This is a genomic window from Nonomuraea zeae (assembly GCF_005889725.1).
Classification (GTDB): Bacteria; Actinomycetota; Actinomycetes; order Streptosporangiales; family Streptosporangiaceae; genus Nonomuraea; species Nonomuraea zeae.
The window spans coordinates 1-57,671 of the sequence record NZ_VCKX01000035.1 but is presented as its reverse complement, the minus strand read 5'-3'; the positions used below and the strand labels follow the sequence as shown (position 1 = coordinate 57,671).

Here is a 57,671-nt window from a genome sequence, read left to right as displayed (position 1 = left end):
CACATGCAGAGTCTTGGGCAGCAGCCCGTGCTGCATGGCCTGGACCATCTTGATGACGCCGGCGACGCCGGCGGCGGCCTGGGTGTGGCCGATGTTGGACTTGATCGAGCCGAGCCAGAGCGGGGTCTCCCTGTTCTGGCCGTAGGTGGCGAGCAGCGCTTGGGCCTCGATGGGGTCGCCCAGCGTGGTGCCGGTGCCGTGCGCCTCGACGGCGTCCACGTCCGACGGCTGCAGCCCGGCGGACGACAGCGCCTCCCTGACCACGCGCTGCTGCGAAGGGCCGTTCGGCGCGCTCAGGCCGTTGCTGGCCCCGTCCTGGTTGACCGCGCTGCCCCGGACGACCGCCAGCACGCGATGCCCCTGGGCCAGCGCGTCCGACAGGCGCTCCAGCACCAGGACCGCCGCGCCCTCAGCCCACGCCGTGCCGTCGGCCGCGGCCGAGAATGGCTTGCACCGGCCGTCGGGCGCGAGCCCGCGCTGGCGGCTGAACTCCAGGAACATCCCCGGGCCCGCCATGACGGTGGCGCCGCCCGCCAGGGCGAGGCCGCACTCCCCGTTGCGCAGCGCCTGCACCGCCAGGTGCAGCGCCACCAGCGACGACGAGCACGCGGTGTCCACGGTGACCGCGGGCCCCTCCAGGCCGAGCGTGTACGAGATGCGCCCCGAGGCGACGCTGAGCGTGGTGCCGGTCAGCAGGTGCCCCTGGATGCCCTCCTCGCCGGTGTGGCAGAGCGAGGCGTACTCCTGGCCCATGACCCCCGCGAACACCCCGGTACGGCTGCCGCGCAGCGCGACCGGGTCGATGCCGGCCCGCTCGACCGCCTCCCACGACGTCTCCAGCAGCAGCCGCTGTTGCGGGTCGATGGCGAGCGCCTCGCGCGGGCTGATGCCGAAGAAATCGGCGTCGAACCGGTCGGCGTCGTAAAGGAAGCCGCCCTCTTTCGCGTACGTCTTCCCGATCGCCTCGGGGTCCGGGTCGAACAATTCGGGCAGCGCCCAACCCCGGTTGCCCGGGAACGGGCCGATCGCGTCGACACCGTCGGCGACCAGCCGCCACAGCTCCTCGGGTGAGGCGACACCGCCGGGGAAACGGCAGGCCATGCCCACGATCGCGATCGGCTCACGCCTGCTCGCCTCGGCCTCGGCCAGCCGCTTGCGGGTGTGGTGCAGATCGGTGGTCACGCGCTTGAGGTAGTCGCGGAGCTTTCCGTCATTCGCCATCTGAAGTTCACACCTTCACAATCACCGGGAGCGGTCAGCTCTCGTTTCCGACCATTCCGAGCTCGTGGTCGATGAAGTCGAAGATTTCCTCGTCCGTAGCGGACTCGAGTTTTTCCGTGGTGTCGTCGCCGAGAATCCGGTTCAGGCTGAACAGGAAGCTGCGCGTCTGGGACGCGATCTCGGCGCAGGTCGCCTGGTCGGGCGGGCTCTCGAGGATGGACGCGTGCAGCGCCTCCAGGTCGAGGCCGGTGGGCGCCAGGTGGCCCTCGATGAACGCGACGACGGCGACCGGCGTCGGGTGGTCGAACAGCAGCGTGGCCGGCAACCGCAGGCCGGTCGCTGCGCTCAGCCTGTTGCGCAGCTCCACGGCGGCGGCCGAGTCGAAGCCGAGCCGCTTGAAGGCCTGCTCCATGTCGACGGCTTCCGGGGTGGCATGGCCGAGCACGGCGGCCACGTTCGCGCGGACGAGCCCGATCAGGGCGCGCTCCCTGTCGTCGGGGTCGAGCGAGCTCAGCCGCTCCGCCCACGACTCACCGGGACCGTCCTGCTCGCCGGCGGCGGGGGCCGCGGACGGAGCCGCGACTGCGGCCGGCTCGACGAGGATCAGCCGCTCCCCGCCGTGGTCGAGCGCCCAGAGTGCCGCCGACGCGGCGATCCGCGCCGTCACGACGTCCCGGGAGCCCCACACGACGGAGGTGGCCGGCAGGCCGCGCGAACGCCGCTCCCGCACCAACCCGCCGAGCACCGACCCGGCCATGGCACCCGCGATCACGTCCACAGCGCCGGTCCCATCCGCAGTGCCGGGGCTGTCACCCGGGTCGGTCCCGTCGCGCGGGTCGCCGGTGATCCAGGTGGCCGGGGAGATGACGACGAAGGCGGACACGGTCTCGGCCGAGGCGCAGGCGTCTAGGGCGCGGGCCTCGCCGGCCGTCAGCGGGCCGGTGACGAAGACGGCGGCCGGCGAGCAGCCGGGCGGCAGGTCGCCGAGCGAGACGCGGACGGCGCGCTCGCCGAGGTCGGCGTCGAGCGACGGGTCGGCGGGGAAGCCGGCCAGGAGCACGCGCTCCGCGCCGCCCGAGGCCAGCAGCCGGGCGAGATGCCCGCCGCACTCGGCATGGCCGCCCGTCACGAGCACCGTCCCGGTGGACCGCCGCCCAGGGCGTGGGCCTGGCCCGCCCAGGCCGGTGGGGGCCAGGTGCCGCGACCGTGCGCCCGAGGGGCTCACGGCGACCTGGCCCCCGTTGCCCGGATCGGCCAGGATCCCTGCCAGGAGACCGACCGAGCGCTCGTCGAGCTGTGGGGGAAGCTCGACGACCCCGCCCCAGAGGCGGGGGAAGGCCCGCGCCAGCGCCGGACCCAGGTCCCAGAGCTGGGCCTGCGCCGGGCTGGGCGGGCAATCCTCATCACGTTCGTCCACCGCGCCACGGGTGACGCACCACAGGCGGAGGTCGCCGGGCCCGCCATCAGACGCGCTGCGCAGCAGGTCGAGGAGGGCGGACACGTGGGTGGCCGGGCGGTCGTCCGGCAGGGCCAGCAGGGACAGCACGCCGGACACCGGGGCCTCGTCCAGGGCGGCGGAGACCGCGCTCAGCTCGTCCGTGGAGTCGATCTCGATGGGCGTGACGTCCATGCCGGCCGCCGCCAGCCCCTCGGCCACCGTCGCGGCTTCCGGGGGGACGGCCGGGCCGGGCAGCAGGACCAGCCACCTGCCGCCGGCCCGGCCCGTGGGGGAGGGAAGTCTGGTCCAGGAGAGCCGGTGGGCCCAGCGCTCCAGCTCGTTCGCGTCGTCCTGCCGCCGGTGCCACTCCGCCAGCGCGGGCAGCACGGTGTCCAGTGCCTGGCGGCCATGCTCGTCGAGGCCGAGGGTCCTGGCCAGGGTCGCCGCGTCGGCGCCGGCCACGGCGGGCCACCAGCCCGCGTCGGCCCGCTGCGCGGGAACGTCCTCGGGCCAGTGGCGTTCGCGCTGGAAGGCGTACGTGGGCAGCGGCACGCGGCGGGCGCCGAGCGGGGCGAAGACGGCCTCCCACGACACCGCCACACCACGGTCGTGGGCCTGGCCGAGCATGGACAGGTAACGGCGGAGCCCGCCGTCGTTCCTGCGCAGGGTGCCGATGGCGGTGACCTCGCCGGCCGTCCGGGCGGCGCTCTTCAGCAGCGCCCCCGGGTGGGTCCGGCCGCCGCCGGCCGCGCCCGACCGGGACCCGCCGGGCCCCTGCGCGTCCGGTGACGCGCTCGGGCGCGTGCGGACGTCGCCCGCGATGTCCTGGATGCCGGCCACCAGGAGCGGGTGCGGGCTGGACTCGATGAAGACCTGGTAGCCGGTCTCGATGAGGGCCCGGGTGGTCTGCTCGAACAGGACGGGGCGGCGCAGGTTCTCGTACCAGTACGCGGCGTCGAGCGTCGCGGTGTCCACGGCCGTGCCGGTGACCGTGGAGTAGAAGGCCACGTCCGAGGCGGCGGGCTCGATGCCGGCCAGCAGCCCGAGCAGCCGGTCGCGGATCTCCTCCACGTGGACGCAGTGCGAGGCGTAGTCGACGGGGACGCGACGCGCGCGGACGTCCTTGGCCGCGCACGCCGCAAGCAGATGGTCGATGGCCTCGACGTCCCCCGAGACCACGGTCGTCGCGGGGCCGTTCATGGCGGCCACGCTCAACGCGCTCGCCGGCCCGGTCAGCAACTCGGAGGTCTCCTCGACGGGCAGCGGGACGACCGCCATCCCGCCCTTGCCGGACAGCGCCGACAGCGCCTGGGCGCGCAGGGCCACCACCCGGGCGGCGTCGCGCAGGCTGAGCGCACCGGCGACGTACGCGGCCGCGATCTCGCCCTGGGAGTGCCCGATGACCGCGTCCGGCTCGACCCCGGCCGAGCGCCAGAGCGCCGCCAGCGAGGTCATCAGCGCGAACAGCGCGGGCTGCACCACGTCGGCGCGGTCCAGCGGCGGCGCCCCCGGCTCCCCGCGCAGCAGGCCGAGCAGCGACCAGCCGGTGATCGGGTCCAGCTCGCGGGCACAGGCCGCCAGGTGGCTCGCGAACACGGGGGACGACGCCATCAGCTCCGCCGCCATGTCCGGCCACTGGGAGCCCTGACCGGGGAAGATGAAGACGACCTTGCGGCGGGGCCCGGCGGGGGCGTGCTCGATCGCGCTCTCGCCGCGGGCCAGCGCGGCCAGGCCGGCGCGGAAGCCGTCCAGGTCCTCGGCCGTGACCGAGGCGCGCCTGGGGAAGTGCGTGCGCGTGGTGGCCAGGGAGTAGCCGAGGTCGGCCGGGGACAGGCCGGGGTGCTCGTCCAGGTGCGCGGCCAGACGCCTGGCCTGCTCGCGTACCGCCTGGTCGGAGACGCCGGACAGCACCCACGGGACAGCCCGCGGCGGCTCGGTGTCGGCCCGTGCCGGTCCCGCCTCGCCGGGGGTCCGCGTCGTGAGGTCGGTGGCGGCTCGTGGCGGTCCCGCCTCGCCGGAGGTCCGCGTCGCGGGGGCGGCGGGCGGTTCGGAGAGTACGACGTGGCAGTTCGCACCGCCCATGCCGAACGAGCTCACCCCCGCCACCAGCGGACCCTCCGGCCACGCGGCCGGCTCGTCCTGCACCCGCAGGTTCAGCTCGCGCAGCGGGATGTCCGGGTTCGGGCGCTCGAAGTGCAAGGACGCGGGGATCTGCCGGTGATGGATGCTCAGGACCGTCTTGACCAGCCCGGCGATCCCGGAGGCGCCCTCCAGGTGGCCGATGTTCGTCTTGACCGAGCCCACCCGCAGCGGATCGCCCGCGGGCCGGGCCACCCCGAACGCCGCGCCCACGGCGGCCGCCTCGATCGGGTCGCCCACGCGGGTGCCCGAGCCGTGCAGCTCCACGTACCGCACGTCGGAGGGCTGGAGCCCGGCTCTGGCGCAGGCCCGCAGCAGCACCTCGGACTGGGCGCGCGGGCTCGGCACGGTCAGGCCGTCGGTCAGCCCGTCGGTGTTGACCGCGCTGCCGCGGATGACGGCGTAGACGCGGTCACCGTCGGCCAGCGCCCTGGCCAGCGGCTTGAGCACGACCACCGCGCCGCCCTCGCCGCGCACGTAGCCGTTGGCCCCGGCGTCGAAGGTGCGGCAGCGGCCGTCGGGGGACAGGGCGCCGAGCAGCGCGACGCTCGTGGTGGTCGCGCCGAGGATGTTCAGGTTCACGCCGCCCGCCACGGCCAGCTCGCACTCCCCGGCGCGCAGGCTGTCGCAGGCCAGGTGGACCGCGATGAGGGAGGAGGACTGCGCCGTGTCGACGGTCATGCTCGGACCGCGCAGGTCCAGCGCGTACGACACGCGGTTCGCGATCAGCCCCCGATTGAGTCCCGGCAGCGTGTAGGGCGAGAGCTCGCCCCCGTTGAGCACGAGTCCCGCGTAGTCGCTGGAGATCGCGCCCACGAAGATCCCGGTCGTCCCGCCGGCCAGCACGCGCGGCACGATGTAGGCGTCCTCCAGCGCCTCCCAGCTCAGTTCGAGCGTGAGGCGCTGGTGCGGGTCCATCGCCACGGCCTCCCGGGGGGAGATGCCGAAGAACCCGGCGTCGAAACGGTCGATGTCGTCGAGGAAGCCCCCATGCCTGACGCTGGGTCCGGCACTGGGTCCGGCACTGGGTCCGGCACTGGGTCCGGCACTGGGTCCGGCACTGGGTCCGGCACTGGGTCCGGCACTGGGCCTGACGTCGGATCGGGCTCCGGGCCGGCCGGGCCAGCGGCCGGCCGGCACCTCGGAGACCGCGTCCACACCGTCGCGGAGCAGCCGCCAGAACTCCCGCGGGCCGGCGGCGCCGGGCAGTCGGCAGGACAGCCCGATGATCGCGACGGCCTCGGTGGCGGACGTGTGGTCACTCGTCATCGCAGCGGGCCGTCCTTCGTGGTCGGGGATGTCCTGTTCATCCTGGGCGGGGCCGCTTAAGCGGCCCTAACGCCCTTCTTTGCCCGTCGGCCGTGCGGCTCTCGCCGGTCAGCCGCACAGCGTGATGGTCGTGGTGAACCGGGTCTGGTCGGGGGCCGGCCGGCCGACGAAGACGAAGTCGCGGGTGCCGACCTTGCCGCGCAGCCACCCGCCGGTCCCGACGGCGGTCATGGAGGTGGTCCCGCCGGAGATGACGTTCAGGATGGAGATGTTGGCGCCGCCGAACGTCGTCCCGCCGGCGATCTTCGAGGTGTACTGGAACAGCTCGAAGGGCTTGCCGTCGGCGCTCGCGTACACCACGAACTGGCCTTCCTCGGTGCCGACGAGCTTGCCGGCGGCGTCGTAGAAGTCGCTGTGGCTCTTCCCGTACTCGCCGACCCTGGTGGTCGGGTCGCCCGGGACCACGGTCGTGATGGTGACGTGCTCGGACAGGTTGGCGAATGTGACGCACTTGCCGCCGGTCGAGGCGCTGGCGGGGACGGCGGCGCACGTCAGGGTGAGCGCCGCCGCGAGGGCGAGTTTCCGCATGTCGGTTGATCCCTTTCGCAATGGGGCGGTGAGCGCACTCATCGTGATCGGGGGGCCTTAAGCCGCTCTAACGCCCTGACCGCCTTCAGCGCCGCATTGCCCGCCCTTCAGACCCGGTTGATGTGCTGGTCGCCCTCACACTTCTCAGAGAGGGCAGCCAGCCAATGGAGATCATCGGACGCGGCTTCCTGGCGCGGAACCTCAGGTCCCGCGCTCGCTCCCATCCCGGGGTGGTGGTCCTGGCCGCCGGTGTCACCGACACGCGGAACGCGTCCGAGGCCGACTACCACCGCGAGTCGGCCTTCGTCTACGACTGGCTGCGCCGGTGCGGACGCTGGGGCGAGACCCTGGTGTTCTTCTCCACCGCGTCGGCCGGCATGTACGGCGCGGAGGGGTGCCCCGGCCGCGAGGACGGCTTCGTCTTCCCCGGCACCCATTACGGCCGGCACAAACTCGCACTCGAACGGGTCATCGCGCTGTCCGGCGTGCGCCACCTCATCCTGCGGCTCGGCCACGTCGCCGGCCCGGACCAGCAGCCGCACCAGCTGCTCCCCTCGCTGGTGGAGCAGGTGCGCAGCGGCGTCGTCACCGTCTACCGGGGCGCCTGCCGCGACATGATCGACGTGGCCGACGCGGTGACCATCCTCGACGAGCTGCTCGACACCGGGCATGCGGACGAGGTGGTCAACGTCGCCTCCGGCGTGTCGGTCCCGGCCGAGCTGATCGTCGATCACCTGCAAGAGCGCCTCGGCCTCGCTCCGGAGCGCATCTACGTCGACGCGCACGGGACCTACTCGGTCTCGCTCGCGCGGCTCACCCGCCTGGTGCCCGCCGTGGCGGAGCTGGGGTTCGGCCCCGGCTACTACCGCTCAGTCATAGACCGATACGTGGAGGTCGCCGCACATGTCTAGCATGCGAGTGCTGTTCATCCCGCTCGCGTGGCCGTCGCACTACATGCCCATGGCGACGCAGGCGTGGGCCATGCGCGCCGCCGGGCACGACGTCCGGGTGGCCGGGCAGCCGGGTGTCGTCGACGCGATACTCCGCTCCGGCATGACGGCGGTGCCCGTCGGCGGCGGCTACGACCTGCTGGCCGGGCTCGCCGAGGTCCAGCGGCGGCTGAGCCAGCCGGCCAGCATGGGCGCGGCGCGGCAGCTGGCACCGGAGGAGCTCGCCAAGATCCTCTCCGCCCGGATGACCCCGCACGTCAAGGCCGCCGAGGCCATGGCCGACGACCTGGCCGCGTTCACCCGGAGCTGGCGGCCCGACCTGGTGATCGCCGACCCGACCGCGCTGGTGGCGCCGCTCGTCACGGAACCGGAGGGGATCCCGCTGGTCAGGCACCTGTTCGGGCCCGACGTCTCGCGGCACATCGGCTTCCCCGGCGCCGGGCTGCCCCCGGAGCGCTGGCCGGGCGAGCTCGTCGAGCTGTACAAGCGCTTCGGGGTGCTGCCGCGCGCGGACTACGCGGTGCACACCGTCGATCCGTGCCCGGCCCGGCTGCAGGTGCCGGTGCCGGCGCGGCTGCCCGTGCGCTGCGTCCCGTACAACGGGCCCGGCGTGCTGCCCGGCTGGCTGCACGACCCGCCGGGCCGGCCCCGCGTCTGCGTGAGCTGGAGCACGACCACCGCCGTGCCCGGCCTGCAGTCGCCCGACCGGTCCAAGGTGGCCGACATGCTGCGGGTGCTGGCCGGCCTCGACGTGGAGGCGGTCGTCACCGTACGGGACGGCGCGGCCTTCGCCCGCGAGCACGGCGACGCCGTACGCGCGGTCGAGAACCTCCCGCTGAACCTGCTGCTGCCGACCTGTGACGCGATCGTCCACCACGGCGGCGCCGGCACCATGCTGACGGCCGCCTACCACGGCGTCCCCCAGGTGATCGTCGCCCCCGTACCCGACCAGAGCTTCAACGCGGACCTGCTGGCCGACACCGGCGCTGGCGTGTCACTCAAGGCGGAGTCGGCCGATGCCGGCGACATCGAGTCCGGTGTGGCCAAGGTTCTGTTCGACGACCGCACGCGTGACGCGGCGGCGCTGCTCCGGCAGGAGATGCTGGCCCAGCCCTCGCCCGCGCAGGTGGTCACCACCCTTGAGGAAACACTATGAAGGCTCTTGTCCTGGCCGGCGGCGCCGGCACGCGGCTGCGGCCGCTCAGCCACAGCATCCCCAAACAACTCGTGCCCGTCGCGGGCCGTCCCGTGCTCTTCCACGGCCTCGACGCGCTGCGGGAGATCGGGATCACCGAGGTCGGCATCATCGTCAACGGCGTCGGCCGGCAGATCCGCGCGGCGGTGGGCGACGGCTCCGAGTTCGGCATGTCCATCACCTACCTGCGCCAGGACGACCCGCTGGGCCTCGCGCACTGCGTCATGATCGCGCAGGACTTCCTGGCCGGCGACGACTTCGTCATGTACCTGGGCGACAACATCTTCGCCGGCGGGCTGCTCACCCCGATGCTGGAGTTCCAGACGTTCCGTCCGGCCGTCCAGCTCGTCGTGACCAGGGTCGACGACCCCTCGCAGTCCGGGGTGGCCGAGGTCGAGAACGGCCGGGTCACGCGGCTGGAGGAGAAGCCCAAGCAGCCCAAGAGCGACCTGGCGGTGACCGGCGCGTACTTCTTCACCGGCGAGATCCACGAGGGCATCCGCAACATCACGCCCAGCAAGCGCGGCGAGTGGGAGATCACCGACGCCATCCAGTGGCTCGTGGCCGCCGGGCGCGAGGTCAGGGCCCACGTCTTCGAGGGCTTCTGGAAGGACACCGGCAACATGGGCGACCTGCTCGACTGCAACCGCGCCCTGCTGGAGGGCCTCGTGTCCGACCAGCGGGGGAGCGTGGACGGCAGCAGCGAGATCGTCGGCCCCGTGGTCATCGGGGCCGGAGCCAGGGTCGAGGGGTCGCGGATCATCGGCCCCGTCATCGTCGGGCCCGGCTGCGTCATCCGCGGCAGCGACGTCGGCCCGTACACCTCGATCGGCGCGGCCTGCACGCTGACCGACGCGGGCCTGCAGAACTCCGTGCTGCTCGACGAGGTCAGCGTGCACGGCGTGCGCGCCATCGAAGGCTCGCTGGTCGGCCGCTCGGCGCACGTGCGGCGCGGGCCGCTGCGCCTGGTCGTGGGCGACAACAGCAGACTGGAGGTGCCGCTGTGAGGCTGCTCGTCACCGGGGGAGCGGGGTTCATCGGCTCCTGCTACACGCGCAACGTGCTGGCCGCGAACTATCCGGGCACGGAAGGCGCCACGGTCACGGTCCTGGACAAGGTGACCTACGCGGCCTGTCTCGACAACCTGCCGATGGGGCATCCCGACCTCACGTTCGTCAAGGGCGACGTCTGCGACGGCCGGCTGCTGGCCGAGGTGCTGCCCGGGCACGACGCCGTGGTGCACTTCGCCGCGGAGTCGCACGTCGACCGCTCGCTCATGAGCGGCGCCGACTTCGCCATGACGAACGTCGTCGGCACCCAGACCCTGCTGGAGAGCTGCCGCCGGGCCGGCGTCGAGCGCGTCGTGCACGTCTCCACCGACGAGGTGTACGGCAGCATCTCCGAGGGCTCGTGGACCGAGGCGCTGCCGTTGGAGCCCAACTCCCCGTACGCCGCGTCCAAGGCGGCCAGCGACCTGATCGCGCGCGCGTACTGGCGCAGCCACGACCTGTCCGTGTCGGTGACCCGCTGCTGCAACAACTACGGCCCCTACCAGTTCGCGGAGAAGCTCATCCCGCTGTTCGTCACGAACCTGCTCAGAGGACGCACGGTCCCGCTGTACGGCGACGGCCACCACGTACGCGAGTGGCTGCACGTCGAGGACCACTGCAGGGCCATCCACCGGGTCCTGACCGGCGGTGGCGCGGGCGAGATCTACAACATCGGCGGCGGCGCGACGCTGACCAACCTGGAGCTGACCGGCCGCCTGCTGGAGCTGTGCGGCGCGGGATGGGACAGCGTGCGCAACGTCCCCGACCGCAAGGCGCACGACGAACGCTACTCGCTCGACTCCACCAAGATCGAGCGGACTCTGGGCTTCGCCCCCGAGGTGCCGTTCGACGTGGGACTGGCCGAGACCGTCGCCTGGTACCGCGACAACCGCTGGTGGTGGTCACGGGAGGTAGCGGCCTGATTAGGGGTGTGTCTGGGGTGCCCCCTGACCGGGGGCGCGCCCACGATTCAACTGGACACACGGACCGAACGCAGGCCCGCCTTCCTCTCTCTATCGAAAGGAGTTCACCCGTGTCTGAGCAGACAGCCACGGGCGGAGCGCCGGCCCAGGACAGCATCCCTGCCGGGCTGCTCAAACTGGCCGGCGCCATCATGCTCGGTTCCATCGTGATGCAGCTGGACGCGACCATGGTCAACGTCGCGTTCAACACGCTGCTGCACGAATTCCACTCCACGCTGCCCAAGATCCAGTGGATCGGCACCGGCTACATGCTGGCCATGGCGCTGACCATCCCGGCCACCGGCTGGGCGGTCGCCCGCTTCGGCAGCAGGCGGGTGTGGATCGCCTCGATCGGGTTGTTCCTGTTCGGGTCGATGCTGTGCGGCATCGCCTGGTCGGCCGACAGCCTCATCGCCTTCCGCGTCGTGCAGGGACTCGGCGCCGGGACCATCATCCCGCTGGCGCAGATGATCCTCGCGCAGGCGGCGGGGCCGCGCTATCTCGGCCGCGTCATGGCCGCCATCGGCATACCCGCCATCCTCGGCCCGGTGCTCGGCCCCGTGCTCGGCGGCGTCATCGTCGACCAGCTGAGCTGGCGCTGGATCTTCTTCGTCAACCTGCCGATCTGCCTGGCCGCGATCGCGGTCTCGCGCCGGGTCGTCCCCGACACGCCGCGCGCCCCGGGGACGAACAGGCTGGACCTCACCGGTCTCGTGCTGCTCTCGCCCGGCCTGGCCGTCCTGGTGTACGGCCTGTCCGAGGCGGCCGGCAAGGGCTCCTTCACCGACCCCGTGGTGCTCGGCACGCTGGCCGGCGGCGCCGCGCTCGTGGTCGGCTTCGTCGTGCACGCGGTGCTCACCAGGGCCGAGCCGCTGATCGACCTGGCCCTGTTCCGCTCGCGCAGCTTCAGCATGTCGTCGCTGGTGGTGCTGCTGTCCGGCATGCCGATGTTCGCTGCGACCGTCCTCGTGCCGCTGTACTACCAGCAGGTACGCGGCGACAGCCCGCTCGTGGCCGGCCTGCTGCTGGCTCCGCAGGGCATCGGCATGGGCATCGCCCTGGTCGTCGCGGGCGGGCTGAGCGATCGCATGGCGCCGCGCCCCATTGTGATGAGCGGGCTCGTGCTGGCCGGGCTGAGCGGGGCGATGCTGCTCGGGCTGGCTCCGCACACCAGCACACTGTTCATCAGCTCCGCGCTCGTGCTCGGCGGCGCGGGACTGGGCTGCGTGCTCGTCCCCGTCACGACGGCGGCCCTGCGCGGCCTCGACGGCCCGGCGGTGCCGCGGGCGACCACGGCCATCCGGATCTTCCAGCAGCTCGGCGGCTCGCTGGGGCTCGCCGTGCTCATCGTGGTGCTGCAGCAGCAGCTCACCGTCCGCGGCGGAGCGGGCCTGGCGGGCATCGCCGCATCCTACGCCGGCACCTTCTGGTGGGTGGTGGCGCTGTCGGCCGTCGCGGTCGTACCCGCGCTGTTCCTGCCGCGCACGGCTCCGGCCGCGCAGGGCGCGCCCCGGGAGGAAGTGACCGTCTGACACGCGCGACGAAAGGGGGGCGGCCCGGCGGGCCGCCCCCCTTCCCGGTGCCGTCTCACTTCCAGGGCGGCGTGTCCACGATCTCGATGACCGCGGCGGACAGGTTGATGCCGGGGCCGACGCCCACCAGCAGCATGTGGTCGCCGACGCCGAGCTGCCCGGAGTCCACCAGGTGCTCGAACGACAGGACCTGGTCGCTGGCCCCCATGTGGCCGACGGTCCGGCCGAAGTCCCAGGTCGTCTGCTCGGAGCGCAGGCCGAGCGCGGCGGTGCCGCGGTCGTTGATGGCCTCCTGCGACATGTTCATGAAGGCGACGCGGGTGACGTCGGCGGCGGTGATCCCGGCCTCCGTCAGGCTCTGCTCGACCGAGAGGAGCATCGTCTGCTGCACCTTCAGCAGGGCGGCCGGGTCGCCCTGACCGGAGATGATCTGCTCGCGGAAGCGCTCGCTCCTGGCGTGCAGGTCCATCGCGCGCCCCACGGTGACGCCGGGCGGGAACATCGGCTCGCCAGCGCGGTGCACCTCCTCGGCCTCGGGGACGGTGATCGAGCAGACCGACAGCAGCCGGGCGAATCCGGGCTCGCGGGTGAGCAGCACGGCGCAGGCCGCGTCGCCCATCATCAGCCCGGGGCCGGGGTGCCACCGGTTGATCATCGGGGTGCCCCAGTTGTCCGAGGCGACGAGCAGCGCGGCCCGCCGCTGCTCGTCGGCCAGCAGGTAGCTGGCGCCGAGCTCGAACGCGCTGAACATGCCGTTGCAGCCGTGCTGGATCTGCACGCTCAGGGGCCGGCCGCCGAGGAGGTTGCGCTGTAGGTGGTACTGGGGCTGCCACCCGTCAGGGCCCTGGTGCCAGGAGTTGCAGTAGAGCAGCAGGTCCACGTCGTCGGCCGGCCAGCCGCCGCGCTTGAGCGCGTGCTGGGCGGCCTGCAGGCCCATCTCCGGCGCCGGCACGTCACCGGCGATGGCCGCGCCGGTCCAGCCCTGCACCCCGACCTGGTCGGCCGGGAAGAGCCCCTGATCGACGGCCCAATCGATGCTCACCGAGTCGGGCAGGTATACACCGAGCCCCTTGATGAACACATCTGTTGTCCGCATGTCCTCTCCTTTGTCGGATTTAAACAAATATCGCGAAAAACGCTGAATGGCCGCTAAAAGCAGCCCAAATGGTTTGGTGCGGGCTTAGTGCCCCTTCAGCGCCCGGCCCGACAGTGGGAACAGTCGGGCGGAATGGCATTCGCCCACCCATATTCGGATGATCGAAAGAGCCCGGCATGGATTTCGACCTGACCGACACACAGACCAAGCGCTACGACGACATTCTCGGCACGGTGACGAGCCGGTTCTCCCGCAGAACCCCCGACAGCCCCTTCTCCAGGGACGACTGGGCGGCGGCCGCCGACCTCGGGCTGACCGGCCTGTGCCTGCCCGCCGAGCACGGCGGCTCCGGGCTCGGCGCGCTGGACACCGCCCTGTGCCTGGAGGCCTTCGGCCGCGGCTGCGCCGACACCGGGCTGGTGTTCGGGGTGGCCGCGCACCTGCTGGCCTGCGCGGTGCCCGTACGCGACTTCGCCGGCGCGGAGGTGCGCGACGAGCTGCTGTCCGGCCTGGCCGGCGGCACCATCCTGGCGGCCAACGCGATGACGGAGGACGAGGCCGGCTCCGACGTGGGGCGGCTGAGCGCCACCGCGACCGCCGACGGCGACCACTACGTCATCGACGGCGTGAAGTCGTTCGCCAGCAACGCGCCGATGGCCGACCTGTTCGTCACCTACGCGGTGACCGACCCCGCCTCCGGCTTCCTCGGCGTCAGCGCCTTCGCCGTCCCCCGGGACCTGCCGGGCGTCTCGGTGCAGGGGCCGTTCCGCAAGATGGGCCTGCACGGCTGCGCGGCCGGGCGGGTGACCTTCTCGCGGGTCCGCGTGCCCGCCGCCTACCTGCTCGGCTACGAGGGGCAGGGCAGCGCCATCTTCCAGCACTCCATGGGCTGGGAGCGGGCCTGCCTGTTCGGGCTCTACCTGGGCGTGATGCAGAACCAGCTCGAACGGTGCGTCGAGCACGCGCGCGGCAGGAAGCAGTTCGGCCAGAGCATCGGCCGCTTCCAGGCGATCTCCCACCGGCTGGCGAGCATGAAGCAGCGCCTGGAGTCGGCCCGGCTGCTGCTCTACCGCGCCTGCTGGCTGCTGGACCAGGAGGAGCGCGGGCGCGAGCACGTGCTGGCCGCCGCCCTGTCGAAGACGGCCGTCTCCGAGGCCGCCGTGGCCAACGCCCTCGACGCCGTCCAGATCTTCGGCGGCTCCGGCTACCTGGTGGAGACGGGGATCGAGCAGCAGCTGCGCGACGCCGTACCAGGTGCGATCTTCTCCGGCACCACGGAGATCCAGAAGGAAGTCATCGCAAGGGAGGTCGGGTTGTGAACCTGCACCAGCTCGTCATCGAGTCGGCCGCGCGCTACCCGTTGCGGGTCGCCGTGGCGGGGCCCGAGGGGGCGCTGAGCTACGACGAGCTCGACCGCCGGGCCGACGCGCTGGCGCACCAGCTCGCCGCCCGTGGGGTCGTACGCGGTGACCGCGTGGTCATCTGGGCGGAGAAGTCCCCGTTTGTCATCGTGGCCATGCAGGCCGTGCTGCGGCTCGGCGCCGCGTACGTGCCGCTCGACGGCATGATGCCGATGCACCGGGCCGCCATGGTGGCGCGGGACTGCGCGGCCAAGGTCGTCTGCACCACCTTCGACCGCCTGCCGCCGATCTCCGCCGAGCTCGGCCCCGCCTTCCGCTGCCAGGACATCGCCATGGACCTGGCCGAGCTGGAGGACGTCACGCCGGTCAACACGGCCGTCGGGCCCGACGAGCCGGCCTACATCCTCTACACCTCCGGCTCGACCGGGCGCCCGAAGGGCGTGTGCCTCAGCCACCGCAACGCCCGTGCCTTCGTGGACTGGGCGGTCGCCGAGCTGGCGGCCGGCCCGGACGACAGGTTCGCCAACCACGCGCCGTTCACCTTCGACCTGTCGGTGCTCGACATCTACGCGCCGTTCGCGGCCGGCGGGTCCGTGCACCTGATCCCCAAGGAGATGGCGTACGCGCCCAGCCAGCTCGTGGAGTTCCTGCGGCGCACGGAGATCACCGTCTGGTACTCGGTGCCGTCGGCGCTGATCCTCATGATGCGCGACGGCGGGCTGCTCGACGAGCCCGCGCCCGACTCGCTGCGGGCGCTGCTGTTCGCCGGCGAGCCCTTCCCGATCGCCCACGTGCGCAGGCTCGCGTCCTGGACCAGGGCGCGCCTGCTGAACCTGTACGGCCCCACCGAGACCAACGTGTGCACCTACCGGGAGGTCACCCCCGACGACCTGCTCCGCGAGCGTCCCGTGCCCATCGGCGCCGCCTCCTGCGGCGACCTCGCGTGGGCCGTCAGGAGCGACGGCCTGATCGCGCGGCCGGGCGACGAGGGCGAGCTGCTCATCGAGGGCCCCACGGTCATGCTCGGCTACTGGGGCCAGGAGCCGGTCAGCGGCCCGTACCGGACCGGCGACATCGTACGGGTGCTGGACGACGGCTCCTTCGACTACGTCGGACGGCGCGACCACATGGTGAAGGTCAGGGGACACCGGGTCGAGCTGGGCGAGATCGAGGCCGTGCTCGACGCGCACCCCGAGGTCGAGGACGCGGCGGTGGTCGTCACGGGAGAGGGCATGGGCTCCAGGCTCGTGGCCGTCATCATCCCGCCGGCCGGCGCCGAGCCGGGGGTGCTGTCGATCAAGCGGCACTGCGGCCAGCGGCTGCCCCCGTACATGATCCCCGACGAGATCCGCTTCGCGGCGGACCTGCCGAGAACCGGCAACGGAAAGATCGACCGGACCCTGCTCACCCAGCGTCTGGCCGAGCGGCTGCACCAGGCCACGTGATGTGCGCGGCCTTGAGTTCGAAAGGAAAGAAAGTGCCAAAGGACGAGCTCACTCAGCGACTGATCTCCTTCATCAGGAAGCGCTTCCTCGATGGGGACCCGAAGAACGAGCTGGACGAATCGACGCCGTTACTGGAGTGGGGCGTCCTTGACTCGCTGAACACCGCCGTATTGATCAACTTCATCCGGGACGACATGGGCGTCACGATCCCCGCCCAGCACATCAGCGGCAGGAACTTCGGCTGCGTCCGCGGCATCTCGACGCTGGTGGCCGAGCTCAGTGAGGCGGCCTGACGTGGGCATCGACTATGACGTGGCCGTGATCGGCGGTGGCCCCGCCGGCGCCACCGTCGCCGCCTACCTGGCCAAGGCGGGCATCTCGGTGGTCGTTTTCGAGAGCGAGGTCTTCCCCCGGCCGCACGTCGGCGAGTCCCTCGTACCCGGGACCACGCCCGTGCTGCTGGAGACCGGCGCCATGGCGGAGGTCGAGAAGGCCGGCTTCCCCAAGAAGTACGGCGCCGCCTGGACCTCGGCCGAGACCAGGAACGTGCCGCACAACGGCTTCACCGGCCTGACGCACGACTTCAGGAACGCCGAGATCCTGTTCAACGAGCGCGAGCAGGCCGGGGTGGACAGGGAGTTCACCTACCACGTCGACCGCGGCCAGTTCGACCTCATCCTGCTGAAGAACGCCGAGAGCCTGGGCGCCAAGGTCTACCAGGGCGTCCGGGTGCTCGGGGCCGACTTCGGCGACCCCGACGCGGTCAAGGTGCGCGTCCGGATGGGCTCGAAGGAGGTCGGCATCGACGTCGGCATGGTCGTGGACGCCTCGGGGCGGCAGACGCTGCTCGGCCGCCAGCTCAAGCTCAAGGTGGCCGACCCGGTCTTCAACCAGTACGCGCTGCACAGCTGGTTCGACGGGCTGGACCGGGCGTCGCTGGCCAGCGACCCCGAGCTGACCGACTACATCTTCGTCCACTTCCTGCCCATCAAGGACAGCTGGGTCTGGCAGATCCCCATCACCGACACGATCACCAGCGTCGGGGTGGTGACGCAGAAGCACCGGCTGCGGGCCGCGGGCGACGATCGGGAGAAGTTCTTCTGGGACTGCGTGGCCAGCCGCCCCGACCTGTCGGAGGCGCTGGGCAAGTGCGAGCAGCTGCGCGAGCTCAAGACGGAGGGCGACTACAGCTACTCCATGAAGGAGCTGCGCGGTGACCGCTTCGTCCTGGTCGGCGACGCCGCCAGGTTCGTCGACCCGATCTTCTCGAACGGGGTGAGCGTCGCGATGAACAGCGCGCGGATCGCCTCGTACGACATCATCGCGGCGCACGAGGCGGGCGACTACTCCAGCCACCGCTTCGACACCTTCGACACGAAGATCCGCCGGGGGGTGCGGAACTGGTACGAGTTCATCTCGATGTACTACCGGCTGAACATCCTGTTCACCGCCTTCGTCCAGGATCCGCGTTACCGGCTGGACGTGCTGAAGCTGCTGCAGGGCGACGTCTACGACGACGAGGAGCCGAAGGCGCTGGCGGCGATGCGGGAGATCGTGACGGCCGTCGAGAACGACCCGGACCATCTCTGGCACCCGTACCTGGGCACGCTCCGCGCCCAGTCCCCGAACTGAATCTCGCACCTCGCACACGGCTCTGGCCCTTCCCACCAGGGAGGGGCCAGAGCCGTTTCCACGCGCGCCCCTTCGCGGCACCCCGGCATCGGCGCGGTGCACGGCAGCCTCTCGCCGGCGTCACCGCGCAGCAGCCCGCGGCGCGGCCATGAGGTCCCCCGCCCGTGCGCGGCGCGCCATGGAAGGCGGCTCGCGCAAGGCGTCCCACGCTGGGCGGCCCGCGCGTCGTGGCCCATGCACGGTGGCCCCCTGCACGGAGCCCTGCGCATGGCGGCCCGTGGGCGCGGAGGGGCATGTCGGGCGGTGGCCGTGGCGGGCCGGGGGAGAAAGCCTGCGCACATGGCAGCAGTCCGGCGGGGTGTCCGCCGGACTGCGATGAGCGAAGGGGCCGGCGCCGGATCACGGCGCGGGCGGGTCAGCGGGGGCTGCGCACCCGGAAGGACCGGACGGCGATGACCAGCACCACGGCGACGGTGGCGCACATGACGCCGAACCCGGTCCAGGGCGCCAGCAGCCCCGGATCATCGCGTACCGCCATGATCCGGGTCCCGGCCGTCAGCGGCCAGTACTTCTCCAGCCAGGCCGCCAGCCAGTCGGGCAGCGGCGCGCTCAGCGCGGGGATGGCCAGCGTCACCACCCCCAGCAGGGCGATCGTCCCGGCGGTCGAGCGCAGCAGCGAGCCCAGGGCGAGCGCGAGCAGCCCCAGCACCGCCAGGTAGAGCCCGCTGGCGGCGACCGCCACCAGCACGCCGGGCTGGCCGAGGTTCGCGGCCGGCGCCCCCTGCGAGGCGATGGCCGCCTGCCCGGCGAAGAACGCGCCGAACGCCGCCACGTCCCCGAACACCAGCAGCACCGCCGCCGCCACCACCGACTTCGCGGCGAAGAGCCGGCCACGGCGGGGCACCGCCGCCAGGCTGGCCTGGATGGTGCCGGCCGTGTGCTCGGAGGTGATGACGAGCACGGCCACGGCGGCGAAGACGAGCTGGCCGAGCACGAAGCTGGTCAGGCTGGTGGCGGTGGGGTCGAAGGCGGCCTTCTCCTCCGCGCTCACGGTGGCGAAGTCGCGCACCATGCCATAGCTGATCACGGCCGAGAAGCCGATCGAGTAGACCAGGCAGCCGCCGAGCAGGAACCAGGTGGACGGGAGGCTGCGCAGCTTCGTCCACTCGGCCCACGCGGCGCCGAACAACGCGCGCGCGCCGCCCACCTGGGCCGGTGCGGCCAGAGCCGGTGCGACGCTCATCGGTATTCGACCTCCTCACGGGTCAGCTCCATGAAGGCCTCCTCCAGGGAGACCTGACGCGGCGTCAGCTCGTACAGGACGATGTCGTTGGCCGCGGCCACGCCGAAGATCTCGGCGCTGTCCAGGTCCGTCACCACGAGCGTCTCGCGCTCGCTCTCGGTCGTCCCCGCCCCGCGGTCCTTGAGCAGGGTGGCCAGCTCAGTCGGGTTGGGCGTGCGGACGATCACCGACGGGGTCGAGTGCTCCTTGATGAAGTCGGACAGCGAGGTGTCGGCGATGAGCCGCCCCCGCCCGATCACGACGAGATGGTCGGCGGTGAGCGACATCTCGCTCATGAGGTGGCTGGAGATGAAGACCGTGCGTCCCTCGTCGGCCAGCGAGCGCAGCAGCGTGCGGATCCACACGATCCCCTCGGGGTCGAGCCCGTTGACCGGCTCGTCGAGCATGAGGATCGGCGGGTCGCCGAGCAGCGCGGCGGCGATGCCGAGCCGCTGCTCCATGCCCAGCGAGAACCCGCGCGAACGCTTGCCCCCGACGCCCTCCAGCCCCACCGTCTCCAGCACCTCGCCGACCCGGCGCGCCGGTATCCCGTTGCTCCTGGCCAGCCAGAGCAGGTGGTCGCGGGCCTTCCTGGCCGGATGCACGGCCCTGGCGTCGAGCAGCGAGCCCACCTGCCGCATGGGCCTGGGCAGCTCGCTGTAGTGGCGCCCGGCCACCGTGGCGGTGCCCGAGGTGGGCCGGTCGATGCCGAGGATCGAGCGCATCGTCGTGGTCTTCCCCGCGCCGTTGGGGCCGAGGAAGCCGGTCACCGTTCCGGGACGGACGGTGAACGTCAAGTCGTCCACGGCGAGGACGTCGCCGTAGCGCTTGGTGAGATTCCTGATTTCAATCATTCGGCCCTCATCCGTTAACTGGGTGAACGGTCGGATTTCGACCATAGGTCGGATGGCCCGGGCGGCTCAAGGAATATCGCGGGAAGCGCGGATTTTTAGGGGTTACCGGTCGGTCAGGTCTTTCCTCTAATGCGACGCGAGCGAAAAGAGGGGGCGCATGACGCGATAAGGGGGCGTAGGGGTTGGTCGCGATAGGGGTCCCACGGGACATTCGAGGTGGAAAACCCGCGAATTTAGGGGAGTAACCGATGTCGACAGTCCTGGAAATCGACGCGAGAGTGCCCGCACTGCGCCTGGCGCGCCTGCTCGACGTGGGCACGCCGGAGCCGCTGCACCCCCACGACGACAGCGGCGTGCTGGCCGTACGGGGAGAGATCGACGGCGCGACCGTCTACGCCTACTGTACGGACGCCACCCTGATGGGCGGCGCGCTCGGAGCCCCCGGCGCCGAGCGGATCGTCCAGGCCATCGACGCGGCCGTCGCCGAGGGAGCCCCGGTCATCGGCCTGTGGCACTCGGGCGGCGCGCGGCTGGCCGACGGGGTCGAGTCGATGGACGGCGTGGGCCGCATGTTCGCGGCGATGACCAGGGCGTCCGGCGTGGTGCCGCAGATCTCGGTGATCCTCGGCCCGGCGGCGGGCGCGGCCGCCTACGGCCCGGCCCTGACGGACGTGATCATCATGACGGAGGCCGGCCGGGTCTTCGTGACCGGGCCGGACATCGTCCGCCAGGTCACCGGGGAGCAGATCGACATGGCCGGGCTCGGCGGCCCCGAGGCCCACGGTCCCAAGTCCGGCGTCGCCCACATCACCGTTCCCGACGAGGAGGACGCCTACGTCAAGGCCAGGAACCTGGCCACGCTCTTCGCCAAACCCGGCGAGTTCGACCTCCAGGCGGCCCCCTACGTGGAGGGGCTGCGCGAGCTCATCCCCGCCTCGCCCCGCCGCGCCTACAACATCAAGCCGCTGATCCACACGATCGTGGACGACTTCGAGGAGCTGCAGCCCCGCTGGGCCGCCAACCTGGTCATCGGCCTGGGCCGGCTGGCCGGCCGGACGGTCGGCGTCATGGCCAACAACCCGATCCGCAAGGGCGGCTGCCTCGACTCGCTGTCGGCGGAGAAGGCCTCCCGCTTCGTCCGCATGTGCGACTCGCTCGGCGTGCCCCTGGTCGTCCTGGTCGACGTGCCCGGCTACCTGCCGGGCGTCGGCCAGGAGTGGGAGGGCATCGTCCGGCGTGGCGCCAAGCTGCTGCACGCCTTCGCGGAGTCCGTGGTGCCGCGCGTCACGCTCATCATCCGCAAGTCGTACGGCGGCGCGTACATCGCCATGAACTCCCGCTCCCTCGGCGCCACCACGGTCTTCGCCTGGCCGGGCGCCGAGGTGGCGGTGATGGGCGCCGAGGCCGCGGTCGGCGTCCTGCACCGGAAGAAGCTGGCCGCGGTCCCCGAAGCCGAACGTCCCGCGTTGCGCGCCCGCCTCGTCGAGAAGCACCAGGAGATCGCCGGCGGCGTCGATCGGGCGATGGCGATCGGGGTGGTCGACGAGGTGATCGTGCCCGCGACCACGCTCAAGCGCCTCGCCGAGGCGTTGTCCCGCGCGCCGCTGGCCCGCGGGCGTCACTCCAACATCCCCTTGTAAGGAGACAACCATGGTCAAGGTCCTGCTCATGGGCGGCCCGCCGTACCTGCCCGTCGACCTGCGCGTGCAGCGGGTCTCGAAGACGAAGGTGCACGACACCTTCAAGCTCCCGTACGGCGCCGGATACGAGCACTTCAGGCACCGCGGCGAGGAGACCCACCTGAACGGTGAGCTGATCCCGGTGATGGAGTGGTATCAGCGGACCTTCATCGCCGAGTGAGAAACACCCGATAGAGCCGAGCCCCCGATAAAGCCGACTCCCCGATAGAGATCGCCTCACCGCCCGCCGCGCGCACAGTGCGGCGGGCTTTGGCACTCCTTTAGCCCGCGCGGTCACCCTTCGAGGTACGAGCCACCGGAACGTATCAGGAGTGCACGATGCCGTACGCCATCCCCGTACCGCCGATCCCTTCCCATCCGCTCATGCTGTTCCTGCTCCAGGTCGGCGTCCTGCTCCTGATGGCCGTGGCGCTCGGGCGGCTGGCCGCCCGCTTCGGGATGCCCGCCGTGGTGGGCGAGCTGTGCACCGGCGTGATCCTGGGCCCGTCGCTGCTCAGCCCCGTGTGGCCGGAGCTGCACAGCGCCCTGTTCCCGCCAGTGGCCGAGCAGTTCCACCTGCTCGACGCGGTCGGGCAGATCGGCGTGCTGCTGCTGGTCGGCATCACCGGGGTGCACCTGGACTCCGGGCTGGTCAGGCGGATGGGCGCGCGGCCGGCCTCGGTGAGCTTCTTCGGCATGATCATCCCGTTCGGCCTGGGGATCGGGACGGGGCTGCTGCTGCCGCCCGCGCTGATCGGCGGCGAGGTGGACACGACGGTGTTCGCGCTGTTCCTCGGCGTCGCCATGTGCGTCAGCGCGATCCCGGTCATCGCCAAGACCCTGTTCGACATGAACTTCATGCACCGCGAGATCGGCCAGATCACGCTGGCGGCGGGCATGGTGGACGACGCCTTCGGCTGGTTCATGCTCTCGGTCGTCTCCGCGATGGCCACCTCGCAGCTGCGGGCCGGGTCGGTCCTGTTCTCGCTGGGCGCCATGGCCGCGGTGGTCGCCCTGGCGATGGTGCTGGGCCGCCCGCTCACCCGCCGCATCTACCGGATGGCGGACCGCTCGCCGGACACCTGGCTGCAGATCCCGATCACCGTGGTCCTCGTCCTGCTGTGCGCGGCGGGCACGCACGCGCTGGGCATGGAGGCCATCTTCGGCGCGTTCCTGTGCGGCATCCTGATCGCCGGTCACGGCAAGGGGATAGTCACCAAGCTGGCGCCGCTGCGCACGATCGTGCTCGGCGTGTTCGCCCCGATCTTCTTCGCGACCGCCGGGCTGCGGATGAACCTGACCGCGCTCGGCCGGGTGGACGTGCTGGTGATGGCCCTGGTGGTGCTGGCCATCGCGATCGTGGGCAAGTTCGCCGGCGCCTACGTCGGCGCGCGGCTGGGGCGCATGGGCCACTGGCACGGGCTCGCCCTCGGCGCCGCCATGAACGCCCGCGGCGTGATCGAGGTCATCGTCGCCATGGCCGGGCTGCGGCTCGGCGTGCTGAACGTCGAGACGTACACGATCATCATCCTCGTGGCGGTCATCACCTCGCTGATGGCGCCACCGCTGCTGCGCTGGGCGATGGCCCGCATCGAGGTGACGCCCCTGGAGGAGGAGCGCATGCCGGTCACGGCGGCAGCGGGCTCGGGATCGCTCACGGTCCTGTGAGCCGCAGGCCCGCGAACCGCCGCAGGTCTCCACACCGTCTCAACTCCGAATCGCCGCAGGTCATCGGCCTGCGGCGGTTTCGTGTCGGGGGCGATAAAGGGCCGATGGAGAACGAATAGGGGCGCGGGCCAACCTGTCAGCAGATGGAGTGTGTCCGCTCCGGCGGGCCCAGCAGATTGGCTTCGATTCCATGAGCATCAGCGTGCAAGCCCTGGACGGCATCCACGGCAGGTCGGTCGTCGGTATGCGCGTGGGCCTGGAGAAGCACGAGGACGGCGTCTGGTCTGTCGTGGCCAAGGCCAAGACGGACGGGACGGGCGGCGTCGGCGCCTGGGACACGCAGCATCTGACCCGCGGGCTGTACCGCATCGTCTTCGACAGCGACTACTACTTCGTGGGGCTGGGGCTCAGTGCCCCCTATCCCGAGATCAACGTGCTGTTCCGGATAAGAGATGACCTCGACGCGTACCGGATCCAAGTCCTGATCTCCCCGTACTCCTATTCGATCTTCTGCGGCTCGCAGGACTGACGAGAAGGGCGTGAGCCTGATGGTTTTGATAGAGAGAGACGAAGCACTGGATGCCCTGCACGAGCAGCTCGCCGGCGCGCTGTCGGGCCGCGGCCGGGTGGCGTTGGTGAGCGGCGCGGTCGGCGTCGGCAAGAGCGCCTTACTGGAGGCCGTCGCCGAGCAGGCCATCGAGCGTGGCGCGCTGGCCGTGACCGCGACCGGCTCGCCGCTGGAGCGCGATCTGCGGCTCGGCGTGATCGGGCAGCTCATCCAGGACGCCCCGCTGATGCCCGCCGAGCTGGAGCTGGCCCTGGCGATGCTGGCGGAAGGAGCCGCGGCGGCCGGTCGCGGCGGCGAGCTCGACGCGCAGCTCGTGCACGCCCTGTGCACGGTGCTGCTGCAGCTGTCCGAGCGCTGCCCGCTGGTGCTGATCATCGATGACGTCCACTTCGCCGACCGCGAGTCCATGATCTGCCTGGCCTACCTCGCGCGGCGGGTGCGCTTCGCGCGCATCAGCGCCGTGTTCAGCCAGGTCGACCACGGCGCCGGCACCGAGGGCCTGCTGGAGGCCGAGCTGCTGCGCCAGCAGCACTGCCGCCGCGTCCACCTGGGCCCGCTGTCGGAGAGCGGCGCCACCGCGATGGCCGTCGACGCGGTCGGGCTCACCGCGGCCGAGCGGTTCGGGGCCGGCTGGCACGCGGCCACCGGCGGCAACCCGCTGCTGATCAGCGCGCTCATCCAGGACTACCAGGAGCAGCGGCGGGCGCGCGGCGGCGAGCCGCCCGAGGACCTGGTCCCCGAAGGCTGGTACGGCAGGGCCGTGCTCGCCTGCCTGAGCCGCGGTGAGCACCGCATGCTGCCCGTCGCCCGCGGCCTGGCCGCGCTCGGCGCGGTCGAGCAGCTCGACCGGCTGGTGGGCGAGACGGCCGAGGACGTGGCCGCCGGGCTCCAGGCTCTGGCCGGGGCCGGGCTGGTCGTGGACGGCCGGTTCAGGACCGAGGCGGCCGCCGCCGCCGTGCTGGCCGGGATGAGCGACGAGGACCGGATGGGGCTGCACCACAAGGCGGCCGTGCTCGCCTACGAGCGCGGCGCCCAGCCCGCGGACGTCGCCGCCCACCTGCTGCGGGCCGACCGGGTGGACGCCCCCTGGGTCGTGCCCGTGCTGGAGGACACGGCCAGGCACGCCCTGCGCGAGGGGAACGTCGAGCGCGCGGTGTCGTGCCTGCGGCTGGCCTGGAACGAGTGCGCGGACGAGCGCGAGCGGACCAAGATCACCACGATGCTGATCAGGGCGGAGTGGCGCATCAACCCCGCCGCCCCCGCCGTGCGGCTCACCCAGCTCACCGACGCCCTGCGGCGCGGCTGGCTGCGCGGCAGCGACGCGGCCGTGCTCACCCGCGCCCTGCTCTGGCACGGCCGCGCGGAAGAGGCCGAGGAAGTGCTCCAGCACGTGCTGCGCGACGCGGAGAGCGACCCGGAGACCGCCGCCGAGCTGCTCATCATCGCGCCGTGGCTGCGCGTGACCCACCCGGGCGTACGCCTGCCCGACCCGCCCGACGTGGACGTGCGCTCGGTCGCGGCGGCCCGGCGGCTCAAGACCACCCGCTCGCTGGTCCGCGTGCTCACCGAGCGCCCGGGGGAGCAGGCGCTGGCCGTCGAGCCGATCCTGCGTGGCTGCCACCTGGACGAGATGTCGATGGAGACGGTGGAGAACGCGCTGCTCGCGCTGACCTTCAGCGAGCGGCCCGACCTGGCGGCGCCCTGGTGCGACGCGTTCATCAAGGAGGCCTCCAGCAGGAACGCGCCCAGCCGCCGGGCGCGGCTGGCCGCGATCCGCGCCGAGATCGCCGTCCGCCAGGGCGACATGCCCGCCGCGATCGCGCACGCCCGCGCCGCGCTGGCCGCCATCCCGCTCACGAGCTGGGGCGTCACGGCCGGCGGCCCGCTCGGCAGCCTCATGCTGGCGGCGACCGCGACCGGCGCGTACGACCTCGTCCACGAGCACCTCGACCAGGTGGTGCTGGACTCGATGTTCGACACCAGGTACGGCCTGGCCTACCTGCACGCCCGCGGCCGGTACAGCCTGGCGACCGGTCACCCGGCCCTGGCCCTGCGCGACCTGCTGCGCTGCGGCGAGCTGATGGAGCGCTGGGGGATGGACGCGCCGGGGCTGATCCCCTGGCGGGCCGAGGCCGCGTCGGCGTGCCTGCTCATGGGCGACGTGGACGAGAGCGCCCGGCTGATCGCCGAGCAGCTCAAGCGCTGCACCCCCGAGACGCCCAGGGCGCACGGGATGGCGATGCGCGTGCTGGCCGGGCTCAGCGAGCTGCGCCACCGGCCCATGCTGCTGCGCCGCGCGGCCGACCTGCTGCGGCAGGCGGGCGACGACTACGAGCTGGCGCGGGTGCTGGTGGACCTCGCCGACGCCTTCCACGAGCTGGGCGAGTTCCGGCGCTCCGGCATGATCGCGGCCTGGGCGCGCTCGGTGGCCAGCCGCTGCCAGGCCGAGCCGCTGCTGGCGGCGCTGTCCAGCGGCGAGGGCTCCGGCGGGCGGCACAGCAGGGGCACGGGCGTCCACGGCCGCTCGGCCGAGCTGCTGAGCGAGGCCGAGCAGCGGGTGGCGGTGCTGGCCGCGACCGGGCACACCAACCAGGAGATCGCGGCCAAGCTGTATCTCACGGTGAGCACGGTCGAGCAGCACCTGACCCGCACGTACCGCAAGCTGGGCATCTCGCGGCGCACCGAGCTGCCCGCCACCCTCGACCTGACGCCCCCGCGCAGCGGAGATCCGGGCGTCGCCGGGGTGCATTAGAGGCCGCGCACAAAGTCGGGCCATGGCCGGAACCGGGTCGTGAACGAGGGCAGGAGCAGGGCAAACACCCCGCTCCTGCCCTTTGCTCTATAAGGAGGAAATAAAACTCACAGGCCGCATTGAGTGTCTTTTTAGCTATATGTGGATCCTTGCTGTTTCTCCCGGCAGCGCTCAGCATGAATAAGCAGAGGGGCGCAGAAGGCGGCCGCTGTGCTAGGGGACAGTTCCGGTGGACTTCTTCGTGCTCGGACTCCTTGAGGCGGTCCTGGACGGGCAGCTCATCAAGCTCGGCGGGATCAGGGAGCAGACGATTCTGGCCATGCTGCTGCTGGAGCCGGCCAGAACCGCGGGCATGGCCCGGCTCGTGGAGTCGCTCTACGGGGACTCGCCGCCGCCGACGGCGCGCTCGCAGGTGCAGATCTGCGTCTCGGCGCTGCGGCGGCTGTTCGCCGCGCAGGGGCTCCAGGACCTCATCACCACCCAGTCCCAGCGCTACACGCTGCAGGTGCCGTACGAGCAAATCGACGCCTACCGCTTCCAGCGGCTGCTCGACCAGGCCAGGAGCGCCCGCGACGCGGGCCGCGGCAACGAGGCCGTCCGGCACTACCGGGCCGGGCTCGCTCTCTGGCGCGGGCCCGCGCTGGAGGGCATCGACAGCAAGCTGGTCCAGGCGATGGCGGGCCGGCTGGCCGAGGACCGCGTCACCGGCAACGAGGAGTGCATCGAGCAGGAGCTGGCGCTCGGCCGCCACCACCGGCTGGTCGGCGAGCTGACCGCGCTCACGGCCGCGCACCCGCTGCGCGAGCGCCTGCGCGGCCAGCTCATGCTGGCGCTCTACCGGTCCGGGCGGCGGGCCGAGGCGCTGCAGGTCTTCGAGAACACCAAGAAGGTGATGCTGGACGAGCTCGGCCTGGAGCCCAACGCCGCACTCCAGCAGCTCGAACGCCAGATCCTGCGCTGGGACCCGGCACTCGAGCCGCGCAGGACGGCGACGGTGACGCCGGCCGCCAGGGTGCGCAGCGCTCCCATGATGCTGCCCACGGACATCGCCGACTTCACCGGCCGCGAGGGCGAGGTCGAGACGATCAGGGAGCTGCTGCTGCTCGGCACGAGCGGCACCACCCGCGCGGTGCCGATCATCGTGCTCGTCGGCAACCCCGGCATCGGCAAGACCACCATCGCGGTGCACGTCTCGCACAGCGTCGCCGCCCAGTTCCCCGACGGCCGGCTCTTCGCGGACCTGCACGGCGGCGTGTCCCAGCCGGTGGGCCCGATGCAGGTGCTCGAACGGTTCCTGCGCGTCATGGGCGTCCCCGGCGACGCGCTGCCCGCCACCCTGGACGAGCGCGCGGAGACCTACCGGGCGCTGCTGTGCACGGGCCGGACGCTGGTGCTGCTGGACGACGTGCGCAGCGAGAACGAGGTCCTGCCCATGCTGCCGGGCAGCTCCGACTCCGCAGTCGTCGTCACCAGCCGCAGCCGCCTGGCCGGCCTGCCCGGCGCCATCCACGTCTCGCTGGGCACGTTCCGGCCGGAGCAGTCGATCGAGCTGCTGTCCAAGATCGTCGGCGAGGAGCGGGTGGCCGCGGAGCCGGAGGCCGCGGAGGAGCTGGCGGCGCTGTGCGGCCAGCTCCCGCTGGCGCTGCGCATCGCCGGCGTACGGCTGGCGGCCCGCTCCCACTGGACCGTCGGCCAGCTCGTGGACCGGCTGCGGGACGAGACGCGAAGGCTGGACGAGCTCAAGCACGGCGAGATGGGCATCAGGGCCAGCATCTCGCTCACTTACGAGACCGTCGGCGAGGAGGCGCGGCGGCTGTTCAGGCGGCTGGCGATCCTCGACACGCAGGTCTTCTCCGGCTGGGTCGCGGCCGCGCTGCTCGACCGGCCCCTGGCCGAGGCGCTGGACCTGCTCGACGACCTCATCGACGCCCAGCTCGTGGAGAGCGTGGGCGACGGCAGGGGCGCGCAGAGCCAGTACCGCTTCCACGACCTCATCCGCGTCTTCGCCCGCGAGCACCTGGCCGCGGAGGAGCCCCCGGCCGAGCGCCGGGCCGCGCTGGCCAGGGTGCTCGGCGGGCTGCTGTCCCTGGCCGACGCCGCGCACCGGCGCAAGCACGGCGGCCACTCCGTGCACATCCGCAGCCGGGCGCTGTGCTGGCAGCTGCCCGAAGGGCTGGCCGACCAGCTCGTGGCCGCACCCATGTCCTGGTACGAGCGCGAGCGCGCCCCCCTGGTCACCGGCATCAGGCAGGCGGCGCAGGCGGGCTTCGCCGATCTGTGCTGGGGGCTGGCCATCAGCGCGGTGACGCTCTTCGAGTCGAGCGTCTACCTTGACGACTGGCGCGAGACCCACCAGATCGCGCTGGAGGTGACCCGGCAGGCCGACGACAAGCGCGGCCAGGCCGCCATGCTGTACTCGACCGGCTCGCTCCACCTCACCGAGCAGCGCTTCGACGACGCCCGCCGGGCCTTCGAGTCGGCGGTGAAGCTGTTCGAGGAGGTGGGCGACGAGCAGGGCACGGCGCTGGTCATCCGCAACCTCGGCGTGGTGGACCGGCTGGCGGGCCGGCTGGCCGACGCCGTCGTCCGCCACGAGCGGGCGCTGGCGCTCTTCCGCGGGCTCGGCGAGCCGATCGCCGTCGCGTACGTGCTCAACGACCTGGCCGAGCTCAAGCTGGAGATCGGCGACTTCGCCGCGGCCAGGAGCCTGCTGGCCGAGGCGCTGCGGCTGAGCGCGGAGGGCGGCAACCGGCGGATGCAGGCGCAGGTGCTGCACCGGCTGGGCCACGCCCATCTCAAGGCGGCCGAGCCGGTCCGCGCGGTGCGCAGCTTCGAGGAGTCCCTGGCCATCGTGCGCGACATCGGCGACGTCGTCGGGGAGAGCTACGCCCGCTACGGCATCGGCGTCGCGCTCCTGCGCACCGGGGACCCGGCCGCGGCCGGCCGGGCGTTGCGCGGCGCGCTCTCCCTGGCCGGCGTCGCCCACGCGCGGCACGCCGAGGCCCGCATCCTGGTCGGCCTGGGCGAGCTGGCGATGCGCGCGGGCCGCCCGCGCGAGGCCGTGCGCCCCCTGAAGGAGGCGCTGGCTCACTTCCGGATGATGGACGTGCCGATGCACGAGGCGCGGGCCCTGCTCATGCTCAGCGGCGCGCACCGGGCACAGGGGGAGGACCAGCCGGCCCGCGACGCGCTCGACGCCGCGATGTCGCTCGCCGCGAAACTCGACCCCTGGCTCGGGGACCGCCCGACCGCTCAAATCGAGGAAATGCTCGGCGCGGGCAACCCCTATTTCCCTTAACCCAGGTCCGCGTCCTTTTCTGGTCGGCCGGCGCTTGCCTACGCTTTTTGTGAGCACCACGACCAAGGAGAATTCGTGATCAAAGACATTCTGCCGCCCTCGGTCGTCGCCGCGGACACGCTGGAGGACATTCACGAAGAGGCGTTGTTCCCGGAGGAGGAAGCGCTCATCGAGCGGTCCGTGGAGAAACGCCGCAGGGAGTTCACCACCGCGCGGGCGTGCGCGCGAAAGGCCCTCGGCCTGCTCGGCCGCCCGCCCGCGGCGATCCTGCCCGGCGCCCGCGGCGAGCCGCTGTGGCCGGCCGGCGTCGTCGGCAGCATCACGCACTGCGCGGGATACCGCGGCGTGGTGCTCGGCGAGTCGCCCTGGATCACCACCGTCGGCATCGACGCGGAGCCCGACGAGGAGCTGCCCTTCGGCGTGCTGGAGGCGATCGCCCTGCCCGCCGAGACGGCCCAGGTGGACCGGCTGCGCGCGGCCGACCCCGGCGTGAGCTGGGACAGGCTGCTGTTCAGCGTCAAGGAGTCGGTCTACAAGGCGTGGTTCCCGCTGACCCAGTGCTGGCTCGGCTTCGAGAACGCGCTGATCGTCATCGACCCCGCGGGCACGTTCTCCGCGCGGCTGCTGGTCCCCGGCGCGATGGTCGACGGGCGGCCGCTCAGGAGGTTCGCCGGGCGCTGGCAGGCCAAGCACGGGCTGCTGCTGACCGCGATCGTCCTGGAGCCCGCGCGCGAGCAGGCCGCCCCCGCGCGCGGCCTGACCGCGCCGCTGCGCCGGATCGGCTCAGCGCCAGTGGGCCACCCAGTGGCCGGAGCCGAGCAGATCGGCCGCGAAATTGACGGCCGCGTCAGGTGACTTGCCGCGTACGGCGTCGCTGTAGCGCAGCAGCTCCCACGCCAGCGCCCAGGCGCCGGCCCTGGTGCGCGGCGGACGCCGGACGACGAACTCCGCCGTGCAGTCGGTCATGGCCACCAGCTCGGCGCCGAAGCGCCGGTACCAGTCGCGCAGCAGCGCGGTGTGCTGCACCGGGTCCGGATAGCGGTTCCAGCCGCCGTAGTTGAGCAGCCCGGGCACCTGCCAGCCCGACTCGACGGGCATCAGCGCCAGGTACACCTGACTCTCGGCGGGAAGCAGGGCGCCGGGGGCCGCCGCGGGGCGGGCCACCCGCTCGGGCCGGCCGAACTCGGGCCACACCACGTTCGCGGGCCGCGCGTCCGGCTCCTCTCCTGGACGCACCCCGCTCGCCCGCGTCAGCACCTCGTTCAGCGGCATCGCGATGTCGGGCAACGTCCAGTGATATTCGAGCTGGGTGGGGAGCGCCGCGTCGATCAGCATCGGCCAGTGCTGCGTGAGCGCGCGGGTCGCCAGGACCATGCGCAGGCGCTCGGCTGCCGGGACGCCGGACAGCGGCACTCCCGTGACCTCGACCCCCATAGGGGTGCGGAACAACGGCCGCGCATCGGCGAGTTCGGGCGCCAGCAGGCGCTCCTGTACAAGAGACATCGACTCATCCTCGCCTTCCTCCAGAATTCTCGATTACTGCCGGACATTACGCGCGAGAAAACCTCCGGCGAACCCCCTACGGCCCCCTTAGGCGACCCCACCGTTTCCCCTTGCGGTATTTCCGGTGAAGGGTGTGGAACGGCCGGGTCGAGGGGTGCTTAGGGGTTGGCGCGGATCTTTTCCATGGCAGTGTCGGAACGTGCCGGGACCGGCTTCTGGGGGCGGGCGCCCGTACAGATCGCGGGCCGCGCCATGGCCGCACATTTTTTCGGATAAGTGATAGGGAACGTGCTGGATCTCGGCGGAACATGAGCATGTGTTCGGGTCGGCACCGTAGTCATACCGCTGTGCAGCCATCAGAATGGGCCCTGCGGGTTGTCCTGTACACAGCAATCCGGGAGAGATTGTGAAATGTCGGTTAACGCGCACTATCGCACTTTTTGTCGTTCTCGCCTTCGCGGCCGCCTGCACCACGCAGCCCCCTAGCCGGGACACCTCCGCCGTCACGCTCGCCATCGGCTCCCTGTACGAGCCACAGAACCTGGACAACGCCAGCGGCGGCGGCCAGGGCGCCACGGAGGCCCTCGGCGGAAACGTCTACGAGGGCCTGTTCCGGCTGACCGACGCGGGCGCGGTGGAGCCGCTGCTGGCCCGGACCCACACCGTCAGCCGCGACGGCCTGACCTACACCTTCACCCTGCGCTCGGGCGTCCGCTTCCACTCGGGCAAGCCGCTGACCGCCGCCGACGTCAAGCACAGCATCGAGCGCATACTCGCCGAGTCCTCCAAATCCTCGCGCACGGGCGCGCTCAGCATGATCAAGAAGGTGACGACGCCCGACGACCGCACCGTCGTGATCGGGCTGTCGACCAAGTCGATCTCGCTGCTGTACAACCTGACGCAGGTGTGGATCGGCAACAGCGCCGTCGCCGACCCGGCGACGAAGGAGGACGGCACCGGCCCGTACGCCCTGACCGCCTGGAAGCGCGGCTCCACCCTGACCCTTGGCAAGTTCGACGGCTACTGGGGCCCGCCGCCCAAGACCGGCCAGGTGGTCTTCCGCTACTTCACCGACGCCGCCGCGCTCAACAACGCGCTGCTGTCCGGCGAGGTGGACCTGATCACCAGCGAGCAGAACCCCGACGCGCTGGCCCAGTTCGCGGGCCCCGCCTTCAAGATCACCGAAGGCCACTCGACGACCAAGCTGCTGCTCGCTTTCAACGACCGGCGCACGCCCTTCGACAAGGTCCTGGTCCGCAGGGCCGTGAGCGAGGCGATCGACGACGCCAAGCTGCTGCGCTCGATCTGGAACGGCTACGGCGAGCTCATCGGCTCGATGGTGCCGCCCACCGACCCCTGGTACCAGGACGAGACCGCCGTCAACGCCTACGATCCCGCCCTGGCCAAGAAGCACCTGGCGGAGGCCGGCTTCCCCGACGGCTTCGCCTTCACCCTCGACACGCCCAGCTACGACCCCCACCCCACGATCGCCACCTTCGCGAAGTCGGAGCTGGCCAAGGTGGGCGTCGAGGTGACCATCAAGATCATCACGGCCGACGAGTGGTACAGCCGGGTCTACCAGCGCCACGACTTCACCGCGACGCTGCAGGAGCACGTCAACGACCGGGACATCCGCTGGTACGGCGACCCCGGCTTCTACTGGGGCTACGACAACCCCGAGGTCGCCGGCTGGATCAAACGCTCGGAGACGGCGGACACCGCGGCCGAGCAGGCCTCGCTGCTGCGCAAGGCGGCCCGCCGGATCGCCGAGGACGCGGCCAGCGACTGGCTCTATCTCAACCCGCAGATCGTCGTCAGCTCCGCCAAGGTCTCCGGTTACGCGATCAACGGGCTCAACGCGCAGTTCCCCGCGTACAACATCGAGATCGACAAGCACTGACCCGCCCATGGCCGGCTACCTGCTCCGGAGAAGCCTGCTGCTCGTGCTGTCCCTGGCGGTCGCGGGGGTGGTGCTGTTCGCGCTGCTCAGGCTCCTGCCCGGCGATCCCGCCAACGCGCTGCTGTCCGTGGGCGCCACCCAGGAGCAGATCGCCGCGGCCCGCCACGAGCTGGGCTCCGACCGCCCGCTGCCCGAGCAGTTCGCCGCGTGGGCGCGCAGCATGGCCACGCTCGACCTCGGCCGGTCCTTCGTCAGCTCGCTGCCCGTGGCCTCGGAGATCGCCGGCCGCCTCGCCGTCACCGTCCCGCTCACGGTGCTGTCCTTCCTGCTGTCGGTGCTGATCGCGGCGCCCGCGGGATTCGTCACCGCGCTGCGCAGGAACACCCGGTACGGAACGCTGCTGTCCGGGCTCGGCCAGCTCGGCCTGGCCGTGCCGGTCTTCTGGATCGGCATGCTGCTGATCACCGTGTTCGCGCTGCGCCTGCGCTGGCTGCCGGCCGGCGGGTTCCCGGCCGGCGACTGGAGCGACCCGGCCGCCGCGCTCACCTCGCTGGCGCTGCCCGTGCTCACCATCACCCTGGTCATGTCGGCCTCGCTGATCCGCTACGTCCATTCGGCCGCCATCGACGTGCTCGACGCCGGCTACCTGCGCACCGCCAGGGCCCTCGGCTCCTCGCTGACCGGGGCCGTCCGGCGGCACGGCCTGCGCAACGCCGCCGCGCCCGTGATCCCGATCCTCGGCGCCGAGCTGGCCACGACCTTCCTCGGCGCGGTGGTGGTGGAGAACGTCTTCGCCCTGCCGGGACTCGGGGCCCTGCTGGTCAAGGCGTTCGCGCAGCACGACTGGCCGGTCATCCAGGGCGTGCTGGTGCTGAGCACCGGCGCGGTGCTGGTGATCGGCTTCGTGGCCGACCTCGCCCAGCGGCTGCTCGATCCGCGGCTGCGGCGAACCGTGACGGGGGCGGCGGCATGAGGGGGCGGACGCTCGCCGTCGGGTGCGCGCTCGTCGCCGTCGTGGCCGTGACGGCGCTCGTCTCGCTGTTCTGGACGCCGTACGATCCCGCCGACACCACCGGCGGACGGCTGGAGCCGCCGGGCGGCGCGCACCTGCTCGGCACCGACACGCTCGGGCGCGACCTGCTCACCCAGCTCATGATCGGGGCCAGGATCGCCCTGGCGGCCGGGACCGGCGCGGTCGCGGTCGGCGGGTCGCTCGGCCTGGCCGCCGGGCTGCTGGCCGGGTTCGCCGTGCGCTGGGCCGACGACGCGCTGGCCGTCGTGCTCGACATCCTCATCGCCTTCCCGACGCTGCTGCTGGCCATGCTCGTGATCGCCGGCCGGCACGGCTCGCTCGGCGCGGCCGTGGCCGCGATCGGGCTGGCCATGTCGGCCATCGTCGCCCGGCTGGTGCGGGTGCTCGTCAAGCGGGTGCTGGCCCAGGACTACATCACGGCCGCGCGCACGTCCGGCACCACCTGGCCGCGCATCGTGCTCGGCCACGTCCTGCCCAACATCTGGCCCGTGCTGGCCACCAACCTCGCGCTGCAGCTTGGCCTGGCCGTCCTGGCGGAGGCGAGCCTGTCCTACCTCGGGCTCGGCGCGCCGCCGCCGAACGCCTCCTGGGGCCACATGCTGCGCGAGGCCCAGTCCACCGCGTTCACCGCTCCCATCGGCGTCATCGCGCCGGGCGTGCTGCTCGCCGTCCTCGTGATCGGCGTGAACCTGGCCGCCGACGGCATCAGAGAGGTCGCCGACCCGGTGCTGCGGAGGAGCGGATGAGCCTGCTGGCGGTGGACGGCCTGACGGTGCGCGCGGCCGGCGGGCGGGAGCTCGTCTCCGGCCTGTCGTTCCACATGGGCAGGGGAGACCGGCTGGGGCTGATCGGCGAGTCAGGATCGGGCAAGTCGCTCACTGTACTGGCGCTTATCGGTTTGCTATCGCCGGGCATGACCGCCTCGGGCAGCGTCCTCCTGGACGGCCTGCCGGTGCTCGAAGCCTCCCAGCGGCGGCTGGACCGGCTGCGCGGCCGGGCCGTGGCCGTGGTCTTCCAGGAGCCGCTCACCGCGCTCGACCCGCTCATGCGTATGGGGGCACAGGTCGCCGGGCCGCTACGGCGCCACAGAGGGCTGCGGGGGCGCGCGCTGCGCCGCGCGGTGCACGACGCCCTGGCCGAGGTGCGCCTCGCCGACGTCGCGCGCGTCGCCAGGGCCTATCCGCACGAGATCTCCGGCGGTCAGCGCCAGCGGGTCGCCATCGCCATGGCGCTGGCCTGCGAGCCCGCCCTGCTGATCGCCGACGAGCCCACCGCCCAGCTCGACACCACGGTCCAGGCCGAGGTGCTCGCGCTGCTGGACGACCTGGTCAGGGCGCGGGGGATGGGGCTGCTGTTCGTCGGGCACGACCTGGCGGTGGTGGCCGCCGTGACGCGCCGGGTCCTGGTGCTCAAGGACGGCCGCGAGGTGGAGTCGGGGACGGTGGAAGAGGTGCTGCGGGCGCCGGCGCACCCGTACACGCGGGACCTGGTCGCGGCGGCCCGCAGGCTGCACGGCACGCTCGCCGGAATCTCCCGCCCCGCACCCGCCGTGCGGGACGGGCGCGAGGGCGACGCCACGGGGAGGACGGGATGACCGCGCCGCTGATCGAGGTGCGCGAGCTGGGGTTCGCCTACCGGAGCGGGCCGCCCGTGCTCAGCGGGGTCGGCTTCGAGGTCGTGCAGGGGCGCAGCCTGGCCCTGGTGGGGGAGTCGGGCGCGGGCAAGACGACGCTGGTCCGCCTGCTGCTCGGCCTCCTGCGGCCGGGCAGCGGCGAGGTGCTGCTCGACGGCCGGCCGCTGTGCGGGAACGAGCGGGCGCTGCGGCGGGCCGTGCAGCCCGTCTTCCAGGATCCCTACTCCTCGCTCGACCCCAGGCAGCGCGTGGACCGGATCGTCGCCGAGCCGCTGCGCTCGCTCGGCCTGGTCAGCGGCCCCGGCCGGCGCGCGGAGACGGACCGCCGGGTGGCCGAGGCGCTGCACGCGGTCGGGCTGCCGCCGCAGGCCGCGCGCCGCTACCCCCACGAGTTCTCCGGCGGCCAGCGCCAGCGGATCGCGCTCGCGCGGGCCGTCGTCTGCCACCCGCGCGTGCTGCTCGCCGACGAGCCCGTCAGCGCGCTCGACCTGGTCACCCGGGTCCGGCTGGTCGATCTGCTCGCCGAGCTGCGCGACACCAGGGACCTGACCGTGGTGCTGGTCTCGCACGACCTGACGGTGGTGGCCGAGCTGTGCGAGGAGGTCGTGGTGCTCGAAGGCGGCCGGGTGGCCGAGCGGGGCGGCACGGCGGAGGTGCTCGGCTCGCCGCGCCACCCCTGCACGCGGCGGCTGGTGGCCTCCGCGCCGAGGCTCCCAGAGCCCGGCCAAGAGCCCGCACAACCCCTTTGAGCTGCGCGATGACGATTCGATACCGAAGCAATGGCGGCCCTTTCTAGTGTTCTGGCCATCGGAGGAACACCACCAAAGAAAGCGCCGAGGAACATCATGAACAAGCAGACGATCATCCGCCTGGGCCGGCTCACCGCCGCCACCTTCATCGCCACCGTGCTGGCGATCTCCGCCTTCAGCACCGGAGCCTCAGCCACGACCATCAGCGCCACCGTCACCGCGCAGAGCACGGTAATCGTGAACGCCGATCAGCCCGACGAGTGCTGCGGAACCTGGCCCTGACCGTCTTCCCTGACCAGAGCATCGACTCCGCGTCATAGGAGGGGGCAGTCGCGATGGCCTAGTCTGTCCGGAGAGATGCGGTTCACGGGGAGTGAGCGCAGCGCCATTGGGGAGACGGATGTGGAGTTTCGCATCCTCGGGCCGTTGGAGGTTGTCGCAGACGGCCGCCGGCTGGATCTGGGAGGGGCCAGACAGCAGACGGTCCTCGCCCTCCTCCTGCTCAACGAGGGACGGGCGGTAACGATCTCCCGGCTGACAGAGACGATCTACGAGGACGCCCCGCCGACGACGTCCAGAGCGCAGATCCAGATCTGTATCTCAGCACTTCGCCGCCTGTTCGCGGCACAGGGGAAACCAGACATCATCGTCACACAGTCGCATGCCTACGTGGCCAGGGTGCCCGCGGAGGATTTCGACGCCAGCCACTTCGACGGGCTGGTCAGGCAGGCCCGGCTCGAACGCCGGGAAGGCCAGGCCGAGCGGGCCGTCGAACGCTACCGGGAGGCCCTCGCGCTCTGGCGGGGGCCGGCGCTCGAAGGCATCGACAGCAGAGTGCTCCAGGCGGCGGCAAGCCGGTTGAACGAGGACCGCGTCGCCGCCTGCGAAGACTGCATCGACCTCGAGCTGGAGCTCGGTCACCACCACGAGCTGGTCGGCGAGCTCACCGCCCTCGTGGCGGAGCACCCGCTCCGCGAGCGCCTGCGCGGGCAGCTCATGATCGCCCTCTACCGGTCCGGCCGCCAGGCCGAGGCGTTACAGGCCTACCGGGACGCGCGCAGCACCATGATCGAAGAGTTGGGCATCGAACCCAACGAGCGGCTCCAGCAACTGGAGCACGCGATACTCAGCTCCAACCCCGACCTGGACCCGCCGGCCGCCCCCGTGCAGCTCACCGCGGAGCCCCGGGTCGCGGAGCCGCAGGCGGGCGTGCCGCGGCTGCTGCCCACCGACATCGCCGACTTCACCGGCAGGACGCGGCAGCTCGACGAGATCATGAAGCATCTGGTGGTCGCCGACGGCGGCCGGGTCGGCTACGCCGTCCCCATCGTCGCGCTGGCCGGCAAGCCCGGCATCGGCAAGAGCGCCATCTCCGTGCACGCCGCCCACCGCGTCGTCGAGCACTACCCCGACGGCCAGCTCTACGCCGACCTGCACGGCGGCTCGGCCCGGCCGGTCGGCCCGATGCACGTGCTGGAGCGGTTCCTGCGCGCGCTGGGGGTCACCGGCACCGCGGTCCCCGACGGGCTGGAAGAGCGCGCCGAGCTCTACCGCGCGCTGCTGGCCGACCGCAGGATGCTGGTCGTGCTGGACGACGTCAGCACCGAGAGCCAGATCCTGCCGCTCCTGCCCGGCAGCGTCGACTCGGCCGTCATCCTGAGCAGCCGCAGCCGCCTGGCGGGGCTGTCCGGCGCGGTGCACGTCGACGTGGACGTCTTCGACGCCGATCAGTCGCTGGAGCTGCTGTCCCGCATCGCGGGGAGCGACCGCGTACGCACGGAGCCGGAGGCCGCCGCGGCGCTCGCCGACCTGTGCGGCCACCTGCCGCTCGCGCTGCGCATCGCGGGCGCGCGGCTGTCGGCCAGGCCGCACTGGAGCGTCGAGCAGCTCGTGGAGCGGCTGGAGGACGAGACCAGGCGGCTGGACGAGCTCAAGCACGGCGAGATGGGCATCAGGGCCAGCATCTCCCTCACCTATGACAGCCTCGGCGACGACACGCGGCGGCTGTTCCGCCGGCTGGCGATCGTCGACTCCGACGTGTTCTCCCCGTGGCTCAGCGCCGCGCTGCTTGACCAGCCCATCGGCGAGGCCGCCGACCTGCTGGACGACCTGGCCGACACGCAGCTCATCGAGACCTCGGGCGCCGGGCGCGGCGCGCACGTCCAGTACCGCTTCCACGACCTGCTCAGGGTCTTCGCCAGGGAGCGCCTGGCGGCCGAGGAGCCGGCCGCCGACCGCGCCGCGGCCCTGGCCAGGGTGCTCGGCGGGCTGCTGTCGATGGTGGAGGCCGCGCGGCGGCGCGAGCATGAGGACCGCATCATGATCCCCGGCGCCACCGCGACGTGGTCGCTGCCCGGCACGCTGATCGACCGGCTGGTCGCGGTGCCCGCCGCCTGGTTCGAGCGGGAGCGCAGCCTGCTGGTCTCGGGCATCAGGCAGGCCGCCCAGGCGGGCCTGGCCGAGATCAGCTGGGGGCTGGCGCTCGGCGCGGCGACCTTCTTCCAGTCGCGCGTCTATCTGGACGACTGGCGGGAGACCATGCGCATCGCGCTGGCCGCCGCCAGGCAGGACGGAGACCTGCGCGGCCAGGCGGCCATGCTCTACTCCAGCGGCGCCCTGGCCACCGCCGAGCACCGCTTCGACGCCGCCCGCGCGGACTTCCACGCCGCCATCGAGCTGTTCACGCAGGTGGGCGACGAGCGGGCGCTGGCCTCCGTGCTCGCCAACCGCGGCCACCTGGACCTGGTCACCGGCAGGCTGGACGACGCCGCCGCGTTCTTCGAGCGGGCGCTGGAGCTGTCACGCTCCTCGCGGGCGCACAGCACCACCATCTACACCCTGCACAACCTCGCCCAGGTCAAGCTGATCAGGAACGACCCGCAGGGCGCCAAGGAGCTGCTGCGCAACGCCATGGAGCTGGCCGAGAACGAGGGCGGCTCGCGGCTGCGGGCCCAGGTCCTCTTCCGGCTCGGCCAGACCCACCTGCAGGCCGGCGAGCTGAGGCAGGCGCTGGACCCGCTGCAGGAGGCGCTGGCCGCCATCCAGGAGATCGGCGACTCCACGGGCGAGGCGTACATCCTGCACTGCCTGGGCCTGGCCAGGCTGCGGCTGGGCGAGCTGGCGGAGGCGGGCGTCGACCTGCGCCACGCGCTGCTGCTGGCCGGCACCACGAGCGAGCGGCTGGCCAAGGGCAGGGTGCTCACCGCGCTGGCCGAGCTGGCCCTGGCGGAAGGCGACCCCGCGACCGCCGTCACCACGTCGGAGCAGGCGCTGGCCCTGTTCGCCACGGTGGGCGTGCCGTTCGACGAGGCGCTCGCGCTGGCGCTGCTCAGCGACGCGCACAACGGGCTCGGCGCCGCGGACGCGGCACGGGAGGCCCTGGACCGCGCCGTGCGGCGCACCGAGGAGATGGACCCCGTCGTCGCCCATCAGCTACGGGCTGAGCTGGACAAACGCCGGGACGCGACCCCTGGATCCCCTACCGGCATAGCCACCAATAGCGGGCCGAAGCCGGGTCGATAGCGGCCTTGCCGATGCTGGTCGGCAGAAGGATCGCGCGATCTGTGCCTGTCGACCGTATCCGGCATCGTCAATCCAGGGAGTACACATGAAGGCCCGACGACCCGCCGCCCGCTACTGGATGTTCCCGCAGGTCCGCCTGCCCGGCCGGACCTGGCCGAACAGGACCCTCACCGCCGCGCCGCGGTGGCTGTCGACGGACCTGCGCGACGGGAACCAGTCGCTGCCGCACCCCATGAGCCCCGACCGCAAGCTGGCCATGTTCAACCTGCTCGTGTCGATGGGCTACAAGGAGATCGAGGTCGGGTTCCCGGTGGCCAGCCAGGACGACCACGACTTCGTCCGGCTGCTGATCGAGAAGGACCTGATCCCCGACGACGTCCGGATCACCGTGCTCACCCAGGCCCGCGACGAGCTGATCCACCGCACGGTGGAGAGCCTGGAGGGCGCCCGCGCCGCCACCGTGCACGTCTACAACGCGACGTCGCCGCAGTTCCGCAGGACCGTGTTCGGCATGACCAGGGACGAGTGCAAGGACCTGGCGGTGCACGGCACCCGGCTGGCGATGAAGTACGCCGAGCGCCTGCTCGGCGGCTGCGACTTCGGCTACCAGTACTCGCCCGAGCTGTTCAACGAGACGGAGCTGGAGTTCGCGCTGGAGGTCTGCGAAGCGGTCATGGACGTCTGGCAGCCGGAGCCGGGCCGCGGGATCATTCTCAACTTCCCGACCACGGTCGAACGCTCGATGCCGAACGTGTTCGCCGACCAGATCGAGTGGCTCGACCGCAACCTCACCAGGCGCGAGCACGTGTGCCTGTCCGTCCACCCGCACAACGACCGCGGCACCGGCGTGGCCAGCGCGGAGCTGGCGCTGCTGGCCGGGGCCCAGCGGGTCGAGGGCTGCCTGTTCGGCAACGGGGAGCGGGCCGGCAACGTCGACCTCGTCACCCTCGGGCTGAACCTGCTGACCCAGGGGGTCGACCCCGGCATCGACTTCTCCGACATCAACGCGGTCCGGCGCACGGTCGAGTACTGCAACGAGCTGCCCGTGCACCCGCGCCACCCCTACGGGGGCGACCTCGTCTACACCGCCTTCTCCGGCTCGCACCAGGACGCCATCAAGAAGGGGCTCGACGCGCTGGAGGGGGAGGCGGGGCGGCGGGGCGTCCTCGTGCGCGACCTGCCGTGGGAGGTGCCGTACCTGCCGCTCGACCCCGAGGACGTGGGCCGCACGTACGAGGCGATCGTGCGCATCAACAGCCAGTCGGGCAAGGGCGGGGTGGCGTACGTGCTGGGCGCCCGCTACGGCCTGCGCCTGCCGCGCCCGCTGCAGGCGGAGTTCGCCAGGATCGTGCAGGCGGACGCGGACGCGGCGGGCGGCGAGCTCACGCCGGAGCGGATCAAGGACCTGTTCGACCGCGAGTACCGGGTAAGCCCCCGGGCGGGCCTGCCCGAGCCGGCGACCGGCGAGCCCGTGCCGGCCGACCTCTATCTCGACGGCGTCCCCTTCGACGTGGGCGCGGACCGGGCGGACGCGGTGCAGCGGGTGACGGCCGCGCTCGCCCCCAAGGGCATCGACGTACGCGCCCTGCACCGCACGGGCGGCGCCGAGCTGGGCCGCCAGGTGACCGTCTACGCGCAGTGCCGCGTGCGCGGGCAGCTCTGGTGGGGCGTCGGCTCGGGCGCGAACGCCGAGACGGCCGCCGTGGCCGCGGTCGCCGCCGCCGTACGGCGGGCGCTCACGGATACCAGGGAGATAGCGGACAAAAATCGCACATCTCTAGCGTCGAAGCATGAAAAGAATCAGGATCAGCAAGCCCAGAAAAGCGAAGAGCCGCACGCTCGACCTTCGCACCCCCTCAGGCCGGGTGCTGCCGTACTAGGCGGAACCGGCAGACCGGTGCGGGAAAGGCCGGTCATGGCTTCTCCCGCACCGATGCGTGGCTGAGCGCGACATGCGCCGCTCCGGACCACCGGCCGGACCACCGGCAGGGCTGACGGCTGGGCTGACGGCCGGGCTATGGAGCCGCGGGCGTCCATCCGGGCAGGCCGGGGACGGGACCGGGGATCGGCCGGGCCCGCAAGGTGCTCAGCTCGCCCGGCGGCACGGCCGGGCACCTCGCGCCCTTGGCCGGCACCGCGAGCGAGGTCAGATAGCCGTCGATCGCGGCCGTCGGGCACTCGCCGCTGCCGTAGATCCCGTGCCCCCATCCCTCGTAGGTGAGCAGCCTGGCCTCGCGCCCGATCTGCCGCGCCGCGCTGACCGCCCACGCATAGCCGGTGGCGGGGTCGTGCAGGGCGTTGCCCAGCAGCAGCGCCGGCGTGTGGACCACGCGCAGGCGGTGCTGCGGGTTGGGGATCGGGCCAGGCGTGCCCAGGCAGGCGGCCGCCATCGCGTGGGCCGCCGGGCTGACCAGCATGTCCGGCGCGATGGCCGCGGACCTGCGCATATGACGCGCGTAGTCGCGATAGTCGCGGATGGGCAGCAGGTAGTCCAGGCAGAAGACCCGGCTCGGGTCGTCGATCACGTCCTCGGCCTGCGCCGACGGCGGCGTGAGGAACGCCCGCGCCGTCCCGTCCCCGCTCTCCAGGGCGACCAGGAACTCGGCCAGCTCCTTGTAGGCGGGCCCGTAGAACGCGCCGAAGATCTGCGAGATCAGGCCGAACCTGCTCAGCACGGCCTCCGGCATCCCCGGCAGGTGCAGCTCGCCCCGCTCGGCGCGAGCCAGCAGCTCCTGCCAGAGCGCGCGCACGTCCCTGCCGTGCAGCGCGCACGAGGCGGTCCGGTCGCACCAGGCCACGAACTCGTCGAAGGAGTCCTGGACGGTCAGCGCCTGGGAGTCCAGGAACGCCGCCGTGCCGAGGCTGTGGTCCATGTTGCTGTCGAGCGCGAGCGCGCGCACCCGGCGCGGGTAGCGCTCGGCGTAGAGCTGCCCGATGAGCGTGCCGTACGAGACGCCGTAGTAGGTCAGCCTGTCGTCGCCCAGGGCGGCGCGCAGGGCGTCGAGGTCGCGCACCACGCTGCCGGTGTCCACGTGGTCGAACAGCGGCCCGGTACGGCTCCTGCAGTCCTGCCGGTAGCGCTCGTTGAAGGCGAGCAACGCGTCGAAGCGGGCCTGGCTCGTCACCGAGAGCGGATCGGGCGCCTGCACGGCCAGCTCCAGCGAGCACAGGATCGGGCTGCTGCGCCTGACGCCGCGCGGGTCGAAGCCCACGACGTCGAACCGGCGGGTGATCTCCGGCGAGAACCCCGGCCGGTTCGCCAGCACGGCGTCCACACCTGACCCGCCCGGCCCGCCGGGGTTGATCACCAGCGAGCCGGTCCTGGCCGCCGGATCGGTGGCCCTGCGCCGGGCGAGGGCCAGCTCGAACGTCTGCCCGCCCGGCTGCGCCCAGTCGACCGGCACGCGCAGCGTGCCGCACTCGGCGGTGGGATCCTGCGGGCACGGCGCCCATGCGACCGAGTCCGCCGCCGTGTCCGCCGCCGTGTCCGCCGCCGTGTCTGCCGCCGCGCCGGCCGAGGCCGGCACCGGCAGCGCGGGGACAACAAGGGCCAGTAAAACGGTGGGTACGAGGACAAGTCTTCGCATCTTCCATCCATTCGTCGGGTACTCGATCGTGGATCGGATCACCCGGCGCGACCATCCGGCTCGAGTATGAGAATCGAGTCATCCCCAGGTATCGCGGCCCCTCCGACCCAGCACGTCACCTTCGGCGGGGGGCATCAGCGGACCCGATGGGCCGCCGATTGACCATATGAGTAAATTTTTCGAGATAAAGCCTGTTTTCTGGTTATCGGCCCCACGGTGACCAGGGCATTGGCGCGCCCGGTAACGTGACGGCGCGGCCGGACTCCCCGGAGGCCGGCCGCGGGCGCCGGGAACGGTGTGATCCGGTAACCCGTTCGCGGGTGCCCGGTGTTGCCGGGAGTCGCTCTCCAGGTTTCCGAAACTTTCGGGCAACTTAACGCTCGTTCAGTGCTGATCCAAGGCTGTGACTCCAACCGGCCTTGACAGATCGGCCTCGCAACGTTGCAGATGGCGGCACTCTTGACACGCCCCAACGGTGCCCTTATGTTGCCGCAATATTAAACAAATCGTCGTGAAAGTTTCGGCGCGACACGCCAGCGTGACCCCCCACTCGCCGCGCGTGGGTCCTGCGCCGTCACCGGCCGAAGGGATGGCATGAGGGGCCAGGTACCAATCGACACGAGCCCTGCGTCCGAAGAGGGCGCGCAGTGGCGGGACGAACGGCTTTCGCCCGCCGAGCGGGCCGAGGCGCTCATCCCGCTGATGACTCTCGAGGAGAAGGTGGCTCAACTGGTCGGCGTGTGGGTCGGCGCCGACGCCTCCGGGGGAGGGGTCGCCCCGCACCAGTCCGACATGGAGGGTGTGGAGTGGAGCACGGTCATCAGCCAGGGGCTGGGCCAGCTCACCCGGCCGTTCGGCACGGCGCCGGTCGATCCGGTCGCCGGCGCCCGCTCGCTGGCGGCCTCCCAGGCGCAGATCGCGGCGGCCAGCCGGTTCGGGATCCCCGCCCAGGTCCACGAGGAGTGCCTGACCGGGTTCGCCGCCTGGCGGGCGACCGTGTACCCGGCCCCGCTGAGCTGGGGCGCCTCCTTCGACCCCGAGCTGGTCGAGGAGATGGCCGGGCTGATCGGCCGGTCCATGCGGGCCGCCGGCATCCACCAGGGCCTGGCCCCGGTCCTGGACGTGACCAGGGACTACCGCTGGGGCCGCACCGAGGAGACGATCGGTGAGGACCCCTACCTCGTCGGCACGATCGGCGCGGCCTACGTACGCGGCCTGGAGAGCACGGGCATCGTCGCCACGCTGAAGCACTTCGCCGGCTACTCGGTCTCCCGCGGCGGCCGCAACCTCGCCCCCGTGCACATGGGCCGGCGCGAGCTCGCCGACGTCATCCTGCCTCCGTTCGAGATGGCCCTGCGCCTGGGCGGCTCCCGGTCGGTGATGAACTCCTACTCCGAGATCGACGGCGTTCCCGTGGCGGCCGACGAGAGCCTGCTGACCGGGCTGCTGCGCGAGGAGTGGGGCTTCTCCGGCACGGTGGTCGCGGACTACTTCTCCATCCGCTTCCTGCAGAAGCTGCACGGCCTGGCCGCCGGGGCGTCCGACGCGGCCGGGCTCGCGCTGCGGGCCGGCATCGACGTCGAGCTGCCCACCGTCGACACCTTCGGCACCCCGCTGATCGAGGCCGTGAAGGCCGGGGACGTGGACGAGGCGCTGATCGACCGCGCCCTGCGCCGGGTGCTGACCCAGAAGGCCGAGCTCGGCCTGCTCGACGCCGGCTGGGAGCCCCTGCCCGCGGACGTCGAGCAGCTCCGCCTCGACGACGAGGCCGGCCAGGACGTCGCGCTGCGCCTGGCCAGGCAGTCCGTGGTCCTGCTGCGCAACACCGGCGGGATCCTGCCGCTGGCCCCCGGCCGGCGGATCGCCCTGGTCGGCCCGCTCGCCGACGACCCGATGGGCATGCTCGGCTGCTACGCCTTCCCCGCGCACGTGGGCCCGCATCCCGAGCACGGGCTCGGGCTGGACATCCCGTCCCTGCGCGAGGCGCTCGGCGGCCTGGCCGGCGACCTCGCGTACGCGCCGGGCTGCGGCATCACCGGCGACGACACCTCGGGTATCGCGGCGGCGGTGGCCGCCGCGGCCGAGGCCGACGTGTGCGTGGTCGCCGTCGGGGACCGGGCCGGGCTGTTCGGCCGCGGCACCTCCGGCGAGGGCTGCGACGCGACCGACCTGCGGCTGCCCGGCGTGCAGGCCGAGCTCGTCCAGGCCGTACTCGCGACCGGCACCCCGGTGGTGCTCGTGCTGCTCGCCGGCCGCCCGTACGCGCTGGGCGCCGAGGTGGACGCGGCCGCGGCCATCGTCTACGGCTTCTTCCCCGGCCAGCGCGGCGGCCAGGCGCTGGCCGAGGTGCTCACCGGCGCGGTGAACCCGTCCGGGCGGCTGCCGGTCAGCGTGCTCCGCGACGCCGCCGGGCTGCCTTCGACGTACCTGTCCCCGCCGCTGGGCCGCCGCTCGGAGGTGTCCTCCGTGGACCCGACCCCCGCGTTCCCGTTCGGGCACGGCCTGAGCTACACGACCTTCGAGTGGAGCGACGGCGGCGTGGACGGCGATCCGGGGAGTGACTCGGGCGGCGGCTCGGGCCGCGACCTGGGCGGCGACTCGCATGGCGGCTCGGGCGGCGGCACCGCCTGGCCGGTCGACGGTGAGGTGCGCGTCGGCATCACGGTGCGCAACACCGGGACCCGCGCCGGCACCGAGGTCGTGCAGCTCTACCTGCACGACCCGGTCGCGCAGACGACGCGACCGGTCGTCCGCCTGATCGGCTGCCTGCGCGTCCCGCTGGAGCCGGGGGAGTCCGCTCGCGTGCGCTTCACCGTCCCCGCCGACCTCACCTCGTTCACCGGCGTTCGGGGCACCCGCATCGTCGAGCCCGGCGACGTCGAGCTGCGGTTCGGGCGGTCGAGCGGCGAGCCGGTCGCGGCCGTGCCGCTGCGCCTGACCGGCGCCGAGCGCGAGGTCGGTCACCTGCGGGCGCTGCATCCGCTGGCGCGCATAGACCGCATCGCACCGGAGGTCGATGGATGAGCACATCCCAGACGCTGGACCCGTCATCGGGCACCCGCGGCCCGCAACAGGCGAGCCGGGCCGCCCACCGTGCCCGGCCCCGCACCGGCTGGCGGGCCGCGCTGCGCCGCGACTGGCAGCTCTACTCGCTGGCGATCCTGCCGCTGCTGTTCTTCCTGATCTTCAGGTACGGGCCGATGATCGGCAACGTCATCGCGTTCAGGAAGTTCGAGCCGGGCGGCAACCTCTTCGGCGAGGAATGGGTGGGCCTGCGCTACGTGAAGATGTTCCTGAACGACCCGACGTTCTGGAACGTGTTCACCAACACGCTCGTCCTCGGGGCGCTGACCCTGCTGTTCTGCTTCCCGCTGCCGATCGTGCTGGCGCTGCTGCTCAACGAGGTGCGCAGCACGAAGCTCAAGCGGTTCCTGCAGTCGGTGTCCTACCTGCCGCACTTCCTGTCGATGGTCATCGTGGCCGCCATCGTCATGCAGATGCTCTCCATCGACGGGCCGATCAACCAGATGGTGAAGGCGTTCGGCGGCGAGCCCACCGTGTTCATGCAGAAGCCCGACTGGTTCCGCACGATCTTCGTCTCGTCGGAGGTCTGGCAGACCGTCGGCTGGGGCACCATCCTCTACCTGGCCGCGCTGACGACCATCAACGAGCAGCTCTACGAGGCGGCCAGGATGGACGGCGCCGGCCGCTGGAAGCAGATCTGGCACGTCACGCTGCCGGGCATCCGGCCGACCGCGATCACGCTGCTCGTGCTCAACATCGGCACGTTCATGGCCGTCGGCTTCGAGAAGGTCCTGCTGCTGTACAACCCGCTGACGTATCCGACCGCGGACGTGATCTCCACGTACCTGTACCGGATGGGCGTCGAGTCCAGCAACATGAGCTACGCCGCCGCCATCGGCCTGTTCGAGGCCCTGATCGGGGTGGTGCTCATCACCTCGGCCAACGTGATCTCCCGCCGCACAGTAGGGGCGAGCCTGTGGTAACGATCGCCAAGAGCCGTGGCTACCGCGTGTTCCAAGGGGTCAACGCGGTCATCCTGACCGGTGTCGTGATCGTGACGTTGTACCCCTTCATCAACATCGTCGCCCGCTCGTTCAGCCAGGAGCGCTACATCGTCGCGGGCGAGGTCAACCTCATCCCGCGCGGGTTCAACCTCACGACCTACCGGATCGTGGTCTCGGACCCGATGTTCTGGACGAACTACGGCAACACCGTGATCTACACCGTCGTCGCCACGGCCATCGCCATGGTGCTGACGACCTGCTACGCGTACGTGCTGTCCAAGAAGCACCTCAAAGGCCGCACGGTCCTGGTCTGGATCGCCGTCTTCACCATGATCTTCTCCGGCGGCCTCATCCCCCAGTACGTGCTGGTCAACAGCCTCGGGTTGACGAACTCCATCTGGGCCATCGTCCTGCCCAACGCCATCAGCGTGTTCAACCTCCTGGTCATGAAGGCGTTCTTCGAGGGCCTGCCGCAGGAATTGGAGGAGGCCGCCGCCATCGACGGCCTGAGCACCTACGGCATCCTGTGGAAGATCGTGCTGCCGCTGTCGAAGGCGGTCATCGCCACGATGGTGCTCTTCTACGCGGTCTCGTTCTGGAACTCGTGGTTCACGGCCTTCCTCTACCTGACCGAGGCCGAGCTGTTCCCGGTGACCATCTACCTGCGCAACCTCATCGCGGGTGCCACCGGCGCGGAGTCCGCGGGCGCGGTGACGTCCGAGGTGACACAAGCCGCCGCCAACATCCAGTCGGTGACGATCATGCTCACCGTCCTCCCCATCCTCGCGGTCTACCCCTTCGTCCAGAGGTACTTCGTCTCTGGAGTCATGATCGGCGCGGTCAAGGGTTAGTCCTCCCGTCAGCCCCTTCACCTAAGGAAATCCCCCATGCGCGAATTCTCACGACGTCAGGCGATCCTCGGCCTGGGCGCGCTCACGCTCGTCCTCGCCGGTTGCGGCGAGGACGAGACGCCGAAGAAGACCGCCGACGTGTCCGCGAACAAGGCGGGCGCGATGGCGAGCTACGGCGTCAACCAGCAGTTCAAGGCCACCGAGCCGCTCTCGTTCGACGTGCTCTACAACAACCACCCGTTCTACCCGCACAAGAACGACTGGCTGTTCTGGCAGGAGCTGACCAAGCGTACGAACGTGACGCTGAAGGCCGTGACCGTGCCGCTCAGCGACTACGAGAAGAAGCGCGGCCTGCTGGTGGGCGCGGGGCAGGCCCCGCTCATCATCCCGAAGACGTACCACCCGCAGGAGGAGGCCTTCGTCGCCTCGGGCGCGGTCCTGCCGGTCAGCGACTACGTCGACCTGATGCCGAACTTCAAGGACAAGGTCGCCAAGTGGAAGCTCGAGCCCGAGCTGGACACGTTGCGCCAGTCGGACGGCCGGTTCTACCTGCTGCCCGGTCTCCACGAGGACATCTGGGTCGACTACTCGCTGGCCATCAGGACCGACATCCTGGAGAAGCTCAAGCTGGAGGTCCCCAAGACCTGGGACGACCTCTACACCGTGCTCAAGGCGATGAAGGCCGAGTACCCCGACCAGTACCCGATGACCGACCGCTGGGGCGTCCCCACGCCGGGCGGCAACCTGCTCAAGCTCGTCGCCCAGGCGTACGGCACCAGGGGTGGGTGGGACTACCAGCACGCGACCTGGGACGTCGCGGCCGGCAAGTTCGCCTACACCGGCGCGATGCCCCAGTACAAGCAGATGATCGAGTACCTCAACAAGCTGGTGAAGGAGAAGCTGCTCGACCCCGAGAGCTTCACCCAGCAGGACGACGCCGCCAAGGCCAAGTTCACCTCCGGCAAGTCCTTCGTGATCAGCTCCAACGCGCAGTCGCTGATCAACGACTACCGGGCGGCGCTGACCGAGAACAACCCGGACGCCAAGATCGTCAAGATCCCGGTGCCCATGGGCCCGGTCGGTGACTACAAGATCGGTACGCGCCTGGAGAACGGCGTCATGATCTCCAAGAAGGCCCTGGAGAACAAGAACTTCGTCGCCATGATGCAGTTCCTGGACTGGCTCTGGTACTCCGACCAGGGCGAGGAGTTCGCCAAGTGGGGCGTCGAGGGCACCACGTTCACCAAGGACGCGTCCGGCAACTACAAGATCGCCGATGACGTGGACTTCGTCGGGCTCAACCCCAACGCGCCCAAGCACCTGCAGAAGGACTTCGGCTTCTCCAACGGCGTCTTCGCCTACGGAGGCACCACCAAGTTGCTGAACTCCACCTTCTCCGAGGAGGAGCTGGCCTTCCAGGAGGTCATGAACGCCAGGAAGCCCTGGCCGGTCGACCCGCCGCACCCCTTCAAGGACGATGAGCGCGAGCAGGCCAGCCTGTGGGAGACGCCGCTGAAGGACCACGTCACCCAGAACACCCTCAAGTTCATCCTCGGCGAGCGCGACCTCAGCGAGTGGGACGCCTACGTCAAGGAGCTGGAGGGCAAGAACATGGCCTCCTACCTGAACCTGGTCACCACCGCCTACGAGCGGTTCAAGAAGGACCACGGCTGACCTGACCTCTTCGGGCCGCTCCCGCTCCGGGGGCGGCCCCGACCATAGGACGACCATGCGCAACCTCGTTCCCGGCCATCCCTCGGGACGGCTGTCCGACGCCTGGCGCTTCTGCGTCGGCACGGGACGCTTCGAGCTCGCGCTGCGGCGCGACTACCAGGACTCGCTGGCGCTCGTCCAGCGGGAGATCGGCTTCCGCCACATCCGCGGGCACGGGCTGCTGAGCGACGGCATGGGCGTGCACCAGCCGTACGAGCACGCGGGCGCGCGGCACGTGCGGCACTCCTTCACGTACGTGGACCAGGTCGTGGACGCCTACCTGGAGCTCGGGATCAAGCCCTTCGTCGAGCTCGGCTTCATGCCCTCCGGCCTGGCCTCGGGCGACCAGACCGTCTTCTGGTGGCGCGGCAACGTCACCCCGCCCAGCTCCCACCGGGAGTGGGCCGACCTGGTCAAGGCCACCGTGACGCACCTGATCGGCCGCTACGGCCTGGACGAGGTGCGCACCTGGCCGATCGAGGTGTGGAACGAGCCGAACCTCAAGGACTTCTGGCAGGACGCGGACGAGGCCGCCTACCACCGGCTGTACGAGGTCACCGCCCACGCCATCAAGGACGTGGACGCCTCGCTCCAGGTCGGCGGCCCGGCCATCTCGCCCGGCTCGGACGAGTGGATGACCCGCTTCGCCGACTTCGTGACCGAGCGCTCGGTGCCCGTCGACTTCGTCAGCCGCCACGCCTACACCTCGGGCCCGGCCCAGCACGTCCCGTTCGGCGTGCATCAGACGCTGCGGCCCGCCTCGGAGCTGCTGGAGCAGTTCGGCCTGCCGCGCCGCCAGCTCGCCGGGGGCCCGCTGGCGGGCCTGCCGGTGCACATCACGGAGTTCAACTCCTCCTACCGGCCCGACAACCCCATCCACGACACGGCCTTCAACGCCGCCTATCTCGCTCCGGTGCTGGCGGCCGGGGGAGAGCTGGCGGACTCCTTCTCCTACTGGACCTTCAGCGACATGTTCGAGGAGGTCGGGATCCCGACGGCGCTGTTCCACGGCGGGTTCGGGCTGCTGACCCACCGGCAGGTCAAGAAGCCGACCTACCACCTGTACGCGTTCATGGCCAGGATGGGCGACCAGCTCCTGACCCGCGGCGCCGACCACCTCGTCACCAGGGACGCGACGGGCCGGGTCACGGTGCTGGCCTGGGCGCCCGTGGACGTCACCGGCGGCCCGCCCGTGGACGGGCACACCGTGCGCCTGTCCGTCCCCATGGGCGACGCGGTCTCGGCGTTCATGCTGCGCTCGTCGGTGAGCGAGGAGCAGGGCAACGCCTGGACGGCCTGGTGCGAAATGGGCCGTCCCCGGTCTCCCCATCCCCGGCAGCTGGATATCCTCCGGGAAGCGGCGGAACCAGTCCGCAGCCACCGCAACCTCCCCATGACGGGCGGGTTTGTGGAGCTCGACCTCACGCTCGGACGCCACGAGGTCACCCTGGTCGAGCTGACGGCGGTGGTGGACGAGACCCCGCCCTGGTGGGACGACAGCCGGATACTCGGCCTGGGAGAGGGCATCGCATGAGCGAGGTGGGCACGGACACGAGCGCGGGCGCGAGCGCGGGCACGGGCATTGGGCGGCGCTTCGGCACGGGGCCGCTTTCCCGGGCCGCCGCGCTGATCTACACGCTGCTGATCGTCGAGCTCCTGGTCCTGCTCACCGCCGCGCCCGGGCTGGCCGGCCTGGTCCTGCTCGACCGGGACGCCAGCAACGTGCCGCTGGCCGCGCTCTGCCTGCTGCCGCTCGGCCCCGCGCTCTCCGCCGCCCTGTACGCGCTGCGCCACCGCCGCGCCGAGCTCACGGACCTTCGCCCGGCGTCGGCGTTCTGGCGCGGCTACCGGCTCAACGCCGCCGGTGCGCTGAAGGCATGGACGCCGTGGCTGGTGTGGCTGACGATCGTCGGGATGACCCTCGGCAACTTCTCCGCCGCCGGGGTGCCCGGCTGGTGGGCGGTGCTGCTCGTCGTCGTCGCCGTGGCGGCCACGCTCTGGGTCGCCAATGCGCTGGTGATCACTTCGCTGTTCGCGTTCAGGGCGGTGGACGTGGCCCGGCTGGCCGCGTACTCGCTGGGCCGGTTCCCCGCCGCCACCCTGGCCAACGCGTGCCTGCTGATCGTGGCGGGCGGCCTCACGCTGGTCGCATCGGAGGTCGTGCCCGTCCTGCTGGCCTCGGTGGCCGCGTCGGTGCTCCTGTGGAACAGCCGCCGGATGACCACCGAGGTGCAGGAGCGGTTCACCGCACCTCAGTGAGGCGGCCGGTCCGGCCGGGTCAGGCCGGACCGGGCTCGTTCAGTGGATGCGGCGCCCGTGCGCGTCGGGCACGCCCGACTTGCGGAAGAAGTAGGCGTTGACCTGGTCACGCCACTCCTCGGCGGAGCGGACCTGCTCGTCCAGCCGCTCCTTCACCCTGGCCCACAGCGCCGGGTCCACCAGCCCTTCGGCCTTCTCCCAGCGCAGCCGGGTCTGCGCGGCCTGCTCGGCGCCCGCGAAGTGGGTGTCGTAGATGTGCTGGATGACCGTCGAGCCGCTCTGGAGCACGTGCCCGTACGGGACGTGGTGGAAGAAGAGCAGCAGCTCGTCGGGGCAGGTGTCGAGCGACTCGTACACCTCCGACCACGGCTGCGGGTACTGGCCGGTGTAGCCGGTGCCGGTGGCGCGCGTCCGGTCCACGCCCACGCCGTCGCGGTCGGCGAAGTGGTACGTGCCCCACGGCGTGTACTCGTAGCCGTCCACGTCGGGGCCGTAGTGGTGGCCGGGGCGGACCATGAAGCCGACGCCGAGCGGCGCGGTGTAGCGCTCGTAGGTGCGCCAGGAGCCGTCCATCATCTCGTGCAGCGTGCGGCCGAGCGCCTCGCGGTCGGGGCCGGCCGCGAACGTCAGGCCGATCCACTCGTCCAGCAGGGCCGTGGGGTCCAGCCCAGGCACCCAGGCGAGCCGGCCGAACGCGTACAGGTTGGCCTGGGCGAGCGGGTGGCCGGTCCAGTAGCGGTCGTCACCCACGTTGGAGACCGCCACCAGACCACCGCCGTCCGCCAGACCACCGCCGTCCGCCGGACGGCCGCCGTCCGCCAGGCTGCGGCTGACCGCCTGGCCGCCGGTGGCCAGGGCTGCCACGTCGGGGCCGTCCTGGCCCCACGGCCGGAACCCCAGCACCTCGCGCCACATCGGGGCCAGGTAGCACACGTGCCGCTGCTGGCCGGTGTACTCCTGCGTCACCTGCAGCTCCACCGCCAGCCGGGTGGCCGGCATGGCCGCGATCACCGGTGACACCGGCTCCCTGGTCTGGAAGTCCAGCGGCCCGTGCTTGACCTGCACGATCGCGTTGTCGTGGAACTGCCCGTCGAGCGGCGCGAAGTGGTCGAAGGCCGCGCGGGCCCGGTCGGTCGAGCGGTCGCGCCAGTCCTGCCGGTGGTTGTAGACGAAGGCCCGCCAGTGCACGACCCCGCCGTACGGAGCCAGCACGCCGGCGAGCAGGTTGGCGCCGTCGGCGTGGGTGCGCCCGTACGCGAACGGGCCCGGCTGCCCTTCGGAGTCGGCCTTCACCACGTAGCCGCCGAAGTCGGGGATCGTCGCGTACACCCGCTCGGTGGTCGCCGCCCACCACGCGCGCACGTCCTCGTCGAGCGGGTCGGCGGTGGCCAGCCCGCCCAGTGCGATGGGGGAGGCGAAGTTGACCGACAGATGCACGCGGATCCCGTACGGGCGCACCGCATCGGCGATCGCGGCCACGTCGCCGAGCCGGTCGGTCAGCAGGTGGGCCTCGGTGGCGTGCACGTTCACGTTGTTCACCGAGATCGCGTTGACGCCGGTGGCGGCCAGCAGCCGGGCGTAGGCGCGTACCCGCGTCAGGTCCCCGGCCGCCGCGCCGTCCCGCCAGAAGATCGACCCGCCCGAGTAGCCGCGCTCGACCTGGCCCATCACGGGGTGCACGTCGATGTTGTCCCAGTGGTCGAGCATGCGCCGCCGCATCGCCGGCCGGTGCGCCCGCGCGGGACGGTCCGCCCCGAATGCCTGCTCGCCCAGGCGCACCACGTGGAACAGCCCGTAGAGCAGGCCGGCCGGGGCGTCGGCGAGCACCACCGTGACGCCGCCGAGGCGGGCGAGCACGTACCCCTCGTCGCCGAGACCGCCGACCGCGCCCGAAGCCGCGCCCGAAGCCGCGCCCGAAGCTGTGCCCGAAGCCGCACCGGTGGCCGCGCCTGAAGCCGCGTCCGCCGGCTCGTCCAGGAGCGCCTGCGCGGCGGGCGGGAGCGGCGTCGCCGTGGTGAGCGCGAGCACGAGATCGGCCTCGTCACCCGGGGCCGCGACGGTGCCGTCGTAGCGGGCGCAGGCCTGGGCGACCTCCGCGCGTACGGTCTCGACCAGGGGGCCGTCGCCGAGCACGAGGGTGCGACGCGAGCCGATCGCCCGGAACGCCTCGGGGGGAAGCCAGGCCGGGTGCACGTCGGTCAGATCGGGTGTGGTCACGCTGGATCCTCAAATCCGATGAATTAATCCATTTTATAGACAAATCTAGCGAAGGACGGCGCCCTGGTCACGGCCGGGAGGCGCCGAAAAGCATCGCCTTTCGTCTTCCTGGCGCGACCCCGCTTCCTGGCCTGGTGCGACCGGCTCGGCCTGCTCGTGTGGAGCGAGATGCCCAGCGCCTGCGAGCACGCGCCCGGAACCGTCGAACGGCTGACCCGCGAATGGCCGGAGGTCGTCGCCCGCGACCGCAGCCACCCGTGCGCGGTCACCTGGGTGCCGTGCCGCCCGCCGCGCGGCCAGGGAGGATGCCTGACCGATCCTTTAGGTTGGTGCGGTGCCACGACTCGAAGAGATCACGCCCGACAATCTGGCCGCCGCCGTCGAGATCAAGGTGAGCCTGGCGCAGGAGGCCTTCGTCGCCCCGGTGGTGGCCTCACTCGCCGAGGCCTACGCCTCCCGCCAGACCGCCTGGCCGCGCCTGGTCTACGACGGCGATCGCGCGGTCGCGTTCGTCATGGCGAACTTCGACCCGGGCCACGAGATCGAGGCGTTCCGCTGCGGCGTCTGGCGGCTCAACGTGGCCGCGGCGGAGCAGGGCAAGGGCTACGGCAGCTTCGCCGTACGCGCCCTCTGCGAGGAGGCGCGGCGGCGCGGCCACCGGCGCGTCACCGTCCTGTGGGAGCCGGGCGAGGGCGGGCCCGAGGGCTTCTACCTGCGGCTCGGCTTCAAGCGGACGGGGGAGGTGCTGTTCGGCGAGACCGTGGGCGAGCTGGCGCTCTGACCGCCCGCTCCGTGATGCGCGCGTACCGGATCGCCCCTTCGACGCGGGCTGACCCTTTCCCAAGACCTCTTGGGAATGTCATAATCCCAACATGTCTTGGGAAAGTCGCCAAGGGCTGGTGCCGCTGCGCGCGCTGGCGAACCCGCTCAGGATCCGGATCGTGTCCCTGCTCACCGGCGCGTCCCTGTCGGCCGCCGAGGTCGCGGAGGAGCTGGGCATCGCGCACGCCTCCGCCAGCTACCACCTGCGCCAGCTCGCCGAGGCGGGATATCTGGAGCAGGTGGACGAGCAGCCGCCGCGCGGCGGTAAGGGGCGGCCCCGCCGGTGCTACCGGTACGACCCCTCCAGCGCCGCCCGCCTGGACCGCACGGACGGCCGCCTGCTCCTGCACGAGGCGATGAGCGCCGACCTGGCCCGGCGGCTCGCCCAGGCCGGGGCGCAGCGCACGTCGATGGACGCCGAGGTGTGGCTGGACAGGCAGACGTGGGAGGAGGTCGTGGGGCTGATCGACCAGGCGGTCTCCCTGGTGCACGGCAAGGCGGGGCCGCCGCGCTCGGCCGACCGCGTCAAGGTCAGCATGACCGCGCTGCTCCTTGAGCTCCGCGACGAGCGATGACGCACCCCCGCCACCTTCGTCTGGACATCTCCCCGAGGAGACAATCGTGACCATTCCCGCCGCTGACCTGGCCGGCTACGCCGACGTGGTGTTCGACGTCGCCGTGCCCGTGCTCGCCGACGACCGGGTCCTGATCAACGCCGAGATCGAGCACGCCCCGCTGGCCAGGGCGCTCGCGGAGGCGGCGTACGCCCGCGGCGCCCGGTACGCCGACATCTGGTACTTCGACCCCTACGCCAAGCGGTCCCGGGTCCAGCACGCGGACGCGGCGACGCTGGGCGAGGTCCCGTCCTGGCTGGACGCGCGCAACGAGGAGGTGATCCGCCACTGCGGCATCGTGGTCAACCTCCGCGGGGCCGCCGCACCGGACCTCCTCGCCGGGCTGGATCAGGTGCGGGCCGGGCTGGACCGCATGCCGCACCTCACGTCGAGGCAGCGCGCGCAGCTCGGCAACCTGGTCAGGTGGGTCATGGTCCCGTGCCCGACCGCGGAGTGGGCCCGCGCGATCTTCGGGGACCCGGACGAGGCCCGGCTGTGGCGGCAGCTGCGCCCCATCCTGCGCCTCGACCGCCCCGACCCGCGGGCCGCGTGGGAGCAGCGGATCGGCGAGCTGCTCGACCGCGCCAAGGTGCTGAGCGGGCTGCGCCTCGACGCCGTACGGTTCCAGGGCCCCGGCACCGACCTGACGATCGGCCTGCTGCCGCGGGCGCACTGGACGGCGGCGCGGCTCGAATCCGTCGAGGGGCACGAGTTCCAGGCCAACCTCCCGACCGAGGAGGTGTTCACCACGCCCGACTGCCGCAGGGTCGAGGGCACCGTACGCTCGACGCGGCCGCTCGCGCTCAACGGAAGCGTCATCCGCGACCTGGAGCTGACCTTCAGCGGGGGCGTGGTGACCGAGGTGCGCGCGAGCACGGGCGCTGACGTCGTGCGCACCCACCAGGCGACCGACGCGGGCGCGGCCAGGCTCGGCGAGCTGGCGCTGGTCGACGGCTCCTCGCCGGTCGGGCAGTCCGGCCTCACCTACCTGGAGACGCTGCTGGACGAGAACGCCACCTGCCACCTGGCCTGGGGCGCGGGGCTGCCGCCCGGCGTGCCCGCGCACCTGCGCGCGCTGGACGCCGCCGGGCTGCAGGCGGCCGGGGTCAACAGCTCGGCCGTGCACGTCGACTTCATGGTCGGCGGCCCCGACGTCACGGTCACCGGGATCGAGCCCGGCGGCGGTGCGATCGAGCTGCTCAGGAACGACGAATGGCAGGTCTGACCCCGCTGCCGGGGGTCAGGGGGTGGCGAGCCAGGTG

At 71.8% G+C, this 57,671-nt stretch carries 42 protein-coding genes (1 of these 42 running past the window's edge); 33 read left to right on the top strand and 9 right to left on the bottom strand.

The genetic code is table 11. The features are described from left to right. The 3 genes from ETD85_RS14310 to ETD85_RS14300 form a co-directional block, all read right to left on the bottom strand. On the bottom strand, positions 1-1,221 hold part of the coding region annotated (locus ETD85_RS14310) for a type I polyketide synthase (protein WP_138690177.1) (this coding region is incomplete at its 3' end). The annotated region extends 7,852 nt beyond the left edge of the window; 1,221 of 9,073 annotated nt are visible. Between the two features lie 34 nt (positions 1,222-1,255). Beyond that, the gene (locus ETD85_RS14305; protein WP_138690176.1) at positions 1,256-6,067 is read right to left on the bottom strand and encodes a type I polyketide synthase; all 4,812 of its coding nucleotides are present in this window, start codon (positions 6,065-6,067) and stop codon (positions 1,256-1,258) included. A 108-nt stretch (positions 6,068-6,175) separates the two neighbouring features. Further along, entirely contained in the window at positions 6,176-6,655 is a 480-nt protein-coding gene (locus ETD85_RS14300) for an allene oxide cyclase barrel-like domain-containing protein (protein ID WP_138690175.1), read from the bottom strand. A 164-nt stretch (positions 6,656-6,819) separates the two neighbouring features. On the opposite strand from ETD85_RS14300, the gene ETD85_RS14295 reads away from it, so the two are divergent. The 5 genes from ETD85_RS14295 (at position 6,820) to ETD85_RS14275 (ending at position 12,343) form a co-directional block, all read left to right on the top strand. Next, entirely contained in the window at positions 6,820-7,566 is a 747-nt protein-coding gene (locus ETD85_RS14295; protein WP_138690174.1) for an NAD-dependent epimerase/dehydratase family protein, read from the top strand. Further along, the gene (locus tag ETD85_RS14290; protein WP_138690173.1) at positions 7,559-8,761 is read left to right on the top strand and encodes a nucleotide disphospho-sugar-binding domain-containing protein; all 1,203 of its coding nucleotides are present in this window, start codon (positions 7,559-7,561) and stop codon (positions 8,759-8,761) included. The genes ETD85_RS14295 and ETD85_RS14290 overlap by 8 nt, the downstream gene beginning before the upstream one ends. Then, positions 8,758-9,807: a glucose-1-phosphate thymidylyltransferase gene (locus tag ETD85_RS14285; protein WP_138690172.1), complete on the top strand. Its 1,050-nt coding sequence runs from the start codon at positions 8,758-8,760 to the stop codon at positions 9,805-9,807. The genes ETD85_RS14290 and ETD85_RS14285 overlap by 4 nt, the downstream gene beginning before the upstream one ends. Beyond that, positions 9,804-10,772 carry a dTDP-glucose 4,6-dehydratase gene (gene rfbB, locus ETD85_RS14280; RefSeq protein WP_138690171.1) on the top strand — a complete coding sequence of 323 codons (969 nt, stop codon included), beginning with the start codon at positions 9,804-9,806 and terminating at the stop codon, positions 10,770-10,772. Before ETD85_RS14285 ends, rfbB begins: the two co-directional genes overlap by 4 nt. A gap of 110 nt (positions 10,773-10,882) precedes the next feature. Further along, the gene (locus ETD85_RS14275; RefSeq protein ID WP_138690170.1) at positions 10,883-12,343 is read left to right on the top strand and encodes a DHA2 family efflux MFS transporter permease subunit; all 1,461 of its coding nucleotides are present in this window, start codon (positions 10,883-10,885) and stop codon (positions 12,341-12,343) included. A gap of 55 nt (positions 12,344-12,398) precedes the next feature. Here ETD85_RS14275 and ETD85_RS14270 read toward each other — a convergent pair whose 3' ends face one another. Continuing rightward, positions 12,399-13,439, bottom strand: a complete 1,041-nt coding sequence (locus tag ETD85_RS14270; RefSeq protein WP_138690169.1) for a ketoacyl-ACP synthase III family protein — start codon at positions 13,437-13,439, stop codon at positions 12,399-12,401. Positions 13,440-13,615: 176 nt separating this feature from the next. Between ETD85_RS14270 and ETD85_RS14265 the strand changes: the two genes are divergently transcribed. Genes ETD85_RS14265 through ETD85_RS14250 form a run of 4 tightly spaced genes read left to right on the top strand, consistent with a single transcriptional unit; the run spans position 13,616 to position 17,877 of the window. Next, positions 13,616-14,758: an acyl-CoA dehydrogenase family protein gene (locus ETD85_RS14265; RefSeq protein ID WP_138690168.1), complete on the top strand. Its 1,143-nt coding sequence runs from the start codon at positions 13,616-13,618 to the stop codon at positions 14,756-14,758. Next, positions 14,755-16,245, top strand: coding sequence for an amino acid adenylation domain-containing protein (locus tag ETD85_RS14260; protein WP_138690167.1), 1,491 nt, complete (start codon positions 14,755-14,757; stop codon positions 16,243-16,245). Before ETD85_RS14265 ends, ETD85_RS14260 begins: the two co-directional genes overlap by 4 nt. Before the next feature lie 32 nt (positions 16,246-16,277). Further along, entirely contained in the window at positions 16,278-16,538 is a 261-nt protein-coding gene (locus ETD85_RS14255; protein ID WP_138690166.1) for an acyl carrier protein, read from the top strand. Position 16,539: 1 nt separating this feature from the next. Then, positions 16,540-17,877, top strand: a complete 1,338-nt coding sequence (locus ETD85_RS14250) for an NAD(P)/FAD-dependent oxidoreductase (protein ID WP_138690165.1) — start codon at positions 16,540-16,542, stop codon at positions 17,875-17,877. Between the two features lie 415 nt (positions 17,878-18,292). On the opposite strand, the gene ETD85_RS14245 is transcribed toward ETD85_RS14250, so the two are convergent. Both ETD85_RS14245 and ETD85_RS14240 read right to left on the bottom strand, forming a co-directional pair. Beyond that, positions 18,293-19,120: an ABC transporter permease gene (locus ETD85_RS14245; RefSeq protein WP_138690164.1), complete on the bottom strand. Its 828-nt coding sequence runs from the start codon at positions 19,118-19,120 to the stop codon at positions 18,293-18,295. Continuing rightward, positions 19,117-20,013, bottom strand: a complete 897-nt coding sequence (locus ETD85_RS14240) for an ABC transporter ATP-binding protein (RefSeq protein ID WP_138690163.1) — start codon at positions 20,011-20,013, stop codon at positions 19,117-19,119. The genes ETD85_RS14245 and ETD85_RS14240 overlap by 4 nt, the downstream gene beginning before the upstream one ends. Positions 20,014-20,261: 248 nt before the next feature. On the opposite strand from ETD85_RS14240, the gene ETD85_RS14235 reads away from it, so the two are divergent. From ETD85_RS14235 to ETD85_RS14205, 7 genes are all read left to right on the top strand, one after another. Beyond that, positions 20,262-21,653 (top strand): acyl-CoA carboxylase subunit beta, encoded by a 1,392-nt coding sequence (locus ETD85_RS14235; protein ID WP_138690162.1) that lies wholly within the window; start codon positions 20,262-20,264, stop codon positions 21,651-21,653. Positions 21,654-21,663: 10 nt separating this feature from the next. Continuing rightward, positions 21,664-21,873 carry a DUF5988 family protein gene (locus tag ETD85_RS14230; RefSeq protein ID WP_138690161.1) on the top strand — a complete coding sequence of 70 codons (210 nt, stop codon included), beginning with the start codon at positions 21,664-21,666 and terminating at the stop codon, positions 21,871-21,873. Between the two features lie 158 nt (positions 21,874-22,031). Continuing rightward, the gene (locus tag ETD85_RS14225) at positions 22,032-23,360 is read left to right on the top strand and encodes a cation:proton antiporter (protein WP_138690160.1); all 1,329 of its coding nucleotides are present in this window, start codon (positions 22,032-22,034) and stop codon (positions 23,358-23,360) included. A 190-nt stretch (positions 23,361-23,550) separates the two neighbouring features. Beyond that, complete coding sequence (locus ETD85_RS14220) at positions 23,551-23,889, top strand: hydroxyisourate hydrolase (protein ID WP_138690159.1); 339 nt, start codon at positions 23,551-23,553, stop codon at positions 23,887-23,889. Between the two features lie 19 nt (positions 23,890-23,908). Then, positions 23,909-26,680 carry a helix-turn-helix transcriptional regulator gene (locus ETD85_RS14215; RefSeq protein WP_138690158.1) on the top strand — a complete coding sequence of 924 codons (2,772 nt, stop codon included), beginning with the start codon at positions 23,909-23,911 and terminating at the stop codon, positions 26,678-26,680. 229 nt (positions 26,681-26,909) lie between these two features. Next, the gene (locus ETD85_RS14210) at positions 26,910-29,978 is read left to right on the top strand and encodes an AfsR/SARP family transcriptional regulator (protein ID WP_138690157.1); all 3,069 of its coding nucleotides are present in this window, start codon (positions 26,910-26,912) and stop codon (positions 29,976-29,978) included. Between the two features lie 75 nt (positions 29,979-30,053). Beyond that, positions 30,054-30,833, top strand: a complete 780-nt coding sequence (locus tag ETD85_RS14205; RefSeq protein WP_138690156.1) for a 4'-phosphopantetheinyl transferase family protein — start codon at positions 30,054-30,056, stop codon at positions 30,831-30,833. Here the strand turns inward: ETD85_RS14205 and ETD85_RS14200 are convergent. Next, positions 30,762-31,481, bottom strand: a complete 720-nt coding sequence (locus ETD85_RS14200) for a DUF4253 domain-containing protein (protein WP_138690155.1) — start codon at positions 31,479-31,481, stop codon at positions 30,762-30,764. The genes ETD85_RS14205 and ETD85_RS14200 overlap by 72 nt on opposite strands. A 406-nt stretch (positions 31,482-31,887) precedes the next feature. On the opposite strand from ETD85_RS14200, the gene ETD85_RS14195 reads away from it, so the two are divergent. The 8 genes from ETD85_RS14195 to ETD85_RS14160 all read left to right on the top strand — a co-directional run bounded on the left by ETD85_RS14195 (position 31,888) and on the right by ETD85_RS14160 (position 42,263). Then, a complete protein-coding gene (locus tag ETD85_RS14195) occupies positions 31,888-33,381 on the top strand; it encodes an ABC transporter substrate-binding protein (RefSeq protein WP_206058307.1) in 1,494 nt (497 codons plus the stop codon). A gap of 7 nt (positions 33,382-33,388) precedes the next feature. Continuing rightward, complete coding sequence (locus tag ETD85_RS14190; RefSeq protein ID WP_138690153.1) at positions 33,389-34,354, top strand: ABC transporter permease; 966 nt, start codon at positions 33,389-33,391, stop codon at positions 34,352-34,354. After that, the gene (locus ETD85_RS14185; protein ID WP_138690152.1) at positions 34,351-35,160 is read left to right on the top strand and encodes an ABC transporter permease; all 810 of its coding nucleotides are present in this window, start codon (positions 34,351-34,353) and stop codon (positions 35,158-35,160) included. The genes ETD85_RS14190 and ETD85_RS14185 overlap by 4 nt, the downstream gene beginning before the upstream one ends. Next, positions 35,157-36,008 carry an ABC transporter ATP-binding protein gene (locus tag ETD85_RS14180; protein WP_138690151.1) on the top strand — a complete coding sequence of 284 codons (852 nt, stop codon included), beginning with the start codon at positions 35,157-35,159 and terminating at the stop codon, positions 36,006-36,008. Before ETD85_RS14185 ends, ETD85_RS14180 begins: the two co-directional genes overlap by 4 nt. Next, positions 36,005-36,796 (top strand): ABC transporter ATP-binding protein, encoded by a 792-nt coding sequence (locus ETD85_RS14175; protein WP_138690150.1) that lies wholly within the window; start codon positions 36,005-36,007, stop codon positions 36,794-36,796. The genes ETD85_RS14180 and ETD85_RS14175 overlap by 4 nt, the downstream gene beginning before the upstream one ends. 96 nt (positions 36,797-36,892) lie before the next feature. After that, a complete protein-coding gene (locus ETD85_RS14170; RefSeq protein ID WP_138690149.1) occupies positions 36,893-37,078 on the top strand; it encodes a hypothetical protein in 186 nt (61 codons plus the stop codon). Positions 37,079-37,222: 144 nt separating this feature from the next. Then, entirely contained in the window at positions 37,223-40,318 is a 3,096-nt protein-coding gene (locus tag ETD85_RS14165; RefSeq protein ID WP_240779142.1) for an AfsR/SARP family transcriptional regulator, read from the top strand. Between the two features lie 85 nt (positions 40,319-40,403). Continuing rightward, positions 40,404-42,263 (top strand): 2-isopropylmalate synthase, encoded by a 1,860-nt coding sequence (locus ETD85_RS14160; RefSeq protein WP_206058306.1) that lies wholly within the window; start codon positions 40,404-40,406, stop codon positions 42,261-42,263. A 70-nt stretch (positions 42,264-42,333) separates the two neighbouring features. On the opposite strand, the gene ETD85_RS14155 is transcribed toward ETD85_RS14160, so the two are convergent. Further along, positions 42,334-43,905, bottom strand: a complete 1,572-nt coding sequence (locus ETD85_RS14155) for an alpha/beta fold hydrolase (RefSeq protein WP_138690147.1) — start codon at positions 43,903-43,905, stop codon at positions 42,334-42,336. 594 nt (positions 43,906-44,499) lie between these two features. Here ETD85_RS14155 and ETD85_RS14150 point away from each other — a divergent pair. Genes ETD85_RS14150 through ETD85_RS14125 form a run of 6 tightly spaced genes read left to right on the top strand, consistent with a single transcriptional unit; the run spans position 44,500 to position 52,756 of the window. Then, positions 44,500-46,929, top strand: coding sequence for a glycoside hydrolase family 3 N-terminal domain-containing protein (locus ETD85_RS14150; RefSeq protein WP_138690146.1), 2,430 nt, complete (start codon positions 44,500-44,502; stop codon positions 46,927-46,929). Then, a complete protein-coding gene (locus tag ETD85_RS14145) occupies positions 46,926-47,912 on the top strand; it encodes an ABC transporter permease (RefSeq protein ID WP_138690145.1) in 987 nt (328 codons plus the stop codon). The genes ETD85_RS14150 and ETD85_RS14145 overlap by 4 nt, the downstream gene beginning before the upstream one ends. Further along, positions 47,906-48,784, top strand: coding sequence for a carbohydrate ABC transporter permease (locus tag ETD85_RS14140; protein ID WP_138690144.1), 879 nt, complete (start codon positions 47,906-47,908; stop codon positions 48,782-48,784). Before ETD85_RS14145 ends, ETD85_RS14140 begins: the two co-directional genes overlap by 7 nt. A gap of 36 nt (positions 48,785-48,820) precedes the next feature. Then, positions 48,821-50,458, top strand: coding sequence for an ABC transporter substrate-binding protein (locus ETD85_RS14135; RefSeq protein ID WP_138690143.1), 1,638 nt, complete (start codon positions 48,821-48,823; stop codon positions 50,456-50,458). Between the two features lie 55 nt (positions 50,459-50,513). After that, complete coding sequence (locus ETD85_RS14130; RefSeq protein WP_138690142.1) at positions 50,514-52,031, top strand: GH39 family glycosyl hydrolase; 1,518 nt, start codon at positions 50,514-50,516, stop codon at positions 52,029-52,031. Next, entirely contained in the window at positions 52,028-52,756 is a 729-nt protein-coding gene (locus tag ETD85_RS14125; protein ID WP_138690141.1) for a YesL family protein, read from the top strand. Before ETD85_RS14130 ends, ETD85_RS14125 begins: the two co-directional genes overlap by 4 nt. A gap of 39 nt (positions 52,757-52,795) precedes the next feature. Here ETD85_RS14125 and ETD85_RS14120 read toward each other — a convergent pair whose 3' ends face one another. Beyond that, entirely contained in the window at positions 52,796-54,973 is a 2,178-nt protein-coding gene (locus ETD85_RS14120; RefSeq protein ID WP_206058305.1) for an alpha-glucuronidase, read from the bottom strand. 334 nt (positions 54,974-55,307) lie between these two features. On the opposite strand from ETD85_RS14120, the gene ETD85_RS14115 reads away from it, so the two are divergent. The 3 genes from ETD85_RS14115 to ETD85_RS14105 all read left to right on the top strand — a co-directional run bounded on the left by ETD85_RS14115 (position 55,308) and on the right by ETD85_RS14105 (position 57,634). After that, on the top strand, positions 55,308-55,754 hold the full coding sequence (locus ETD85_RS14115) for a GNAT family N-acetyltransferase (RefSeq protein WP_138690140.1): 447 nt from the start codon (positions 55,308-55,310) through the stop codon (positions 55,752-55,754). 91 nt (positions 55,755-55,845) lie between these two features. Continuing rightward, positions 55,846-56,370 carry an ArsR/SmtB family transcription factor gene (locus ETD85_RS14110; protein ID WP_206058304.1) on the top strand — a complete coding sequence of 175 codons (525 nt, stop codon included), beginning with the start codon at positions 55,846-55,848 and terminating at the stop codon, positions 56,368-56,370. A 46-nt stretch (positions 56,371-56,416) separates the two neighbouring features. Beyond that, positions 56,417-57,634: an aminopeptidase gene (locus ETD85_RS14105; RefSeq protein WP_138690139.1), complete on the top strand. Its 1,218-nt coding sequence runs from the start codon at positions 56,417-56,419 to the stop codon at positions 57,632-57,634. Positions 57,635-57,671 lie beyond the last annotated feature (37 nt).

What these genes read in the sequence shown, in the direction of transcription:
- ETD85_RS14180 (WP_138690151.1), top strand. Translation starts at nt 35,157, where the DNA reads ATGAGCCTGCTGGCGGTGGACGGCCTGACGGTGCGCGCGGCCGGCGGG.
- ETD85_RS14230 (WP_138690161.1), top strand. Translation starts at nt 21,664, where the DNA reads ATGGTCAAGGTCCTGCTCATGGGCGGCCCGCCGTACCTGCCCGTCGAC.
- ETD85_RS14175 (WP_138690150.1), top strand. Translation starts at nt 36,005, where the DNA reads ATGACCGCGCCGCTGATCGAGGTGCGCGAGCTGGGGTTCGCCTACCGG.
- ETD85_RS14300 (WP_138690175.1), bottom strand. Translation starts at nt 6,655, where the DNA reads ATGCGGAAACTCGCCCTCGCGGCGGCGCTCACCCTGACGTGCGCCGCC.
- ETD85_RS14220 (WP_138690159.1), top strand. Translation starts at nt 23,551, where the DNA reads ATGAGCATCAGCGTGCAAGCCCTGGACGGCATCCACGGCAGGTCGGTC.
- ETD85_RS14285 (WP_138690172.1), top strand. Translation starts at nt 8,758, where the DNA reads ATGAAGGCTCTTGTCCTGGCCGGCGGCGCCGGCACGCGGCTGCGGCCG.
- ETD85_RS14225 (WP_138690160.1), top strand. Translation starts at nt 22,032, where the DNA reads ATGCCGTACGCCATCCCCGTACCGCCGATCCCTTCCCATCCGCTCATG.
- ETD85_RS14135 (WP_138690143.1), top strand. Translation starts at nt 48,821, where the DNA reads ATGCGCGAATTCTCACGACGTCAGGCGATCCTCGGCCTGGGCGCGCTC.
- ETD85_RS14245 (WP_138690164.1), bottom strand. Translation starts at nt 19,120, where the DNA reads ATGAGCGTCGCACCGGCTCTGGCCGCACCGGCCCAGGTGGGCGGCGCG.
- ETD85_RS14150 (WP_138690146.1), top strand. Translation starts at nt 44,500, where the DNA reads ATGAGGGGCCAGGTACCAATCGACACGAGCCCTGCGTCCGAAGAGGGC.
- ETD85_RS14295 (WP_138690174.1), top strand. Translation starts at nt 6,820, where the DNA reads ATGGAGATCATCGGACGCGGCTTCCTGGCGCGGAACCTCAGGTCCCGC.
- ETD85_RS14125 (WP_138690141.1), top strand. Translation starts at nt 52,028, where the DNA reads ATGAGCGAGGTGGGCACGGACACGAGCGCGGGCGCGAGCGCGGGCACG.
- ETD85_RS14145 (WP_138690145.1), top strand. Translation starts at nt 46,926, where the DNA reads ATGAGCACATCCCAGACGCTGGACCCGTCATCGGGCACCCGCGGCCCG.
- ETD85_RS14290 (WP_138690173.1), top strand. Translation starts at nt 7,559, where the DNA reads ATGTCTAGCATGCGAGTGCTGTTCATCCCGCTCGCGTGGCCGTCGCAC.
- ETD85_RS14160 (WP_206058306.1), top strand. Translation starts at nt 40,404, where the DNA reads ATGAAGGCCCGACGACCCGCCGCCCGCTACTGGATGTTCCCGCAGGTC.
- ETD85_RS14200 (WP_138690155.1), bottom strand. Translation starts at nt 31,481, where the DNA reads ATGTCTCTTGTACAGGAGCGCCTGCTGGCGCCCGAACTCGCCGATGCG.
- ETD85_RS14215 (WP_138690158.1), top strand. Translation starts at nt 23,909, where the DNA reads ATGGTTTTGATAGAGAGAGACGAAGCACTGGATGCCCTGCACGAGCAG.
- ETD85_RS14110 (WP_206058304.1), top strand. Translation starts at nt 55,846, where the DNA reads ATGTCTTGGGAAAGTCGCCAAGGGCTGGTGCCGCTGCGCGCGCTGGCG.
- ETD85_RS14155 (WP_138690147.1), bottom strand. Translation starts at nt 43,905, where the DNA reads ATGCGAAGACTTGTCCTCGTACCCACCGTTTTACTGGCCCTTGTTGTC.
- ETD85_RS14190 (WP_138690153.1), top strand. Translation starts at nt 33,389, where the DNA reads ATGGCCGGCTACCTGCTCCGGAGAAGCCTGCTGCTCGTGCTGTCCCTG.
- ETD85_RS14130 (WP_138690142.1), top strand. Translation starts at nt 50,514, where the DNA reads ATGCGCAACCTCGTTCCCGGCCATCCCTCGGGACGGCTGTCCGACGCC.
- ETD85_RS14270 (WP_138690169.1), bottom strand. Translation starts at nt 13,439, where the DNA reads ATGCGGACAACAGATGTGTTCATCAAGGGGCTCGGTGTATACCTGCCC.
- ETD85_RS14265 (WP_138690168.1), top strand. Translation starts at nt 13,616, where the DNA reads ATGGATTTCGACCTGACCGACACACAGACCAAGCGCTACGACGACATT.
- ETD85_RS14305 (WP_138690176.1), bottom strand. Translation starts at nt 6,067, where the DNA reads ATGACGAGTGACCACACGTCCGCCACCGAGGCCGTCGCGATCATCGGG.
- ETD85_RS14185 (WP_138690152.1), top strand. Translation starts at nt 34,351, where the DNA reads ATGAGGGGGCGGACGCTCGCCGTCGGGTGCGCGCTCGTCGCCGTCGTG.
- ETD85_RS14170 (WP_138690149.1), top strand. Translation starts at nt 36,893, where the DNA reads ATGAACAAGCAGACGATCATCCGCCTGGGCCGGCTCACCGCCGCCACC.
- ETD85_RS14235 (WP_138690162.1), top strand. Translation starts at nt 20,262, where the DNA reads ATGTCGACAGTCCTGGAAATCGACGCGAGAGTGCCCGCACTGCGCCTG.
- ETD85_RS14240 (WP_138690163.1), bottom strand. Translation starts at nt 20,013, where the DNA reads ATGATTGAAATCAGGAATCTCACCAAGCGCTACGGCGACGTCCTCGCC.